General features: G+C 59.9%; 56 protein-coding genes (2 of these 56 running past the window's edge). 40 read left to right on the top strand and 16 right to left on the bottom strand.

The genetic code is table 11. From position 1 onward, the window contains the following. The 4 genes in view from VFO29_09890 to VFO29_09875 are tightly spaced (at most 15 nt apart) and all read left to right on the top strand, a layout consistent with a single transcriptional unit that may run on beyond the window. Nucleotides 1–458: the 3' end of a hypothetical protein gene (locus VFO29_09890; GenBank protein ID HET9393812.1), read on the top strand. 847 nt of this gene lie to the left of the window's left edge; 458 of the gene's 1,305 nt are visible here — the last part of the coding sequence; its start codon lies beyond the left edge, outside the window; its stop codon occupies nt 456–458. Between the two features lie 15 nt (nt 459–473). Next, entirely contained in the window at nt 474–1,526 is a 1,053-nt protein-coding gene (locus VFO29_09885) for a Gfo/Idh/MocA family oxidoreductase (protein ID HET9393811.1), read from the top strand. A gap of 2 nt (nt 1,527–1,528) precedes the next feature. Further along, nucleotides 1,529–2,533 (top strand): NAD-dependent epimerase/dehydratase family protein, encoded by a 1,005-nt coding sequence (locus VFO29_09880; GenBank protein ID HET9393810.1) that lies wholly within the window; start codon nt 1,529–1,531, stop codon nt 2,531–2,533. After that, nucleotides 2,533–3,666: a DegT/DnrJ/EryC1/StrS family aminotransferase gene (locus VFO29_09875; protein HET9393809.1), complete on the top strand. Its 1,134-nt coding sequence runs from the start codon at nt 2,533–2,535 to the stop codon at nt 3,664–3,666. The genes VFO29_09880 and VFO29_09875 overlap by 1 nt, the downstream gene beginning before the upstream one ends. A gap of 37 nt (nt 3,667–3,703) precedes the next feature. On the opposite strand, the gene VFO29_09870 is transcribed toward VFO29_09875, so the two are convergent. Genes VFO29_09870 through VFO29_09860 form a run of 3 tightly spaced genes read right to left on the bottom strand, consistent with a single transcriptional unit; the run spans nt 3,704 to nt 6,101 of the window. Then, nucleotides 3,704–4,465, bottom strand: coding sequence for a sulfotransferase (locus VFO29_09870; GenBank protein HET9393808.1), 762 nt, complete (start codon nt 4,463–4,465; stop codon nt 3,704–3,706). 23 nt (nt 4,466–4,488) lie between these two features. Further along, nucleotides 4,489–5,604 (bottom strand): DegT/DnrJ/EryC1/StrS family aminotransferase, encoded by a 1,116-nt coding sequence (locus VFO29_09865; protein HET9393807.1) that lies wholly within the window; start codon nt 5,602–5,604, stop codon nt 4,489–4,491. Continuing rightward, complete coding sequence (locus VFO29_09860; GenBank protein HET9393806.1) at nt 5,601–6,101, bottom strand: acyltransferase; 501 nt, start codon at nt 6,099–6,101, stop codon at nt 5,601–5,603. The genes VFO29_09865 and VFO29_09860 overlap by 4 nt, the downstream gene beginning before the upstream one ends. Nucleotides 6,102–6,214: 113 nt before the next feature. Between VFO29_09860 and rfbB the strand changes: the two genes are divergently transcribed. The 3 genes from rfbB to rfbC are packed head-to-tail and all read left to right on the top strand — an operon-like array spanning nt 6,215 to nt 8,477. Next, nucleotides 6,215–7,231, top strand: a complete 1,017-nt coding sequence (gene rfbB / locus VFO29_09855) for a dTDP-glucose 4,6-dehydratase (protein HET9393805.1) — start codon at nt 6,215–6,217, stop codon at nt 7,229–7,231. Next, entirely contained in the window at nt 7,228–7,959 is a 732-nt protein-coding gene (locus VFO29_09850) for a sugar phosphate nucleotidyltransferase (GenBank protein HET9393804.1), read from the top strand. Before rfbB ends, VFO29_09850 begins: the two co-directional genes overlap by 4 nt. Further along, nucleotides 7,956–8,477 (top strand): dTDP-4-dehydrorhamnose 3,5-epimerase, encoded by a 522-nt coding sequence (rfbC, locus tag VFO29_09845; GenBank protein ID HET9393803.1) that lies wholly within the window; start codon nt 7,956–7,958, stop codon nt 8,475–8,477. The genes VFO29_09850 and rfbC overlap by 4 nt, the downstream gene beginning before the upstream one ends. Here rfbC and VFO29_09840 read toward each other — a convergent pair. Together VFO29_09840 and VFO29_09835 are read right to left on the bottom strand one after the other, a co-directional pair. Continuing rightward, on the bottom strand, nt 8,474–9,250 hold the full coding sequence (locus tag VFO29_09840; GenBank protein ID HET9393802.1) for a TylF/MycF/NovP-related O-methyltransferase: 777 nt from the start codon (nt 9,248–9,250) through the stop codon (nt 8,474–8,476). The two genes, rfbC and VFO29_09840, sit on opposite strands and share 4 nt — an antisense overlap. Then, nucleotides 9,247–9,942 (bottom strand): CmcI family methyltransferase, encoded by a 696-nt coding sequence (locus VFO29_09835; GenBank protein ID HET9393801.1) that lies wholly within the window; start codon nt 9,940–9,942, stop codon nt 9,247–9,249. Before VFO29_09835 ends, VFO29_09840 begins: the two co-directional genes overlap by 4 nt. A 157-nt stretch (nt 9,943–10,099) precedes the next feature. On the opposite strand from VFO29_09835, the gene VFO29_09830 reads away from it, so the two are divergent. From VFO29_09830 to VFO29_09800, 7 genes are read left to right on the top strand one after another with little or no spacing between them, the layout of a single operon-like run. Next, nucleotides 10,100–11,161 (top strand): glycosyltransferase family 2 protein, encoded by a 1,062-nt coding sequence (locus VFO29_09830; GenBank protein ID HET9393800.1) that lies wholly within the window; start codon nt 10,100–10,102, stop codon nt 11,159–11,161. Beyond that, nucleotides 11,158–11,370 (top strand): hypothetical protein, encoded by a 213-nt coding sequence (locus tag VFO29_09825; GenBank protein ID HET9393799.1) that lies wholly within the window; start codon nt 11,158–11,160, stop codon nt 11,368–11,370. Before VFO29_09830 ends, VFO29_09825 begins: the two co-directional genes overlap by 4 nt. Beyond that, on the top strand, nt 11,363–13,006 hold the full coding sequence (locus VFO29_09820; protein ID HET9393798.1) for a hypothetical protein: 1,644 nt from the start codon (nt 11,363–11,365) through the stop codon (nt 13,004–13,006). The genes VFO29_09825 and VFO29_09820 overlap by 8 nt, the downstream gene beginning before the upstream one ends. A 2-nt stretch (nt 13,007–13,008) precedes the next feature. After that, nucleotides 13,009–13,893, top strand: a complete 885-nt coding sequence (locus VFO29_09815) for an NAD(P)-dependent oxidoreductase (GenBank protein ID HET9393797.1) — start codon at nt 13,009–13,011, stop codon at nt 13,891–13,893. Nucleotides 13,894–13,921: 28 nt separating this feature from the next. Beyond that, on the top strand, nt 13,922–14,494 hold the full coding sequence (locus VFO29_09810; protein ID HET9393796.1) for a hypothetical protein: 573 nt from the start codon (nt 13,922–13,924) through the stop codon (nt 14,492–14,494). A gap of 60 nt (nt 14,495–14,554) precedes the next feature. Continuing rightward, nucleotides 14,555–15,298, top strand: a complete 744-nt coding sequence (locus VFO29_09805) for a class I SAM-dependent methyltransferase (GenBank protein ID HET9393795.1) — start codon at nt 14,555–14,557, stop codon at nt 15,296–15,298. Between the two features lie 7 nt (nt 15,299–15,305). Beyond that, a complete protein-coding gene (locus VFO29_09800) occupies nt 15,306–17,339 on the top strand; it encodes a glycosyltransferase (protein ID HET9393794.1) in 2,034 nt (677 codons plus the stop codon). Here the strand turns inward: VFO29_09800 and VFO29_09795 are convergent. Next, the gene (locus tag VFO29_09795; GenBank protein ID HET9393793.1) at nt 17,336–17,461 is read right to left on the bottom strand and encodes a hypothetical protein; all 126 of its coding nucleotides are present in this window, start codon (nt 17,459–17,461) and stop codon (nt 17,336–17,338) included. The two genes, VFO29_09800 and VFO29_09795, sit on opposite strands and share 4 nt — an antisense overlap. Between VFO29_09795 and VFO29_09790 the strand changes: the two genes are divergently transcribed. From VFO29_09790 to VFO29_09780, 3 genes are read left to right on the top strand one after another with little or no spacing between them, the layout of a single operon-like run. Next, nucleotides 17,418–18,956 (top strand): AMP-binding protein, encoded by a 1,539-nt coding sequence (locus tag VFO29_09790; GenBank protein HET9393792.1) that lies wholly within the window; start codon nt 17,418–17,420, stop codon nt 18,954–18,956. The genes VFO29_09795 and VFO29_09790 overlap by 44 nt on opposite strands. Continuing rightward, nucleotides 18,940–19,194, top strand: a complete 255-nt coding sequence (locus VFO29_09785) for an acyl carrier protein (protein HET9393791.1) — start codon at nt 18,940–18,942, stop codon at nt 19,192–19,194. The genes VFO29_09790 and VFO29_09785 overlap by 17 nt, the downstream gene beginning before the upstream one ends. Then, nucleotides 19,191–20,066, top strand: coding sequence for a WcbI family polysaccharide biosynthesis putative acetyltransferase (locus VFO29_09780; protein HET9393790.1), 876 nt, complete (start codon nt 19,191–19,193; stop codon nt 20,064–20,066). The genes VFO29_09785 and VFO29_09780 overlap by 4 nt, the downstream gene beginning before the upstream one ends. Here VFO29_09780 and VFO29_09775 read toward each other — a convergent pair whose 3' ends face one another. From VFO29_09775 to VFO29_09765, 3 genes are read right to left on the bottom strand one after another with little or no spacing between them, the layout of a single operon-like run. Further along, nucleotides 20,067–20,609 carry a hypothetical protein gene (locus VFO29_09775; GenBank protein ID HET9393789.1) on the bottom strand — a complete coding sequence of 181 codons (543 nt, stop codon included), beginning with the start codon at nt 20,607–20,609 and terminating at the stop codon, nt 20,067–20,069. Between the two features lie 2 nt (nt 20,610–20,611). Continuing rightward, the gene (locus VFO29_09770) at nt 20,612–22,585 is read right to left on the bottom strand and encodes a hypothetical protein (protein HET9393788.1); all 1,974 of its coding nucleotides are present in this window, start codon (nt 22,583–22,585) and stop codon (nt 20,612–20,614) included. 19 nt (nt 22,586–22,604) lie between these two features. Further along, on the bottom strand, nt 22,605–24,845 hold the full coding sequence (locus VFO29_09765; protein HET9393787.1) for a glycosyltransferase: 2,241 nt from the start codon (nt 24,843–24,845) through the stop codon (nt 22,605–22,607). 70 nt (nt 24,846–24,915) lie between these two features. Here VFO29_09765 and VFO29_09760 point away from each other — a divergent pair, with 70 nt between their 5' ends. Next, nucleotides 24,916–26,238 (top strand): methyltransferase domain-containing protein, encoded by a 1,323-nt coding sequence (locus VFO29_09760; GenBank protein HET9393786.1) that lies wholly within the window; start codon nt 24,916–24,918, stop codon nt 26,236–26,238. On the opposite strand, the gene VFO29_09755 is transcribed toward VFO29_09760, so the two are convergent. Both VFO29_09755 and VFO29_09750 read right to left on the bottom strand, forming a co-directional pair. Then, the gene (locus tag VFO29_09755; protein ID HET9393785.1) at nt 26,158–26,964 is read right to left on the bottom strand and encodes an ABC transporter ATP-binding protein; all 807 of its coding nucleotides are present in this window, start codon (nt 26,962–26,964) and stop codon (nt 26,158–26,160) included. The genes VFO29_09760 and VFO29_09755 overlap by 81 nt on opposite strands. Beyond that, nucleotides 26,961–27,695 (bottom strand): ABC transporter permease, encoded by a 735-nt coding sequence (locus VFO29_09750; protein HET9393784.1) that lies wholly within the window; start codon nt 27,693–27,695, stop codon nt 26,961–26,963. Before VFO29_09750 ends, VFO29_09755 begins: the two co-directional genes overlap by 4 nt. Nucleotides 27,696–27,811: 116 nt before the next feature. On the opposite strand from VFO29_09750, the gene VFO29_09745 reads away from it, so the two are divergent. Next, nucleotides 27,812–29,581: a glycosyltransferase gene (locus tag VFO29_09745; GenBank protein ID HET9393783.1), complete on the top strand. Its 1,770-nt coding sequence runs from the start codon at nt 27,812–27,814 to the stop codon at nt 29,579–29,581. Here VFO29_09745 and VFO29_09740 read toward each other — a convergent pair. Continuing rightward, the gene (locus tag VFO29_09740) at nt 29,578–30,729 is read right to left on the bottom strand and encodes a glycosyltransferase family 2 protein (GenBank protein HET9393782.1); all 1,152 of its coding nucleotides are present in this window, start codon (nt 30,727–30,729) and stop codon (nt 29,578–29,580) included. The two genes, VFO29_09745 and VFO29_09740, sit on opposite strands and share 4 nt — an antisense overlap. On the opposite strand from VFO29_09740, the gene VFO29_09735 reads away from it, so the two are divergent. The 8 genes from VFO29_09735 to VFO29_09700 are packed head-to-tail and all read left to right on the top strand — an operon-like array spanning nt 30,724 to nt 39,385. Further along, on the top strand, nt 30,724–32,517 hold the full coding sequence (locus VFO29_09735; GenBank protein ID HET9393781.1) for an O-antigen ligase family protein: 1,794 nt from the start codon (nt 30,724–30,726) through the stop codon (nt 32,515–32,517). The two genes, VFO29_09740 and VFO29_09735, sit on opposite strands and share 6 nt — an antisense overlap. Then, nucleotides 32,510–33,364 carry a dTDP-4-dehydrorhamnose reductase gene (gene rfbD, locus VFO29_09730; GenBank protein ID HET9393780.1) on the top strand — a complete coding sequence of 285 codons (855 nt, stop codon included), beginning with the start codon at nt 32,510–32,512 and terminating at the stop codon, nt 33,362–33,364. The genes VFO29_09735 and rfbD overlap by 8 nt, the downstream gene beginning before the upstream one ends. A gap of 52 nt (nt 33,365–33,416) precedes the next feature. Further along, nucleotides 33,417–34,238, top strand: a complete 822-nt coding sequence (locus tag VFO29_09725; protein HET9393779.1) for a hypothetical protein — start codon at nt 33,417–33,419, stop codon at nt 34,236–34,238. After that, the gene (cysD, locus tag VFO29_09720; GenBank protein HET9393778.1) at nt 34,235–35,038 is read left to right on the top strand and encodes a sulfate adenylyltransferase subunit CysD; all 804 of its coding nucleotides are present in this window, start codon (nt 34,235–34,237) and stop codon (nt 35,036–35,038) included. The genes VFO29_09725 and cysD overlap by 4 nt, the downstream gene beginning before the upstream one ends. Continuing rightward, nucleotides 35,039–36,886: an adenylyl-sulfate kinase gene (gene cysC, locus VFO29_09715; GenBank protein ID HET9393777.1), complete on the top strand. Its 1,848-nt coding sequence runs from the start codon at nt 35,039–35,041 to the stop codon at nt 36,884–36,886. Then, nucleotides 36,883–37,662, top strand: a complete 780-nt coding sequence (locus tag VFO29_09710) for an ABC transporter permease (protein HET9393776.1) — start codon at nt 36,883–36,885, stop codon at nt 37,660–37,662. Before cysC ends, VFO29_09710 begins: the two co-directional genes overlap by 4 nt. Nucleotides 37,663–37,688: 26 nt before the next feature. Continuing rightward, nucleotides 37,689–38,429: an ABC transporter ATP-binding protein gene (locus VFO29_09705; protein ID HET9393775.1), complete on the top strand. Its 741-nt coding sequence runs from the start codon at nt 37,689–37,691 to the stop codon at nt 38,427–38,429. Continuing rightward, entirely contained in the window at nt 38,429–39,385 is a 957-nt protein-coding gene (locus VFO29_09700; protein HET9393774.1) for a hypothetical protein, read from the top strand. Before VFO29_09705 ends, VFO29_09700 begins: the two co-directional genes overlap by 1 nt. On the opposite strand, the gene VFO29_09695 is transcribed toward VFO29_09700, so the two are convergent. Beyond that, entirely contained in the window at nt 39,382–40,779 is a 1,398-nt protein-coding gene (locus tag VFO29_09695) for a MaoC/PaaZ C-terminal domain-containing protein (protein HET9393773.1), read from the bottom strand. The genes VFO29_09700 and VFO29_09695 overlap by 4 nt on opposite strands. 2 nt (nt 40,780–40,781) lie before the next feature. On the opposite strand from VFO29_09695, the gene VFO29_09690 reads away from it, so the two are divergent. From VFO29_09690 to VFO29_09650, 9 genes are all read left to right on the top strand, one after another. Further along, nucleotides 40,782–41,024, top strand: coding sequence for an acyl carrier protein (locus VFO29_09690; GenBank protein HET9393772.1), 243 nt, complete (start codon nt 40,782–40,784; stop codon nt 41,022–41,024). Beyond that, nucleotides 41,021–42,940: an HAD-IIIC family phosphatase gene (locus tag VFO29_09685; GenBank protein ID HET9393771.1), complete on the top strand. Its 1,920-nt coding sequence runs from the start codon at nt 41,021–41,023 to the stop codon at nt 42,938–42,940. Before VFO29_09690 ends, VFO29_09685 begins: the two co-directional genes overlap by 4 nt. Before the next feature lies 1 nt (nt 42,941). Next, nucleotides 42,942–44,375, top strand: a complete 1,434-nt coding sequence (locus VFO29_09680) for an MBOAT family O-acyltransferase (GenBank protein ID HET9393770.1) — start codon at nt 42,942–42,944, stop codon at nt 44,373–44,375. 145 nt (nt 44,376–44,520) lie between these two features. Beyond that, nucleotides 44,521–45,489, top strand: coding sequence for a GDP-L-fucose synthase (locus VFO29_09675; GenBank protein HET9393769.1), 969 nt, complete (start codon nt 44,521–44,523; stop codon nt 45,487–45,489). An 18-nt stretch (nt 45,490–45,507) separates the two neighbouring features. After that, a complete protein-coding gene (locus tag VFO29_09670) occupies nt 45,508–46,572 on the top strand; it encodes a hypothetical protein (GenBank protein HET9393768.1) in 1,065 nt (354 codons plus the stop codon). An 8-nt stretch (nt 46,573–46,580) separates the two neighbouring features. Further along, entirely contained in the window at nt 46,581–47,018 is a 438-nt protein-coding gene (locus tag VFO29_09665) for a GtrA family protein (GenBank protein ID HET9393767.1), read from the top strand. A 15-nt stretch (nt 47,019–47,033) separates the two neighbouring features. Next, nucleotides 47,034–47,843, top strand: a complete 810-nt coding sequence (locus tag VFO29_09660) for a glycosyltransferase (protein ID HET9393766.1) — start codon at nt 47,034–47,036, stop codon at nt 47,841–47,843. Continuing rightward, complete coding sequence (locus VFO29_09655) at nt 47,833–48,768, top strand: NAD-dependent epimerase/dehydratase family protein (protein ID HET9393765.1); 936 nt, start codon at nt 47,833–47,835, stop codon at nt 48,766–48,768. The genes VFO29_09660 and VFO29_09655 overlap by 11 nt, the downstream gene beginning before the upstream one ends. 284 nt (nt 48,769–49,052) lie before the next feature. Continuing rightward, the gene (locus VFO29_09650; GenBank protein HET9393764.1) at nt 49,053–50,651 is read left to right on the top strand and encodes a hypothetical protein; all 1,599 of its coding nucleotides are present in this window, start codon (nt 49,053–49,055) and stop codon (nt 50,649–50,651) included. 11 nt (nt 50,652–50,662) lie between these two features. On the opposite strand, the gene VFO29_09645 is transcribed toward VFO29_09650, so the two are convergent. Genes VFO29_09645 through VFO29_09635 form a run of 3 tightly spaced genes read right to left on the bottom strand, consistent with a single transcriptional unit; the run spans nt 50,663 to nt 53,222 of the window. Further along, nucleotides 50,663–51,673, bottom strand: a complete 1,011-nt coding sequence (locus VFO29_09645) for a Gfo/Idh/MocA family oxidoreductase (protein ID HET9393763.1) — start codon at nt 51,671–51,673, stop codon at nt 50,663–50,665. Then, nucleotides 51,673–52,518 carry an SDR family oxidoreductase gene (locus VFO29_09640; GenBank protein ID HET9393762.1) on the bottom strand — a complete coding sequence of 282 codons (846 nt, stop codon included), beginning with the start codon at nt 52,516–52,518 and terminating at the stop codon, nt 51,673–51,675. Before VFO29_09640 ends, VFO29_09645 begins: the two co-directional genes overlap by 1 nt. Next, nucleotides 52,515–53,222 (bottom strand): nucleotidyltransferase family protein, encoded by a 708-nt coding sequence (locus VFO29_09635; GenBank protein HET9393761.1) that lies wholly within the window; start codon nt 53,220–53,222, stop codon nt 52,515–52,517. Before VFO29_09635 ends, VFO29_09640 begins: the two co-directional genes overlap by 4 nt. Before the next feature lie 106 nt (nt 53,223–53,328). Between VFO29_09635 and VFO29_09630 the strand changes: the two genes are divergently transcribed. From VFO29_09630 to VFO29_09615, 4 genes are all read left to right on the top strand, one after another. Continuing rightward, a complete protein-coding gene (locus VFO29_09630; protein HET9393760.1) occupies nt 53,329–56,226 on the top strand; it encodes a hypothetical protein in 2,898 nt (965 codons plus the stop codon). Nucleotides 56,227–56,296: 70 nt separating this feature from the next. Beyond that, the gene (locus VFO29_09625; GenBank protein ID HET9393759.1) at nt 56,297–56,794 is read left to right on the top strand and encodes a hypothetical protein; all 498 of its coding nucleotides are present in this window, start codon (nt 56,297–56,299) and stop codon (nt 56,792–56,794) included. Between the two features lie 10 nt (nt 56,795–56,804). Then, nucleotides 56,805–57,398 (top strand): SIS domain-containing protein, encoded by a 594-nt coding sequence (locus VFO29_09620; GenBank protein HET9393758.1) that lies wholly within the window; start codon nt 56,805–56,807, stop codon nt 57,396–57,398. Continuing rightward, nucleotides 57,380–57,671, top strand: partial view of an HAD-IIIA family hydrolase gene (locus VFO29_09615; GenBank protein ID HET9393757.1) — the 5' portion only. The gene runs 266 nt beyond the window's last position; only the first 292 of its 558 coding nucleotides appear in the window; its start codon is at nt 57,380–57,382; its stop codon lies beyond the right edge, outside the window. Before VFO29_09620 ends, VFO29_09615 begins: the two co-directional genes overlap by 19 nt.

Raw genomic sequence — 57,671 nt, 5'->3', positions numbered from 1 at the left:
TGCCCAAGGCCGTAGCCAAGGCGGCGCGCGGTGAATCGCCGACAGGATTGCTCGTGCAGGCGGCATTAGGAACGCTCCTGATTTCAGGTACGACGCTCGCGGTCTTCGCCGCCATGCCCGCAACCATTATCTCGCTGGTCGCCGGCCGCGCCTTCGCGCCGGCTGCGCCGTACGTGTTCCGCTACGACATCGCGATGACGCTGCTAGCTGGAATTACGCTCGTCGTCAACTATAAAGTCGCGCTGCACCGGTACGATTTCGTCTATCCCCTGTTCGTCATTCTGATTGGAGAAGTCGGCGCGATCGCGCTGTGGCACCGCGGATTGATGGACGTCGTCAACATCTTGCTGGCGGGAAATGCGGTCGCGCTGCTGGCGGTCACGTACCGGATCAATGCGACCGAGCAATCCGCGGCGAATTTTAGCCCCTCCGGCGAGGAGAGGACCGCCAATGTTTAGCGGAAAGAGGGATACGTGCTGAAGGTCGGGTTGATCGGATTCGGTTACTGGGGAACGCGGCTTTTCCGCAATTTTTCCGACAGCGCCGATTTCGAAGTGACCGCGGTCGCCGACAGCAGCGAGCCGGCGCGTGCGGCGCTGAGCCGCCTGATGACGTCGGGCCGGATCGCGCAGTCCGCGACGGATCTCATCGAAGACGAGGATATAGACGCGGTCGCCATCGCAACGCCGGTTGCCACCCACTTTGATTTTGCGCGGCGCGCGATGCTGGCGGGCAAACACGTTCTGGTCGAAAAGCCCATGTGCGCCACGGTCGCGCAAGCCGAACAGCTCGTCGAGCTCGCAAAGCAGCAGGGCGTAACACTCATGGTCGACCACACGTTTCTGTTCGCCGGCGCGGTGCAGCGAATCGCCGAAACGGTGCGCGCCGGCGACCTCGGACGGCTTTGCTATTACGACTCCATGCGCGTCAATTTGGGTCTGTTCCAGCCCGACGTTAATGCGCTCTGGGATTTGGCTCCGCACGATCTTTCGATCATCGACCATCTCGTTGATGAGGAACCGATCAAGATCGAAGCCAGCGGCTATTGCCACGTCAATCAGGATTTGCCCGACATCGTCTATTTGACGCTGCACTATGCCTCGCAGATGGTCGCGCATCTCAATCTCAGCTGGATGTCTCCCGTTAAAGTCCGCCGCATCGCGATTGGCGGCACGGACAAGATGATCGTCTGGGACGATCTGAACAACGAGGAACGCGTCAAGATTTTTAATTCCGGCATTCAACTTCAGTCCGAAGATCAGCGGGACGTGATCATCCCCGGCTACCGGATCGGCGACATCTACTCTCCGCGGCTTTCCGGCCGCGAGGCGCTGGCCGGCGTCGTCGAACACTTTGCCCGCGTCATCGCCGGACAAGAGCCGAGCATCATGAGCGGCGAGCGCGGTCTTCGCGTCGTGCGCATTCTCGAAGCGAGCCAAAAAGTGCTGGACGCAAATCTTCGGACCGAACTCTCCGCGGGCCGGTTCGTCGGTACGCCCGTCGGCAGCGGCTCGTTGAAACGCTGAGCGTGCGCGGCAGCAGCGTTCTTGTTACGGGCGGCGCCGGATTCATCGGCAGCCACCTCACCGATGCGCTCCTGGCCGGCGGCTGCAGCGTCACCGTTCTCGATGATTTTTCATCGGGAGAACGCGAGAACTTGGAGCTCGCGCAGCAATCCGGACGCCTGAGAATCGTCGAAGGCTCGGTCCTAGAAGAAGGCGATCTCACTGCTGCGATGCGCGGCGTTACGCACGTTTTTCATTTGGCCGTGCAATGCGTGCGCCGGTCGCTCGGAAAGCCGGTTGAGAATCACGAGGTGAACGCGACCGGGACGATCCTGACGCTTGAAGCCGCCCGCCGCGCGGGAGTGCGGCGCTTTATCTACTGCTCGTCCTCGGAAGTGTACGGAAATTGCGGAGGCGACCGTTTGCACGAGGACGACACGTCTTGCGCTCCGGTCACGGTTTACGGCGCGGCGAAGCTGGCGGGGGAATACTACACAGGAGCCTATCATCAGACGTATGCCTTGCAAAGCGTTATCGTGCGGCCTTTCAATTCGTATGGCCCGCGCGAGCACGACCAGGGGGATCTTGCAGAAGTGATCCCGCGGTTCGTCATCCGCGCGCTCAACGGCTTGCCGCCGATCATCTTCGGCGACGGCGAGGGTGGACGTGATTTCACATACGTCACGGAGACAGCCGCGGGAATCGCTCTTGCTGCCGAATGCGATGCGCTGCTCGGCCGCGTTGTGAATCTCGCGTACGGCCGCATGATCACGATAAACGAGGTCGCGGCGGCCGTTCTGCGCGCGTGCGGCCGGACCGATCTCGTGCCGCAGCACATCGATCCGCGTCCGGGTGACGTCATCGCCCTGCAGGCCGATACGACGCGCGCACGCGAGGTGTTGAACTTTCGCGCTCACATCGATTTCGAGCAAGGCTTGCAAAAATATCTGCAGTGGTTTCGCGGCCGTTACCCCGACCCGGCGGCATTGCTCGAAGAACGTCCGCAGAACTGGGAGCTGCCTGTCTGATGATTCCCGCCGGAATCGATCGGATTTCGTTCACGAAACCGTTTATGGATGAAGCGGAGGCGTCGGCAGCTGCCGACGCCATCCGTAGCGGGTGGATCGTCGGCGGTCCGCGGCTAGCGGAGTTCGAAAAACGCTTCGCCGTGCTGTGCGGCGCCAAACACGCGATCGGCGTGTCGTCGTGGACGACGGGCGCATTTCTTGTTTTACATGCCTGGGGTATCGGTCCCGGCGACGAGGTGATCGTGCCGTCGCTTACGTTCATCGCGTCGGTCAACGTCATCGCTCACACCGGCGCGACGCCGGTCTTCGTCGACGTCGATCCCCGGACGTGGAATATCGATCCGCAAGAAGTCGAGCGGAAGATCACGCCTGCCACCAGGGCCATCATGCCCATCGATCAGATCGGGCTGCCGTGCGATGTCGAGGAGATCAACGCTATCGCCCGGCGTAGCGGGCTGAACGTACTCGAAGACGCGGCTTGCGCGTTCGCGTCGCGCAACCGCGGCCGGCCGGTTGGCGCGCTCGCCGACGTCACCGTGTTCAGCCTGCACGCGCGCAAGGTCATCTCCACCGCCGAAGGTGGCGTCATCACGACCGACGACGACGAATTGGCGGAGCGGCTGCGCCGTTTGGCACACCAGGGGATGTCGCTTTCTGCGTACGCACGCCACACGGCGCCGCCGACGGTGTTCGAGAACTATCCCGAGATCGGATACAACTTTCGTATCACCGATATTCAGGCGGCAATCGGAAATGCGCAGCTCGGCAAACTCGCCGAGATCCTGGAACGCCGTGCGCGCGTTGCGCAACGGTACAACGACTATCTGCGGGATCACCCGGCCTTCATCGCGCCGTACGTGCCCGAGGGCGTGGAGCACAATTGGCAGACCTACCAGATCGCCGTACGCGAAGGCTGCGCCGACCGTAACGCGGTGATGGAATACCTTTTCGAGCACGGCATTCCCACGCGGCGCGGCGTCATGGCCTCACATCTGGAGCCGCCCTACCGCTCCGCCGGCGTCAGCCTTCCGCATACCGAGAAAGCGGCCGGTACGACGCTCCAGCTGCCGATGCACCCGGCATTGACAACGGAGCAGCAAGAGTACATTCTTGAAACCTTGGACGAGCTTTAGCGGCTCATTGATGCCCGGTGGCGTCGAAGCTTCTTCATTATAGACGGACATCGCTCCACGGCTCGAAATCCGCTCCCAATAGATCATACAGCCGGGCGTTGGGCTCGGCGTATCGCTCCGCGAGCATCCGCCGGGTCTCCGGATTCATGCGCGTGTCCTCGCCGTTTCTGGCGGAATTGAGCCGGCCCTGAGCTTCGCCGTCCTCCGGACGCGGAGCGACGCCGAGAAAACGGTGCAGCGACTCCGCGACGGCTCCCGGCTTCGTTGCGATATCCTCATACTTCAGAATGAGGAACTGCGAGCGCGGAAAGCGATCGAAATACGGCCGCAGCAGCTCGGCGTAGAGGCCGCGCGAGAAGAGCGCGTGCGGGCGGGCGTAGCGCAGCTCTTCGGTCATGTTTCGTTCGCGGGTTTCTTCGAGGGCTAGCGCCTTTTCAAAATCCTCGGTTTCCTTGAGATTCATGCGCGACCATAGGAAGTTCGAATAGGCGCGATCGACGGGATTGCGGAGCGCAAAAACCAGACGGACGTCCGGAAGCGAACTGCGGATGCGTTCGGCCGCCGTAGAACTTTCGAGATAGTTCGTGCTTTTTTCGCCGGCGAGCTTGTCAGCGGGAATGGACGCAAACCAGGTCTTCGAGTAATACTCCAGCCCTCGCCGGTAGAGATCGTCGCGCAGAAAAAACTTCGGCTCCGGCGCCAACGGTCGTGCCATCTCGATCTTGGGGTGCCGCACTGCGACGGAGTAGAGCCACTGCGTGCCGCTTCGAGGCGCGCCGCCGAGAATAAAATCGGGCAAGCGGAGCTTCGCAGTGGTTTTCGTCATGAGAGAAATGCGCGCACGTTCTCAACCACGAGATCGATCTGCTCGCCGGTCATGCCCGCAAAGATTGGGAGCGAGAGACATTGATTAGCATAGCTGTCGGAGACCGGGAAGCTGTCCCGATCCATCGCGAGGTTGGCGAAGCATGGCTGGCGGTGCAGCGGCACCGGATAGTGCAAGCCGGTTTCGATCCCGTTCGCGGCGAGATGCTCGCGCAATGCATCGCGCTGGGGAGTCCTGATCACGAACAGATGATAGACGTGATCGCCGTTGACAGTCTCGGGCACCTCGAGCGGCAGCTCGCGAAGTCCCTCGAGATAGCGTTTTGCGATACGCTTCCGCTCGGCGGTCCAGGCGTCGAGCCGGCGCAGCTTGTGATCGAGGATGAGCCCTTGGATGCCCTCCATGCGGTAGTTGAACCCGACCTCTTCGTGCACGTACCGCTCGCGCTGGCCGTGATTTCCCAGCGAACGAATGCGTTCCGCAATGGCGTCGTCGCTCGTGCACACGGCGCCGCCCTCGCCGGCCGCACCCAGATTCTTGCCGGGATAAAAACTGAAGCACGCAAACCTGGCATTCGCTCCCACCCGTTTTCCGCCGTATTCGGCGCCGTGTGCCTGCGCCGCGTCTTCGATCACGATCAGTCCATGTTTCTGCGCAAACGCCGAAACTGCGCGCATGTCGGCGGGCTGGCCGTAAAGATGCACCGGAACGATCGCTTTAACGGAAGGCGACATCCGGCGTTCCGCGTCCGCGACGTCGATCGTTCCCGTCCGTGGTTCGACGTCGCACAGGACGGGGGTCGCGCCGACGTAGACTACGGCCCAAGCCGTCGCCGCGAATGTATGCGAAGGTAAGAGCACTTTGTCGCCCGCGCCGATGCCGGCAGTGACCATCGCGAGATGAAGCGCCGAGGTTCCGGAGTTCGCCCCAATCGTATGCCGCGCGCCGACGTACGCGGAGAAGTTTTTTTCGAAGCTTGCAACGGCGGGCCCGAGCACGAAAGAACTCGATTCGAACAAGCGCTCCAAGTCGGGCATCAAGGCGTCCTTGATCTGATCCCACTGCAAGGCGAGGTTGCTGAACGGAACGCGCGTAGAGGTGCGAACGGTCACGACGCCTCGAGCGTGCGGGCCGGATTGCCGGCGACGACCGCGTTGGGCGGAACGTCCTTCGTGACGACGGCTCCGGCGCCGACCATGGCGCCGCGGCCGATGCGCACGCCGCACAGAATCGTCGCATTGGAGCCGATCGAGGCGCCGGCTTCAACGGAGGTTTCCTCGAGCTCCCACTCGTCTGCGACCGGGACGCCGTCCCGGCTGGCGCGCGGGCGGCGGTCGTTGATGAACATGACTCCGTGTCCGATGAACACGTCGTCGGCGATCGTGACGCCTTCGCAGATGAAGGTGTGCGACGAAATCTTGCAGCGCTTACCGACGCGTGCGTTCTTCTGAATCTCGACGAACGTTCCGATACGCGTGTCGTCGCCGATCGAGCATTCGTACAGATTGACGAAGTTGTAATACCGTACGTTCTCGCCCAAGTCAACGTCGCGAATAACGACGTTCCCGTTTGTAATGTTTGTTCTGGCCGGTCCAGGCATACGTTGCATCTACGCCTTTGGACCCGTCGTTTCCGCCCCTGACCGGAAGCCCCGAAGGACCCATCCCAGCTGGCGTGCAAGCATGTTGCCCGCTACTTCTTTACAATTCCGGAGCATGTTGCATGCGGCTTTTGGTGACGGGCGGCCTTGGGTTCATCGGATCGCATTTCATCCGGCTGGTGTTGGCGGAACGCCCGGACTATGACGTAGCCAATCTCGACGCCGTCACGTATGCGGGTAATCCGGCCAACTGCGCGGACGTTGAAGGCAATCCGCGTTATCATTTTGTTAAAGGTGACATCTGCGATGCCGGCGCCGTCGAGGAAGTTGTGTCGCGCGGTGTCGACGCCATCCTGAACTTTGCCGCCGAGACGCACGTCGACCGTTCGATATTGAACCCGGAGTCGTTCATACGAACCGACGTCATCGGCGCGCACGTGCTGCTCGAAGCCGTGCGCAAATTCAACATCGCGAAGTATTTGCAAGTCTCAACCGACGAAGTCTATGGAGACGTCGAGCGCGGAGCCTCAAAGGAAACGGATCCGCTGCGGCCGCGCAGTCCGTACAGTGCAAGCAAGGCCGCCGCGGATTTGCAAGTGTTGGCCTACCATGCCACCTACGATGCGCCGGTGCTGATCACGCGCGGCTCGAATACGTACGGCTCTCACCAGTATCCCGAGAAACTCATCCCGTTGTTTATCACGAACCTGATCGACAACAAACCGGTCCCGCTGTACGGCGACGGTTTGCAAGAACGCGATTGGATCCACGTCGAGGATCACGCGCGCGGCATTCTGCACGTCCTCGAACGCGGCGAGACCGGAAACATCTATAATTTGGGCGGTGGCAATTCGCGCGCGAATCTCGATATGACGAAGTTTCTTCTCGGCGAGCTCGAGCGCTCGATGGAAACCCATGTGACGCACGTCCTGGACCGCGCCGGGCACGACCGGCGCTACGCCCTGGACTGCGGGAAAGCTCGGGCGGCCGGCTGGCAACCGCGCGTACCCTTCGAAGAAGGCCTGCGCGCGACCATTGCGTGGTACCGCGCCAATGAGGACTGGTGGCGTCCGCTGCGTTCGGGCGAGTTTAAAGAGTATTTCGACCGGCAATATGCCAATCGTTGGGTGAAGATATGAAGGGCATCATTCTTGCGGGCGGCCTTGGCACTCGTCTGCGGCCGCTGACCAAAGTAACCAACAAGCATCTGCTGCCGATCTACGACAAGCCGATGATCTATTATCCCATCGAGACGCTGTGCCGCGCCGGAATCGGGGATATCATGATCGTCACCGGGGGAAACTCGGCAGGCGATTTTCTCCGGCTCCTCGGTAACGGCCGGTCGTTCGGCCTCAAAGATATCTCGTATACGTACCAAGAGGGAGAGGGCGGAATCGCAGACGCCTTGCGTTTGTGCGAAAACTTCGCCGACGGCGAGCGAATCGTGGTGATTCTCGGCGACAACATTCTCGAAGACGATATCACGCCTTACGTCAACGAATTCAAGCAGCAACGATCGGGCGCGCGCATCCTCTTAAAGGAAGTGGACGATCCACAGCGCTTCGGCTGCCCGGAGCTCGACGGCGAGCGAATCGTGCGCATCGAAGAGAAGCCGCTCGTTCCCAAGAGCCGCTACGCGGTGACGGGAATCTACATGTACGATCTGCGCGTCTTCGAGTTCTGCCGCGGCCTGAAGCCTTCGCCGCGCGGCGAGCTCGAGATCACGGATATCAACAACGCGTACATCCGTGAAGGCGAGCTGTACTATGACGTGCTGAGCGGCTGGTGGACGGACGCCGGGCAGTTCGAGTCGCTCTTCCGGGCGAGCCAACTCGTCGCGGCCTCGCGCGGGGCGGTAAATGTGTGACGCGCATCGCCGGAGTGCTCTGCCTGGAGCTCGCGGCGTTCCCGGACCGGCGCGGACTCTTTAAAGAAACCTACGTCCGTTCCAAGTACGAATCGCTCGGCATCACCGATGCATTCGTTCAAGATAACGTTTCGGTTTCACGGCTGAACGTCGTTCGCGGACTTCACGGCGATCCGGAAATGAGCAAGCTCGTCCAGGTGCTCTACGGAAAGGCGTTCGACGTGATCGTGGACGCGCGCCCGGGTTCGCAGACCTTCGGGCAGTGGCAGTCCTTCGAACTGAGCGACGAGAATCATCGGCAACTGTACGTTCCGCGCGGATGTCTGCACGGGTTTCAGGCGCTGACCGACGGCGTCGTGTTCGCTTACAAGCAGAGCGCGGAATACGATCCGCAGCGCGAACGCGCGGTGCTCTGGAACGATCCTGCGCTAGGAATTGAGTGGCCGGCGGCCGCCGCGGCGATCGTCTCGGAAAGAGATCAACGCAACAAGTCTTTCTCCGAGGTTTTCGGCGGCTAAGACGGCCTTTGCCACCAGACGCCCGTCCAATCGACCTCTTGGATAGGCGCCTCGATTCCCATAAGAGTGCGATAATCCGACACCGCTGCTCGGCAAGCCGGCATTGCTCCGTAGTCGTCCACGATGACGAATCCACCTGGCGATAGTTTTGGGTAAAGCGCTTCGAGAGCTACATATGTGGATTCGTATAAATCTCCATCGAGTCTGATCAGCGCGAGCGGACCGGCATTCAATTTCGGGAGTGTGTCCTGAAAGAGGCCTTCGACGAAAACGACCTGGTCGTCGAGTAACCCGTAACGCGAAAAGTTGGCCTTCACCTGGTCCAGGGAAACCGCCAATTGCGGAAAGTGAGTTAAGTCTAAGCCTTCGTCGTGAGGAAAGGCATGCGGCTTCGGGGGCGGCAGGCCGGCGAATGAATCAGCCGCATAAACCTTACGATCTTGGATCGCGTTGGCCGCAAGTACGCCGCGCATCAAGATGCAGCAGCCACCGCGCCAAACGCCGGTTTCAATGAAAGCGCCAGGAACTTTTTCATCGATGACGCGTTGTGCAAGCTTTCGAAGATTGTTGACGCGTTTCACGCCGGCCATCGTGTGAGCCACGCTTGGCCAGTCGCGCCCTTCAGAGCGAAGCTCCGGTTCGAAGTGTCCGACGTTCGCCAGGCCAGGCGGACCAATCGATGGATCGCAGTAAATCGTGTTCGTCAATATCCTGACAAGCAGATCGAGATAGAGCTCGCGCGGCAAGGCGCCGGCGCCTGCCTCACTTTTCATGCTTGTTTACGCTTGAGGTAGCCCCTCGGGCACAATGTCATCAAGAATCGTTCGCAGCGCCTATCGATGACGAACCCATCGTTCTCGCAAAGGAATTTGTCAACGGCTTCCATTGGGCCGGGACCAAAATCCGGAAAGGCCGGGTGCCCGTTGACGTTCGTATCTTCAACGATGAGATAATCGCCGGCCTGAACGAGCGGACTATAGGCGGTCATCTCGGCATAGACGTGGCCGGCACTATGGTCGGAGTCCAACGCGACCATGGCGCGGCGGCCGCCCACTGCTTGTTGCACCTGCTCGATCACCGCCGGATCGACGCTCGACCCGGTGATATACGTAATGCGGGAATGCTCGGGCCGATTGGGTCGGGCCTCGATATCCACGGTGATCACTCGGCCTTGGCCAAGGCGATCGAAAATCGTGGCGAAAAAAAGCGCGCTCCCGCCGCGGTACGTTCCCGTTTCGACTACGAAATCCGGACGGGTTCGCACCAGCAGTTCCTGATACGCCCACAGGTCGAGCGGACACTTCAGAAGCTCGTAACCGAACCAGCTCAAATTGATGGTATCGCCGTTTTGCTTTAGCCAGCGACGATAGTACAGCTCGTGGAACCGGCGAACAATTTCTGTTTCTTCGGAGGACAGCTCAGGTTGATCGCGATCGACAAAGTACGTACCGGGCGGCTCGATCATATGATAAGGCTGCCGAATCCACCCGGATCGGCGCCGGCCCAGGTCTTGCAAGGCCCTTTTTCTATTGACATCGCAGACGGGGGATTCTCCATCTATTTTCGGATACTTTTCGGGGTGCCGGGATATTTCGAGCGATCGGCGAAGCGAGGTTTTCCCAGTGATCGAACGTTTCAAGACATCATCGGAATTGTCGGTGGATTCCGATCAACTCGAGCAGCGGCTGTATTGCGTTATTCCCGCGTACCGCGCTGCCGGCACGATCTTGGAAGTCGTTAGCGCAGCATTGAAGCAAGCCGATGTCGTCATCGTCGTTGACGATGGGTGCCCCGAACGATCGGGACACGTCGTTCAACAGGCCTATAATGGCGACGACCGCGTTCAGGTCATCATACGCGAACGCAACGGCGGAGTCGGCGCGGCCACGAAGACCGGCATAGGCGCGGCTTTGGATCAAGGCGCGGATGTCATCGTCAAGCTGGACGCCGACGGTCAGATGGATCCGGCTTTCATCGCCACCATACGGGAGCTCTTCGTCCAAGATCCGTCGCTCGTCTGCATCAAAGGCAACCGGTTTTTTGATTCGAGCGTGATGAATATTATGCCGAAAACACGCCTGATTGGAAACGCCATCCTCTCGCTGTTGGTGAAGTGCGCTTCCGGTTATTGGAACGCTATCGATCCGACCAACGGATACTTGGCTTTCAACGGAACATTGCTGAGAGTTCTACCGTGGCGATCGTTCGCGGATTCGTACTTTTTCGAAATGTCGGTCCTTTGCGAGCTTGGGCTTAGGCGGCTGCCGATCCTCGAATTGGAAATGCCCACGATTTACACGTCGGCGCCGAGCTCTCTCGCGATTCTGCCCGTGATTTTTGAGTTTCCACCCCAGCTCTTTCGGTTGGCCCTGCGACGATTGCTGGTGCAATATTTCGTTTTTGACGTGAACCTGGCCAGCCTGTATTGTTTTTTCGGAACGCTGCTAGCGACATTCGGTATCGTGTTCGGCGTTTACGAATGGGTCCTGGGCACTGTGACGCACGTCCCTCGCGCTACGGGAACCATCATGCTGGCAGCCGTAACCTTCCTCGTGGGCTTCCAGCTGTTGCTCAACGCTTTGATGTACGACGTTCAGTTTTCCCAACGCACGTATCACGAGCTTAAGGTGCGGCCGCACGAGCGTCCCGCACGCGGAGACCGCAGGGCGAGACCGTCTCGTTGAGGCTCGGAAAGCTCATCGCCGCGCTGCGTCCCGATGGCGAGGAGCTCGTGCCACTCGTTCGAGCCGAGATGGATCCCGCGCGCTATTCTTCGTTTGAGCCGGTTACCGCCGGTCCGGTTGTGGCGGCGATCGGGTTGACGCTCGTGGCTATTCTAGGCGCTCTTTTGGCGCCGATCCGTCTGGTACAACGTGCCGTCCGCCGTGGGTGAGAGACACGTCATCGTCGTGGGCAGCGGTCCAAGCGGAGCTCAGGCGGCAAAACAAGCCGTTGAAGACGGATTGAGCGTAACGATGGTGGACGTCGGCGTCGACGACGAGGCGACTCGTTCGCTCATACCGGCTGGAACCTTCGAGCATCTTCGCCGCACCGATGAGCAGCAGTTTCGGTATTTCGTGGGAAACATCGATCGGACCGAGATTTCGACGGTGCGCGCCGGCGCGCAGCTGACGCCGCCGAGAGCCTTTGCAATCCGCGACGCGGAGGCATTGGCGCCGATGATCAATCACGATTTTTCTCCGATGCGAAGCTTTGCGCTCGGCGGGCTTGGTGCGGCTTGGGGCACCGGCTGCTATACGTTCAACGGCTACGAGCTGGAGCGCGCCGGCCTGGGCGGCACGCCGCTGCGAGCTTTTTACGATCGAGTTGCCGGCGACATCGGCATCAGCGGAGCACTTGAGGACGATACCGCGGCCGAGTTCCTTGCCTGCCGGCCGGTTCAGCCTGCGCAGACGTTGGACACGAACGCTGCGGTGATATTCGGAAACTACAAAAAGCGGCGCTCGGAACTGATCGAGCGGGGCTTCCGGCTCGGCCGAAGTCCGCTCGCGATGCTCAGCGAACCGCTCGTTCGTGACGGGATTCGACGCGATCCGAACGACTTTGAGGACATGGATTTCTATTCGGATAAGACGCGATCGCTTTACCGTCCGCGATACACGATCGGCGAATTGCTTGAGCGCGAGAATTTCCGCTATCTGCGCGGCACGATGGCGCTGGCCTTTTTCGATCAAGGCGATAACGTCCGGCTCAGCTGCCGGGATCTCTCGACGGGCACGATGTTCGAGTTGCAAGCGGACCGGCTCATTCTGGCTGCCGGCGCCATGGGCACGACGACGCTCGTCCTTCGCTCGCTGCAACGCTTTGAAGAACGCGTTCCGCTGCTCTCCAATTCCTATCAGTATATTGCGAGCGTCAACCTGCCGATGCTCGGACGGCCCGCCGCGAGCCGGAGACATAGTTACGCACAACTGATTGGGGTCTTGGCCCCGCCGGATCATCCTTTAGAGACGCTGGTGGTAACGTTCTTTTCGTACCGCTCGCTCCTCTTGTTCAAACTGGTAAAGGAATTGCCGCTCCATCCGGCACTGGGACTCTTGGCAGCGCGTTTGACGGAGACGGCGCTCACGATAGTTGGCGTTCATCATCCCGAACGCGCTTCGCCGCAAAAATGGATGGCGTTGCGCCGCGGCGGTGAGGACGGAATATTGGAAACGTCGTACGCCTTGAGTGCTGACGAGTCGCGCGCCGTCCGATGCCACTTAAAGCAGACGCGGCGCACACTTGCCGGACTTGCCTGTATTCCGCTCACGACCATCGATCCGGGAAATGGTTCGAGCATTCACTATGCCGGCGGCCTGAGGTTTACAGCCGACACAGGGGATGCACTGGGAACGGCGCCGGACGGCCGGCTTCATGCGGCGCGCAACGTTCGCGTTGCGGACTCGGCCAACTGGCTGTGGCTTCCGTCAAAAGGTCCCACGCTAACGCTCATGGCCGCTGCCCGCCGCGTAGCTGCAGATGTTGCAGCCGAGCTTGGCGCCGCTCCCCAAACTCGCGTACGTTGAACGTGGCGAATTCACCCGGGACCGCGTTGGTCACCGGCGCTAGCGGACTTGTCGGCTCGGCCGTCGTGAACGCGCTCTTGCGCGAAGGATGGCGCGTGCTCCACTGTTCGCGCCGTAAGCCCGGCGCCGCACGATCCGGCGTGACGTGGCTTCCGTACGATCTTTCCTGGACGGCTCTGCCCGATGAATTCGGGGCCGGCGCCGACGTACTCGTTCACGCGGCCCTTGCCAAAGGCGAAAGCGCGCGTGCGGCCGCGGCCAACATGAGCGGAACGCGTTCGCTGCTAGAGGTAACGCGGCGTAACGGCGTCGAGCGGCGAATCTTCATCTCGAGTTTCGCCGCCGGCAGCGGAGCGGAATCATCATACGGCGTTCAAAAACGCGAGTTGGAGAAACTCTTCGGCAGTCCGGGCGATGCAATCGTGCGGCCGGGGCTCGTCATCGGAAACGGCGGCCTCTTTAGAAGCTTGTGCCTGCAGCTGCGCCGCCGCGCAGTCCTGCCGCTGATTGACGGCGGCAAGCAACCGATGCAAAGCGTTCTCGATGACGACTTGGCGGGCGTCATCGTAAGAATAGCAAACGCGAGAGTTTCGGGAACGTTTACCGTCGCGGAGCCGTCGCCGGTTGAGTACCGCGTCTTTTGGCAAGCGGTCGGAGCCGCGATGAACACGCGGATCCGGTTCGTGGCTATTCCATTCCGGCTTGCAATGTTCGGTGCCGAGATCGGCGATCGGCTGCATATCGCTTTTCCAATCGGCCGGGATCAGCTGCTGGGGCTGAAGGCTATGCGATTCCAAGAAGTCACAAGGGACGCGCGGATCGTGCCGGAACCGCTTCGGACGTACCGTGAAAGCATTGCGACCGTGGTGCCGGAGATAAGAGGCTAGCATTCTTCAGCCCGCGAAGGCGAGCTGTATGGTGCAATACCGAGTCTCGTGCGCGCTCGCGCTGTTCGTATGTGTAAGCGCATGCGCCGGCAACACGAAGCCGGCGTCGCCGGAATATGGGCTTGCAACCCGCATGGATCAGCGTACCGCCGCCGTCGTTTCAAAAGCCGGATCGAAGAATCTCGTCACCGACTCCGACACTCTGGGCGGCTGGACTTTAGATGGCGGATTCGTCCTCCGTCCGGTAGCCAAGGGTGGAAAGGAAGCTGAATTAACGGGGACAGGTGTGCCGACCGGCGCCGACATCTATAGCGGAGTCATCACCGTTAAGCCGGGCGCAAAATACACGTTCTCCGTTTGGGCTGACCCTTCGCATTTTTCAAAGAGTCCTCCGATGCTCATGGTCATGAAGCCCAGCCGCGATGTTGCGTATGGCGTCGAGTTTCATTTCTCCGGCGCTCCCGGGAGATTCAAGGGAACCGTAACGATCCCCAACGACGTCACGCAAGTGCGTCTCGACGTCGGGGGCGCGGGCGGTACACTTGCGAAGAAGCAAAAATTCCGTGTATCGCAGCCGGTTTTTATGGCGGGCAGCATATAAACGCGTAATCCAACTATGGCCCTGATGGACTTACTGCGAAGCCCTGAAATTCCCAAGGACATGGATAGCGGCACTGAGCGCGTCTTGGTGCACCGCAGCATCCTGCTGAGCCGGCCCATGATCCGGGGCGTCTTTGAGGAGTTTTACCGGCGAATTCGCGCGCTGGACGCCGAACTGTTCGGTGCTACCGAAGGACTTCGTGTGGAATTGGGCTCGGGTTCGAGCACGCTCAAAGACAATTATCCCGACATCGTGACGTCGGACGTCGTTCCGGCGCCCCACCTCGATCGCGTGCTGGATGCTATGCACCTGGACTTGGAAGATCAGAGTGTGCGAACGCTCTATTGCATCAACTGCTTTCACCATTTCGCCGATCCGGCGCGGTTTTTCCAGGAAGTCGCACGGGTAGTGAAGCCGGGCGGCGGCGTCATTCTCATCGATCCGTTTTTCGGGCCGGTCGCCGCGCCGGTCTATACGCATCTCTTTGCCGAAGAAACGTTCGACCGGCGCGCTCCCGGGTGGCGGGCGGGCGAGCAGCGCGATCCGGATAAGGCGAATCAAGCGCTGAGTTACGTCGTGTTCTTTCGCGACCGCAAGCGTTTCTTGAGCGAAAACCCCGGACTGGAAATCGCGCACACGGAGATCATGCCGAACTATCTCCGGTACATATTTTCCGGAGGCTTGAACTTTCGGCAGCTGCTGCCGAACGCGGCGGCCGGCCCGCTCAAGCTTGCCGAGCGCATCCTCGGGCCGGCGACGCCCGTCCTCGCACTGCACCATCTCGTGGCGTTAAGGCGCCGTTAGGAAAGCTTTGAGCGCGACGCACGACGATACCCCGCTGCAAAAGAAAATCGACGCTATCGGCGAGCACATGGCTGTGCTGAAAACGCTTTCATCCGGTGGCGTTCCCTCGCGGCGGCAACACGTGGCGATCGAGCGTTACGGAGAGCTGTTCCCCGACGCGACGATCAAGCCAAGAGGCGGCAGAGACGTCATCTGGCTCGGCATCATCGATTACCACTATCGTATTCAGCGTCCGCAACACTTGGCGATGCAGCGTGCCGCCGCCGGCGATAGAGTGTTCTATGTCGCGCTCGAATTCGAGCGGCTGGATGACGGAGGCCGCTTTCGAGTCGAGGAAATGCCGGAACAAGGTGTTTTCATTCTCCGCCTGCGGCTGAACGGTACGATCCCGCCGGACATCTACGGCGGTTTCAGCGCGTCGGTCGTCGCGGAGATTTCGAAATCACTTGACGAGGCGCTCATCATGCTCAACGTGGCGGCGCCCGTTGTCGTGGTCGAATATCCGAGCTGGTACTACGCCGCGGCCGGAATCCCGGGTGCGACCATCGTCCACGATTGCCTGGACTACATCGGCGGCTTCAACAACGTTCCGCAAGAGGTCGTCGAGCTGGAGCGCGACTTGACCAAAAATGCGGACGCCGTCTTGGCCGCGTCCGCTCCCCTTGCCGCGCACGTTGCACCGCGGGAGGCGACCATCGTGCGCAACGCGTCCGACGTGGCGTTCTTCGCGGAGGCAGCTCGATTTGAGGCTCCGGCAGAAAACAGGCGGCCGGTGATCGGCTATTTCGGCACGATTCAAGAGTGGTTTGCTGTCGACTGGATCGCGAGCTGCGCGCGATCGAGGCCGGACTGGGATTTTCACCTTATCGGTCATGCCACCCGCGCGAATGTGCAAGCGCTCGAGGGCATGGAGAACGTCCGCATGTTGGGCGAGCAGCCGTATGCCACGCTTCCGGACTATCTTGCGAATTTCGACGTCGCCGTCATACCGTTCATCGTCAACGATCTGATCACGTGTACGAACCCGGTCAAACTTTACGAGTACATGGCGGCGGGCAAAGCGGTGGTCGCATCGCCGATGCCCGAAGTGATCGATGCGACGCCGCTCGCTTACATCGCACGCGACGAGCGCGATTTTGAGCGTCAGATCGAGAAGGCGCTCGCCGAGGATTCGCCGGAACTTCGAAAGCGGCGGTTCGAGTGGGCACAAGAGCAGACGTGGCGGAGCCGCGCCAAACAGTTTGCAGAAGCGATCGAGTCGGTAACTCCATCCGTCTCAATCGTGGTCCTGACGTACAACAACTGGCAATTCACCAAGGACTGCCTGCACTCCATTCTGACGTTGAGCGACTATCCGAAACTTGAGATCATCGTCGTCGACAACGGTTCGACGGATGAGACGCTGGAGGAACTGGACCAGGTGGCGGCCAGAGATTCGCGAGTCTCGATCATACGCAACGATCGCAATCTCGGGTTCGCAGCCGGAAACAATGTGGGCCTGCGCGCCGCCGCCGGCGAGTACGTGATCCTGCTCAATAACGACACGTACGTGACCAAGGGATGGGTCCGCGACTTGATCAGGCCGATGACGATCGATCCCAAGGTCGGCCTGACCGGTCCGTTGACGAACAACATCGGCAACGAGCAAAAAATCAACATCAGATATTCCGGCATGCTTGAAATGGCGGCGGTGTCTCGCCAGTTTGTCAGGCTTCATTTGCGCCGGCGGTTCGACACGCACAACTTGGCGTTCTTCTGCGTTGCGATCCGGCGCGAGGTGCTTGAAACGATCGGGTTTCTCGACGAAGAGTTCGGGCTCGGATTCTTCGAGGATGACGACTATTGCCGGCGGGCATTGCAGGCGGGCTTTCGCATAGAGATTGTCGACGACGTCTTCGTTCATCACCACCTCTCCGCATCGTTCGATGCTCTGGGCTCCGAACAAAAAGCGAAGCAGATGCAGAAGAACAAGGCGATCTTCGAACGCCGGTGGGGCCCGTGGGAGCCGCACCGGTACCGGGATGCATTAGGTTTCGGCTAGAGTTCCGTGTCCGTAACGATCGCGTCCCGGTTGGCAGAGATCGCAACCGCACGGCCGGACTCTCCGTTTTGCACGTTTATCGCCGGCGCGAAGACCGAGAAGATATCGTTCGGGGAGCTCATGGAGCGGAGCTTGGCGTATGCCAATCGCTACCGCAGCCTGGGCGTCAACCGCGGCGACGTCGTGATTATCATCCTGCAGCACACGCCCCATTTATTCTACTCCTATCTGGGTGCGATTCTTGCGGGAGCCATTCCGTCGTTCATGCCTTTTCCGACGCCAAAACAGCGCCCCGAGTTGTACTGGGCCGACCATCGCGCGCTGTTCGAGCGGATCGAGCCGCGGCTGCTCGTGACCTACGAAGCCAATCTCCGGAACGCAAGCGAGACCCTGGCGCAATTCGATCTGGAATCGCTGCTAGCCGGCGACGAAGTTCTTGAAGCGGGCGGCAAGTCTCACGAAGATCTGGCGGGGTTCGCGGCCGATTCCGCCGGCGTCGCCTGCTTGCAGCACAGTTCGGGAACGACCAGTCTGAAAAAGGGCGTCATGCTCACGCATCAAGCGATTTTCGGCGAGGTTGAATCCTACGCGAAAGCGCTTTGTTTTGGAGCGGACGACAGCATCGCTTCGTGGCTGCCGCTCTACCACGATATGGGTTTCGTGGCATGCTTTATGAGTTCGGTGCTGCTCGGCACGCATCTGGTCGCGCTCGATCCGTTCGAATGGGTCATGAGACCGACGGTGCTCTTGGACGCGATCGAACGCTACCGCACGACATTTTGCTGGCTGCCGAATTTCGCGTTTTCGCACATCGTTCGTACCGCCCGCCCCGGGCGAACGTGGGACCTTTCGTCAATGCGAGCCTTCGTGAATTGCTCGGAACCTTGCAAACCGGCGACGTTCGAGCGCTTCGTTTCCCGCTTTGGCTCCTCGGGCATTTCTCCCAAACACCTGCACGTCTGTTACGCGATGGCGGAAAACGTCTTCGCAGTGACGCAGACGCCCCTCGACCGGCCGGCGCGCGTCGTTGCGGATTCGCGAGCGGTCTCCGTGATTTCGTGCGGTCTGCCCGTCGAAGGCGTGCGCGTCGAGATTCGTTCGGAGGCCGGCTCCCGGCTGCCGGACGGCATTGTCGGCGAAATCTACGTAAGCAGTCCGTTTCTTTTTTCGGGATATTACCGGCTGCCCGACGAGACGCGCAAGAAACTTCACGGGGAATGGTATGCTAGCGGCGATCTCGGATTCGTGGTCGAGGGTGAACTCTACGTGACCGGCCGGATCGACGACATGATCATCGTTAACGGACAAAATTACTACGCTCACGAGATCGAAGCCATCGTCAACGGCATCGCCTCGGTGATTCCCGGCCGCAGCGTAGCCATCGGCGTAGAAGACCAAGGGATGGATGCGACCGTCGTGTCGGTGCTTGCGGAGTGCGCGCCGCAAGCGGACACTGCGGTGATGGGCCAGGACGTTCGCAGGGTGATCTTGGAGGAACTGGGATTGGCTATTCACGCCTTCGTGCCGCTTCAGAGCGGCCAGCTTGTAAAGACGACGAGCGGAAAAATAAGCCGCAGCAAGAACAAGGAAATCTATCTGCATGGAGGTTTTGGATAAGATTGTTGCGGTGGTGCGCGACACGTTTCGCGTTCCGGAGGGAGCTCTGATCGACGAGCAGACGACAAGCGCGGACGTTGAAGGGTGGGATTCGCTCTCACATGCGGTGCTGATCATGAAGGTAGAAGAAGCCTTCGGACTGGATTTGCCGCTGGACCGCGTGTACGCGCTGAACAACCTCGGAGAGCTCGCACAGCTTCTTCGTGACACCGGCGCCGCCAAAGAGCCGCACGTATGAACGCGGCAAGAACCATGATTGTTCATGGCGACTGCCAGGCGGAAGCCGTCGCGGCCGTCCTCGGGCGGGACCCTGTTGTTTCCGAACGCTTTCGCGTCATCTATTCGCGCAGTTACGATCACCCTGTCGAAGGCCGCGGCAATTTACCGCCGGCCGACGTTTCGTCCTGCGCTGTGCTGTGCGAGCAGCACGATCCAATCGGATTCCGGCAGCAAGCGTTGCTTCCCGCAAACTGTTTTACGGTAAAGTTTCCCGCACTCGATCTCAATCTGCTCTGGCCGTTCAATTGCGTGAATCCATACAACGTGCCGGAGCCGCCGCTCTTCCCATTCGGCCGTTTTCCGTACGGCGATCGCGTTATCGTGGCGAAGATCGACGAAGGCATGCCGCCCGCCGAAATCGTTAAGTTTTATCTCGAACGATGGGATGACTACAAGCTCGATTTGGAGCGGCTCCGTTCTTTGGAATATGCCAGAATCAACGCGCGCGACACGCGGTGCGACATAAAAATGGCCGGGCAGGTCGCGGAGCGCTTTGCGCTGCGCCAGTTGTTCTGGGCGGTTAACCACCCGACCAACCCATTGCTCGAAGAGCTTATCGCTCAGATCCTCCGGGCCTGCGAACGGATCGATCCGCAGCTCGTCGATGCCGACGTCTCCTCGACGCTGGCAACATACTTCGGCCCGCTAGGCCCGCTCGGTGCGGTCAGCATTCCGGTTCATCCGAAAGTGGCCGAATATTTCGAACTCGAGTGGTACGACCCGCGCGCCACATACCGTAACTGGGACGGATCGACGTTTTCGTATACGGAGTATTTTGAGGCGCTCGTCAGGTTCTCGTACGCCAACAAGACTGCTCGCCTTCCCGCGTAGCTAGCCGGTATCCACTGCGAGTAGGACGATCGAAAAGGGCCGCCAGTCGGGGCTGCCGCTGACATTCTTAGGAACCACCGCGTAGCTCATGTGCACCGCAAAGCGAAGCTTTCCGCCGGCAACGAGCGCATCTTTCGGTATCCGGAATTTCAGCTCTCGAATCCCGGGTTGGTCCACGCTTACCGATTCGCGCGCCTTCCCAAAACTCACGGTGACGGTTTGCCGCCGCTGGCGCAAGCCATACATTGCGTTGAAGTCGGGGAAATACACGTCGAGATACAGATGACGCGCTCCCGCGGGAGCGTGCGTCGAGATTGTCAGATCTTTGCCGGTGGAGCAGCACGTGTTGTGACTCATGCTGGGGTAGATTCCGCCGGCGCTGGGCTGCCGCCGCTCCGCCGGAGATGCGAGAACGCCCCACGGAAGGAGCGGCGCGCCCTGACTTTGGATCGGATTGTCCGTGCCCGGACCGTGATAACAGCCGCCCAACGTCAAGACGAGGCAGCCGGCTGCCGCCGCGGCGGCGCGCGCGATCGATCGCATGCTCACGATCGTAGCAGCAGCGCGTGCGTGCTTCCCGGCGGGCGTACCGTTTTAAAACCGGCAGCTCTGGCTTGTTCCTCCAGATGCAGGATCGTTCGCGGCGATAAGATCTTGGTATCCAGCGGTACGATCATCGCATCGAAGCCGAACCGGCGGGCGTACTCCTTGAACCGGCCGAGATGGATCATTGCGTCAAGGTCATTGAAGCGCTCGGGACCAACCCAATCCCCGATCAGGGCGATGCCCTCTCTCCGAAATGAAAACCGCCACTCCATAAGACCGACAGAATAGATGCGTTTGGCGCTATCGTCCCGTTTTTCAAAATCGATGAGCGACCGGATCTCGTTCCGGTAACTCTCTCCGTATCGAGCGTTCAAGAAAGATTCGCGGCTCGTGTAGACGTCGCGATAGTGCAGGTTGTATGCCCGGAGCTGCGAGCTGAGAAAGTTATATCCCTCGGCCGAGCTCGGAATCGCCAACGCGATGAATACGGCGGTTGCGGCCAGGAATCCCCAGCGCGGGCGTTTGGTCATTCTCAAGACGAGATAAGCGTAGAACGCGATGAACGCCGAGTCGAAGAGTAGTGAATAGCGAGCCATATACGAAGTTCCCAGCCAATAGAAGATCCCGCTCGCGATGATGGCGGCCATGAGTATCGACTCGGCGTCCAGCCACCGCCTCCCGGTTTTGTAGAGTGACATCAAGAGCACGAGCGCAGGCAGGTAGAGAAACAGGTAACCCAGCGTAACGCCGTATTCTCGAAACGTGATCGTGTCCGTTTGGAAAGCGATCCGCCAAGGAACGGTCAGAAGGTCGGCGGGGCGCACGCTCTGCGCCAATCGGAGATCGGAGTCGATCCCCGCCAGGTCGTAGGAGCTAAACTTCTTGTCCACACCGTGAAATTTAAGGTTGAGAACCGGCGCGAGCGGGTCTCCGTCGAGGACGAAGCTTCTGATGTACCACGGCGACGAAAGCGCGACCAATGCGGCCAGCGCTAGCGCGAGCGTTCGCGCTCCATAACGCTGACGTACGCAGATTGCGGCGATAACCAAAGCGTAGAGCGGCAGGAAGGCGATGAGGGACGTCTTTATTCCGGCAAAAAATGCCGCGATGATGATCGCGGCCGCCAGCGGCCGAAACGAATCCCGCGCGCGCAGTGCGGCTACCGCACACAGCATGAAGGCGAGAAAGATGAAGCCTTGAGCGATATCTTGCATGCTGGTCCATTCCCAGCGGATCGTGATGGGCGAGAGCAGAAATGCGAGCGGCGCCGTGAATACTGCCGCGTAAAATGTTAGGCGCGCGAACAGCGCCTGCCGGGATCCGTCGTGCGCGGTCTGCGGAGCGAAACCGGCAATGAGGCTTTGGATCCCAAGAGCCGTCAGGATCGTGCAAAGCCAGGTGAGCAGATTCGTGTAGTCTCCGAGATTGAAAGCAAAGAACCACGCTTGGAGCAGAACCCAATTCTGAGCGTAGTAGGGAAATCGCAGCGTCGCGTCAACGCTGAGCGCGTGCGCTTGGGCCCAATCCAATGCTTGAGGCAAGAGGAACGCTTGCGTGTCGTAAGAGGAATCGGGCAGCACCGCCGGGATGCCGAGACCGATCGCCAGAGCCCATGTCGCGACCGTGTACGGCGTTACGGATTTTCGTAAAACAAGCCAGCGTTGCCGCCAAAAAGCGGCGGTGAAGGCTCCTCGCCGGCGGATGCTGCTGAAGGCCGCGCCGAGCACCAGCAAGAGCACGAGTGCCGGTGCGTAAAAAATACTGAAGAGGGCCAGGAAGAATGCTCCGAGCGCGAGCACCGCGAGCCCGCACGCGGACGAGATGACGAGATCGAGAAGCGCGCGGCCCGCAGTGACGTCTTCGTCGCGTTCCTCGCCGAACGGCGCCAGCGCCATGGAGCCGAGCACATACGCAAGCGCCCACACTGCGTGCAGGATCACCAAAGAAAAAGCAAGCTCTCTTATCGCGAACATGCGTTACTCTTCTGTCCCGCTAAGAGATTGCGGCCGCAGGCTGATTGGACGAGTTGCGATGTTCTGCGGTTTCATCGAAAACACGCAAGAGCTGTGGCGTAACGCTTGCACGTCCAAAAGGCGCAAGGACGGTTTCGGACGCGCCGGAGAGTCTTTGCCAGAGATCTTCGTCGCTGTAGAGGCGAAGGATAGCGTTCGCAAAATGCCTGGCGTCGTTTGCGATCAGACAGTCGCGTCTGTCGGTGAGTCCAAAGCCGTCCGCGGCCAGCTCCGTAAGAACGACGGGCAAACGGAACGAGAGCGCGTGCCCTACTTTGCCGTTCATTCCCGCGCCGAACCGCAGGGGTGCGACGAAGATCCGGGCTGTCAAAAAATACGGGCTTACATCGCGTACGAATCCCGGCACGCGCACGCGCTGCGACGCCATCGCCGAAACCGCATCGGGAGGGTTGCTTCCAAGGAGTGTCAGCATGATGGCCGGATCGCGCGCCCAAACGAGCGGCATGATCTCGTCGTGAAGCCAGCACACCGCGTCAACGTTCGGCGGATGATTGTAGCCGCCGATAAAGAGCAGTCCCGCCGATTCTGCAAAACGCCGCTCACGTTTCAGCTCCATCTCGTGCAACGTCGGCACGACGAAGACTGTCCCGATGTCGCGCTGTCTCAGAGTGTCGGCTTCGGTTTGCGTGACCACAATCGTGGCGTCGGCGCGGCGCGCCGCGTCGAGTTCGATGCGTTCCATCTCTTTCCACTCGGCGCCGTTTCCGCCGTTCATCTCGAATTCGCGCTTCTTGCGCATGAAGTGCAAGTCGATGGTGTCGTACAGGATCCGAGTACGGGCGTTGCGTCGTATGGCGGGCTCATATTTCCCAAAGAGCTCGGGGCGGCAGATCCAGGCGAAATCCAAGGCGGGCAAGACTTCATTGAGCGCCTCTTTCATCGAGGGCCCACCATCGGCGTGGTAAAGCACTTCGATCCCCATATCTTGCAATTCGAGCGTGTACGGCTGCAGCGGCGCGTAGTTGTCGGGCAAGAAAATGATATTGAACCGCTCCTTGCAGAGGATGCGCAGAATCTGCATCAAGCGGCTCGAGCCTGCATCCTTGTCGTACATTGGGACGTAGGAGTCCACGATCAAAATAGTCGGTCCGCTGCGAGTTTTCCGAGCGGCGACAGCCGCCGCCTTCGGGTCGCCGGCAAAGTGCGATTGCAGCGCGCCGGACCACTTGTCGCGGAACTTCGGACGATTGACTTCTTGAAAACGTTTGGTGCCCTCGGCGAGATCCGTTCCCGACGTGAGGCCCTCGTAGTGGACGACTTCGGAACGCGGCTGATAGACGACGCGGTATCCCAGAGAACGAACGCCGAAGCAGAGGTCGGCATCTTCGTAGTATGCAGGCGTGTAGTCTTCGGAGAAGCCGCCGAGCTGCTCGAAGAGCGAGCGCCGGACTAACAGAGCCGCGCCGGAGCAGTAGTCCGTATCGCGCAGATAATTGAAGCGGGGATCGTCGGCGTTTTGATTTCGGCCGTAATTCCAGCCGGTTCCGTCGCGCCAGATGATGCTGCCGGCTTCTTGCAGCTTGCCGTTCGGATAGATGAGTTTGGAACCGGCAACGCCGATTGTCTCGTCGCTCTCGGCGGTCATCACGAGGTAATCCAGCCATCCGTTGCGGACCGCCGTGTCGTTGTTGAGAAAGCAAAGGTACGCGCCGCGGGCCGCCTGAGCACCCCGGTTGCACGCGCGCACGAATCCTTGGTTGTCGTCCAGCCGAACGTATTCCAAACCCGGCAAGGAACCCAGAACCTCTGACGTCCGATCGGTGGATCCGTCGTCGACGACAACGATTTGGACCTGCAGAGTTTCGAACCACGTGTCGGCAATTGACCGCAAGCAGCGAACCGTTACATCTATCTTGTTGAATACCGGAATGACGACCGTTACGAGCGGATCGATCGCATTGAGCGGCCGGCGTTCAACGCGCGCATTCCAGCTTGCCGCCAGCCGGTTTTCAGCTTGCTCCGGAGTCTCGGAAGGTTGGTCGTGCCAATCCGGAAGCGAGACCGCCATGCCGGGACTCCAGGCTACAAAACGATCGCGCGCGACGGAGAATCCTAAGACGGCCTTGAGCGAAAACCACAACATACGCAACGCGTGAAAGCGGCTGCTCACAATGCGCGAGTAGTCGCTGCGCAGGCGCTCTGAACGACGCCGTTCTTCTTCCAGGCTGCGCATTGCGCTGACAAGTTTCTCTTGGTCCACTCGAGGATTATTCGGCGCCGAGAACTACTGTCCGCCAGGGCTTCTCCCCGGACGGTTCGAAGGCGGCTATGTGAGCTTACTGGGCGCATCGTCAAAGGACTATCCTGTTTACGACGATCCGGACAAGGCGCTGCTTCAGACGGAAACGTCACTCGCAAAAATCGTCAGTCAAATTCCTCCGTCTTCGACAGTGCTCGATGTCGGATGTGCATCGGGATACCTCGCGCAACTTCTGCGGGGAAAGAATTGCATTGTAACGGGCATCGAGGTGAATGAAAGCGCCGCAGCCATTGCACGGCAGCATTCTGCCGAAGTCTTCGTCGCAGATCTGGAGGAAGAGAGCCTCGCCGAGATCGTCAAGCGGCAAGAATTTGACATCATTGTCTTTGCCGACGTCTTGGAACATCTTCGTACTCCCGGAGAGGTGCTGAAATCTGCGCACGGGCTGCTGAAGCCCGGCGGCGTAGTCCTGGCGTCGGTTCCCAACATCGCGCACGGCGCGATGCGGCTATCGCTGCTGACCGGGAACTTCGACTACGCCGAATTCGGCATCCTTGACGACTCGCATCTCCGGTTTTTCACCGCGCGATCTCTGGACGCTCTCTTTTTGTCGGCCGGGTTCAGCATCGAGCACGTCGACCGGTTCCGCGTTCCGCTGTTCAGCGATTCGAATCTCGTGCCGCACATCCAGGAAGCGGACTTTGCGCCGCAAGTCGTCGAGGAAGTGCGCAGCGATCCAGAGCACGACACGTTACAATTCATCGTGCGAGCGTTGCCCCTCACCGAGGCGGCGCGTGCGAGTGAGTTGGAGAAACGTTTCCTCTCCGCCAGTACCGAGCTTGCGCAAGTCGCGGCGACACTGCGCCGCCGTGAATCCGAGATGGCGCTCGCGAATTCACGGAACGCCGAGATCGAAAGCCGATTCGCCGGAGCCTCGGCCGAACTGACCGAGCTCAGCGCCGAAGCCGCAATTGCGAATGCGCGGATCGCCGAGTTAGAAAAACGCCTCGCCGACGCATCGCCGAAAACCGGCAAGGACGACGGTCGCGCCGCGGCGAGGATCGCGGAACTCGAAGGGCAGCTTGCCCAAACCTCGGCCGCGCTCAACGATGCCTTTGCCGTTCTGCGCGACGGTCGTGACGAGATGGTCAAGGTCCAGGCGGCGAGCCAGGAGCTCGAAAAACAGTATGCTAGCACCAGGCTTGCGTTACAAAATGCGAACGAAGAGATGCTGAAGGCGCAAGCCGCGCTGCTCGACCAAACTGAAGCGTTTCTTGAAGCCACTCGCGCCGAGAACGAACGCCTGGCGCTGTTAATCGATACGGTTCAGTCCAGCCACTTTTGGAAGGTCAAACGCGTATTGGGCCGGTTCCGCCGCGCTTTGCTCCGTTAGCGCGTGATAGGCCGCAACGACGGTCCGAGGATCTCCGAAACCGGCCACTTCGCCGCGATCGAGCCATAGCGCAGTATCTGCCCACGACTCGATGATCTCCGCGGCGTGCGTAACGATCGCGACGGTCTTCCCGCGTGCGCGAAAATCCAGCATGGTCTGATGACACTTCCGGGCAAACCCTTCGTCGCCCACCGCCAACACTTCGTCCAGCAGCAAAATATCCGGATCGATGCAAATCGCCACGGAGAACGCCAGCCGCATTAACATGCCGACCGAATACGTTCGCACCGGCGCGTCGATGAAGTCGCCGATCTCCGAAAAAGCGACGACCTGTTCCATTAAGGCCTCGGCCCGCTTCCGATCCATTCCGAGCGTGAAGAGCTCGATACGCGCGCCTTCGCGGCCGCTCAAATCCGGATGAAATCCCGTGCCCAGTGCGAGCAGCGGCGCTACCGCGCCGGCGGTTTGCACGACGCCGCTGTCGGGCTTTAATATTCCGCCCAGAATGCGCATCAGCGTTGATTTTCCCGAGCCGTTTCGCCCGATGATGCCAAGCGTCGAGCCGCGTTCGACCGAGAACGTTACGTCCTTGAGCGCGTCCACAATCGCGTCGCCGCGCTGCAGGCGCATGGTTCGCAGAGCCATGTCCTTGAGCGTTGCGCGCTTGGGAATGGTCGGGAAGCGGAAGCGTTTGGAAACGCCGGTTACGCGAATGGCGTCAATCATACGTATTCGCTAAACGATTCCTTGTAATGCGAGAAGCAGGTTTGCGCCAGCCCCAGGATCACAAAGGCGAACACGGACGAAACCGTGAGATCGTAAAGTGTCGGAAAAGTTCCGGAGTAAAAGATCGCGTGATAACACCCGATCAGCGCCGCGAACGGATTCCAAACGATCAGATATTGGTACTGCTCGGGCACGAACGAAGGAGTGTAGAAAATCGGCGTGAGATAGAAAAGCAGGGTGAGCACGTACAGAATCAGCTGCTGAAGGTCGCGGTAAAATACGTTAAACGTCGCCGTGAGCATGACCAGCCCGAGCACGATCGCAAACTGAATCAGGATGACCACCGGCAGCATGATGAGCGAAAGCCCCAAATGCACGTGCAGCAGTATGGCAAAAAGGAACAGAATCGGCAGCGAAAACAAAAAGTTTACGCCGTTTGAAATCACGGGGACGATCACCAGTATCTCCGTCGGCAGAAGCGTCTTCCCGACGTACATGCGTCCATCGATGATCGCGCTCGTTCCCTGCGACATTGCGCCGGCGAGCCATCCCCAAGGGACGATTCCGGCGAGCAAAAACGCCGGGTAGTGGGGGACGTTCACTCGCAGGTAAATGGAAAAGACCAGCGTGTAGATGGCCATAAAAAGGAGCGGGTTCAACAGCGTCCACCCGAAACCCAAAAGCGAACCGCGATAGCGCAGGCGCAGATCGCGCAGCACCAGCTCGTACACGAGCCATCGATAGCGAATTAAAGGGGGAACCGGCTGCGGCGCAGCGACCAAACATTGCCTCCTGTAGCAGCGTTCAGGGGTTCATACCGCTTACCCCGAAAGCCTTCCGCCCATTTATGAAGCGCATTGTCCACATCGTGCGCGGCTACGGCTTGTCTGCGTTGCTGCGGCGAGCTGCTGGGCGCGCGGCGGATCGCGTCGAAACTGCGCGTCGCGCAGCCGCGGCTTGGCGCGCCGATCGTTTGGCGGCGCGTCTTCCAAAATCGCCCAAAGCGCTCGGCTTTGCGACGCGGACGGCTCCACTTGTTACGGTGCTGGTAACCGATGCCCGCGATTGGCGCCGTATGAACCGCTGCCTGCTCGCGCTGCAATCGCTTCAAAACGAGATTCCGCTCGACGTCGTGATCGCGTACGATCGCGCTATAGAGCGCGAGGTGCGTATGCATGACGGCGTGCGACTTTTGACGCACCCCGCAGGGACGCCGTTGAAGCCGGTTTTGGCGCAAGCGGCGGAGGGGCGCGGCCGTTTTTTGGCAGTTGTTGGCGCAGACGCGATTCCGTCACGCCGCGCGATCGAACGCCAGATGATCATCCTCGAGCGCGAAGACGACATTGCCGCCGCCGCTCCTCGTTCCAGTCCAATTTCGGGCAGCATGCTGCGAATGGAATTCTTGCGCGGCGCCTTGCCGGAAATGCCCGATGACACGGCGGAGGGCGAAGTCTTGAATTGGTTGTGCCGCTACGCGGGCGAGCACGGATCGCGGTGTCTGTACCACGATGATGACGTCGCCGCGGCATACATCGTACCGGCTGCCGGTGCGCTGCTCGTCGTGGACGAACACGTGCCCTTCGACGATCGCGATGCGGGCTCGCGGCGGATCGCCGCGCTGATGTCGTTTGCGCGCGCCGCGAAATGGAACGTCACGTTCGGATCGGTCGACGCGCGCGCGTATCCGCCGTACGGCGATCGTTTGAGGAACGCCGGCGTTGAGGTCGTTCTCGGATTCCGGCCGCGCACGCTCGCCGAGCTCACCGCGCATGGCCGCAGTTTCGATTGCGTCTGGCTCTCCCGCGCGAAAATTGCCGCCGGATTCGCGGACGACGTTCGTTCGCTGCAGCCAAAAGCGCGGATAGTGTACGATACCGTCGATCTCCATCACCTCCGTCTCGCGCGTCAGGAAGCGGCGATCGCAAAACGCACCGGCTGGGCTGAGATCGAGCGCGCCGAAATGGAGAGCGCGCAAAAAAGCGATATCGTCGTCGTGACGAGCGCGGCTGAAAAAACGCTGCTCGAGGAAAGGGGACTGGAGAATATCGCCCTCGTCGGCTTAGCCGAAGCGGCGGTGGCGCGAAGCGCGGATTATCGCGATACGGAAGGCGTTCTGTTCGTCGGAAATTACGCGCACGAACCCAACGTCGATGCGGCCCTGTGGCTTGCGCGAGAGATCATGCCGCTGGTGTGGCGCGAAGTTCCGCAAGCGGTGCTGACGCTGTCCGGTGCGGATCCGACGGCGGCGGTCAGGCGTCTTGCCGAACGGCGGATACGCGTACCCGGCTTTGTTCGTTCGCTGGACCCATTGCTGAACAGGGCGCGCGTCTTCGCTGCGCCGCTGCGGTTCGGCGCGGGTTTAAAAGGAAAGATCTTGCTTGCGCTCTCCGCCGGCATTCCGGTCGTGACGACGAGCGTCGGGGCCGAGGGCATCGCGCAGAGTCCCGGCGATTTGGCAGTCGCGGACGATGCGCGCTCCTTTGCCTCCGCGGTCACCCGCATCTATGGGGACGAGGCAGAGTGGCGCCGCTACTCCGCGGGCGCGAGCCGCGCCGCAGCGCGCTTCTCGCCGCAAGAGTTGGCGCGCAGCTTTCTCGGGGTGCTCGAAAAAATCTAGTGGCTTTTGCGCTCGAGTGCCGCGTCGCGATTGGCGAGCAGCTGTTCCTCGGTGTGCGTTCTGCCGCGGACGCCGACGAAGAAATCGCGGAAGGCCATGGCGACGAAGGCGAGCCGTCTGAACTGCATGCGGGCGATCTTAGCCGCCGTCGAACGGAAGGCGATCATCAAAAACGCCGAGAGGAACTCATCCGGATGATGCTTGTGCAGCAAGAAGAGCATGTTCCGAACTGAATAATAGTCGTGCAGAACGCTCTTGTACCCGATTGACGAACCCTGTTTGTGCCAGACTTCCGCGGTTGGACAGCAGACGAGCTTCCATCCGCTCCGCCGCATCTTGATGCACCAGTCCGTCTCTTCCCGGTACAGGAAATAACTTTCATCTATCAGTCCGACCGTGCGGACTGCGTCGACGCGCACGAACAGGCTCGCGCCGATGACGTGTTCGAGTTCGATCGGCTCGGTCGTTGCCAGCGAACCGTCGAGTCCGGCGCCGATCTGCGAATCCAGTCCCAGCGACGGGTTGACGGTGCCGCCTCCCAGCGCCTGGATCTTGGCAGGTTCCTGGTAGCGCAGCAGCTTTGCGCCGACGATGCCGATCGTCGGATCGTGTTCCGCAACCGAGAGCTTTCTGTCGAGTGCGTGCCGCTCGACAACCGTGTCGTTGTTGAGAATCCACACGTAATCCGCATCGAACCGCTCGAGAGCGTAGCGGATTCCGACGTTATTGCCGCCGGCGTATCCGCGGTTGTCGCCGACGCGCACGATCACGATCGGCGTTTCCGGCGGCATCGTTCCGGCAAGTGAGTCGAGAGGCGAATCGAACACGGCGTAGGCCAAGGGTTTGGGCGCCGGCCGGTACGACCATCCGAGCGTGATTTGCGACAGATGCTCGGGCACGAGAAACCCTTCGGCCCATTCGCAGATGCGCTCGACCGAATCGTCCACCGAGCCGTTGTCGACGATGACGATCTGATTGGGAACGCGCGCGGAACGCAGGAGGCTTTCGACGCACTCGATTGTATCGAGCCATCCGTTCCAGTTCAGCACAATAACGACGACCTTTGGAGAGGTCGTCGTTGGCGTCTGTATGGAAAGCGTTTCCGGAATGTTCAGCACAGCCTTGGCGTCGTTTTTGTAGTGATGCATCGCATTCCCTTCCACAGACTCGCGCTGACATTGTGCGCGTTTTTCTTGGCAAATACCGCCATTTCTAACGCAATTCCAATGGTGCTGCCCGCCGGTGTCGAGCAGCCGACTCGCGCAGTATACCCATCTTTGGACGAACCCGGCTGCTGCTGGCTGGGGCCGTCCGCGGCCTTTTCGATCGAGCGGCCGGCCGCCGCGGATCGCCTGGTGATGGACTTCGTGCTGCCCCCGTACGCGGCCGGACCCCAGCCGACGGCTTTGACCCTAACGGCGCTCGGACGGACCCAGCGCCTCTGTTGTTTTGGGGTGGGGGAGCACGAGGCGACATTCATCCTCCCGCCCGGCCCCACCGGGCGCATCGAAGCCGTGGTCGTGTCGAGCTCCCGGTTCGTCCCGGCGGAAAAGGGGCTCAATGCGGATCGCCGCGTGCTGGCGATTCTGCTCAAACACGTGATGACGGTCGACAGCCGCACCGGCGAAGCCTACCTCGGCGCCGAGCCGTTCAGTTCGAATCTCATGCTGCCCCGCTGGCGCGTCATCTTCGACGCAGCGTGTCTTGTGGTGACCGCGATCGTCATGCTCGCGCTCTTGCGCCGGCCGCGATGGGCGTGGATCGCGTTGCTGATCACCGCGCCGTTCCTTTTCCCGGTTCCGATCTACGGAACGACGCTGACGGTGGAAAAAGTCGTCATCGTCTTGGCCGCGATCGCGATGCTGACGCGCAAAGACTTTCGCGCCGCGATCGTGCGCGGGCCCGGGCGCTGGGTGCTCGCCGCGCTGATCGTGTTCGCGCTGGACATGGCGCTCTCGGCGGCGGGCGCGCATTTCCGCGCGGCGGCTTTACGCGAAACGCTGAAAGGCGCGGAATACGCAGCTGCGTTCGGTGTCGCATACGGCGCCTATGCGATCGATCCGGACGAATCCGCGTTGCGTGTGGTGCTGACGATACTGGCCATGCTGGTTTCGGTGCTCGCGTTCGCGCAGCCGTCGGTGGAAACACTGCAGCGCACGATGGTGCTCGGCCACATCGTTCCGCGAATCGCCGGACCGCTCGAAGGACCGAATCAGCTCGGCGCCTTTCTCGGCATCGTGCTGATCGCGTTGATCGGGTTGAGCAAACGTTTCACGCCATCGTTCGTACTGGCGCTCGCGCTGGGTGGATTTGCGCTGCTCTTTACGTTCTCGCGCGGCAGCATTTTGTCGTTCGTGCTCGGCGTTGCCGTCGTGTTGGCGTTGCGGTTGCGACCCGAACGCCGCACCGCGATCGCTTCAGCGGCCGGGATACTCTGCGCGATCGTACTGGGTGCGACGGTCTTTGCCGCCGTCACCTATCCAAATGCCGGCCTCGACCGGATCTTCGGATCGTCCGACGCCTACAACGGCGGTCTCGGTTCGCGCGTCGGCCTTTGGCACGCGGCACTCGTTCTGTGGAAGGCGCATCCGTTGCTGGGCGTCGGGCCCGGAAACTTCGAACTGCTCGTCGGCTCGCTCTTGCCGGGCGTGCGCACGCACCCGAACGGCTATTACTTTCAGGTCTTGGCCGAGCAGGGCGTAATCGGCATCGCGCTGTTCGTCGCGCTATTTGTGACGAGCGCGCTGGTCTTCGTTCGCAGCCGGGTCGCGCCGTACGCGGCTGCGGGTTTCGCCGTCGTTCTCGCGCTCGGATTTCATCAGTTGCTGGACGGCCTGTTGCCTTATCCCAAAGTCGGTTTGGAGTTTTGGGGAGTCGTCGGATGCTTGACCGCCGCGCTTTCGGTCTCCGTACCGCCGGCGGCGCGCGATGCGTAAGCTCTTGCTCTTCGGCGGATCGGGTCAACTCGGCGATCAAGTGCGCCGGCGCTGGACGGGTTTCGAAATCAGCGCGCCGCCGCGCACGCAAGTGGACGTCCACGACCGCGACGCGGTCGCGCGCGCGATCGAATCCGGATCCCCTGACGTCGTGATGAACTGCACGGCATACAACGATGTCGAGGGCGCGGAGCGGCATCCGGAAGCTGCGCTGAGCACCAACGCGTTCGCGGTGGACGCGATGGCGCGCGAAGCGGCACAGCATGGCGCGACGTTCGTGACCGTCAGTACGGATTACGTTTTCGACGGAACGCTCGGGCGTCCGTACGCGGAAAGCGACGCGCCCAATCCGATCAACGCCTACGGTATTTCGAAGCTCCGCGGCGAGTTGCTTGTCTCTAGCCTAAAGTCGAATGCGTATGTCGTTCGAACGTGCGGCGTCTACGGAACGCGCGTGAGCTCCTCGAAGGGCTACACGTTTATCGATCGCATCTTGAAAAAAGCGCGCGCGGGCGAAGCACTCGCGGTTGTAAGCGATCAGATCGTCTCTCCGACGTTTGCCGGGGATTTGGCGGAAGCGCTGCTCCGGTTAATCGACGCGCGCCCCGAGCCCGGCGTCTATCATGCGGTCAACGAAGGCGCGGTCAGCTGGTACGACTTCGCGCGGGAAAGTCTGCGGCAGGCGAACGTTGACGTACGCGTTACGCCGGTGACGACCGAATCACAAGGCGCCGGCGTGCGCCGCCCGGCCTATTCTGCGCTGGACAATGCGAAATTGCGCGCGCTAGGAATCCGGCTTCCGCAATGGCAGGACGCTATCGCCGCCTACCTGCGGGAAAAGCCCTAAATAACCGACGCGCAAGAATCCAAACCGGATAAGACGAAAGTCCGCGAGTTGCATGTTGCTTTCTGATCTTCACCTGCACACGACCAAATCGGACGGCGTTTTCGAGCCGAGCCGGCTCTTTGAATACGTGCGGAGCCGGGAGCTTGGTGCTTTTTCCGTTACGGATCACGATTGCATGGACGCCTATCCTGTTCCGCAAGATCTGCGGGAGCGGTGCATTCCCGGTCTCGAAATTGATTGCGAGCTCAACGGGCACACCGTTCATTTGCTCGCCTATGGGATCGAGGATCCCGAGTGTACGTTGTTGCGCAGGCTGGTGTCGCAGCGTGAGAAACGTCAAGCGCGGATGCAAGCGATGCTCGAGCAACTGCAGCCGTTCGGCATCGACGTCACCATGGACGAGGTTCTGCGGGAAGCCAAGAATGCGAGCAGCATAGGCCGTCCGCATTTAGCGCGCGTGCTCGTTTCGAAACGCCACGTTGCAAGCGTGCAAGAAGCGTTCGACCGGTACTTGGCCGATGAGCAAACGTGCTTCGTGCCGCTGCCTCGCCTTGCGTGCACCGAGATCATGGATTTGGCGCACGAAGCCGGCGGCGTGCTCGTGGCGGCGCACCCGATGCGGCTGCGCGACATCGCCGATCTCCAAACGCTCTGCGAGGCCGGATTAGACGGAGTGGAAGTCATCCACCCAACCGCCTGCGCATCCGATGAAATGATGCTGATGGAGTTCGCGCGCGCCCGCGGTTTGCTGACCACGGGCGGCACCGATTTTCACGCGCCCGCCGGAAAAGAGATCGGCGTTGAACTGCCGGCGGAGGCTCTCGAAGAACTTCGAGAAGCAATCGCCGCGCGCAAAGCGGTCGGCGTAGATTGAATCACGACGCCGATCTCGCGCAGCTCGAAGCCGAATCGATCTACATTCTGCGCGAAGCAAGCGCTTGTGTCGATCCGCTGTGCATGTTGTGGTCGATCGGCAAAGACAGCACGGCGTTGTTATGGATGGCGCGCAAGGCGTTTTTCGGACGCGTTCCGTTTCCCGTCGTTCAGCTCGACACGGAGATGGAACTGCCCGAAGTCTATGAGTTCCGCGATCGTATCGTCAAAGAGTGGGACCTCGATCTGCGGGTGGAACTCTGCCCTCCCGAATCGAGTGTGGACCAAACGCTGCCGCCCGGCGCCCGGGCCGCCGCGCGCAAGACCGAGGGCCTCAAGAACTTGCTGCGCCGCGACGGATATCGCGGTGTGATTTTGGGAATCCGGCGCGACGAGCAAGCCACGCGCGCCAAAGAACGCATTTTCAGTCCGCGGTCGTTCGACGGCGACTGGGACGTGCGCCATCAACCGGCCGAGTTTTGGAACCATTACACCACCGACGTCGCCGAGGGCATGCACCTGCGGATTCACCCGCTGTTGCACTGGACCGAAGTGGATATTTGGCGCTACCACTTACGCGAAGGCATTCCGTACGTGCCGCTCTATCTGGCGAAGGACGGCAAACGGTACCGCTCGCTGGGCGAGAAGAACATCACGGTTCCGATAGACAGCAATGCCTCGACGCTTGAAGAGATCATCGTGGAGCTCGAAGCCACGCGCGAACCCGAACGCGCCGGCCGGCTCATGGATCACGAACAGGAAGACGCTTTCGAACGGCTGCGCGCGTCGGGTTATATGTAGATGACGAACACGCTGAAGATCGTCATCGGCGGCCACGTCGACCATGGGAAATCCACGCTGATCGGAAGGCTTCTGCACGACACCGGCAGTCTGCCGCCGGGGAAAGCGGCGGAGCTCGAAGCGCTGAGCAGCAAGCGGGGCGTGCCGCTCGAGTGGTCCTTCGTTCTGGACGCGCTGCAAACGGAGCGCGATCAAGCCATTACGATCGACACGACGCGCGTCTGGTTTACGTGGAAGGATCGGCGATACGCGATCATCGACGCGCCCGGGCACCGTGAGTTCGTGCGCAACATGCTGAGCGGCGCCTCCGAAGCGGATGCGGCGGTGCTCGTGGTCGACGTTGTCGAAGGCGTGAGCGAACAGACCAAGCGCCACGCGCAGTTGCTGCAAATGCTCGGCATCACGCAGCTTACGGTCGCCCTGAACAAGATGGATGCCAACGGCTACGATCGTGCGCGCTTCGATGAGGTCTCGCTCGAAGTGCATGCGTTGCTGGACGCCCTCGAGCTGCAGCCGCATTCGCTGATTCCGATCTCAGCGCGCAACGGCGAGAATCTGCTCAATCGTTCGGAGAACATGCCGTGGTATCAGGGGCCCACGCTGCTGGAAGCGCTCGGCGACTTCAAACCGGTGCACGCGATCGCGGATGCGCCACTTCGTTTGCGCGTGCAGGACGTCTACCGTCTCGGCGGCAGCCGCGTGGCCGTGGGCCGCGTTGAATCCGGCAGCGTTGCGCGCGGCGATACAGTGCTGCTCTCGCCGATGAATTCCACGGCGACGATTCGCTCTATCGAGCGCTGGAATGCGCCGGATAACCAGCCGGCCGTAGCCGGAGAATCGATCGGCGTTACGTTCAACGAGCCCGTGTTCGTCAATCGCGGCGACGTCGTGAGTCACGTCGATCGCGCGCCGTTCCTCGACTACGCGTTTCGCGCGGTGTGTTTCTGGCTCGATGAATCGCCGCCGAAGGTTGGCGAGCAAGTCACGGTGCAGTTCGGGCCGACGACGGCGCGCGCGGTGATCGCCGCCGTAGACGGCGTCATGGACTCGGCCACGCTTCAGCAGCTTTCGTCCGATCAGATTCCACGCTATGCGGTGGTGCAGCTGCGCCTGCGTTCGCCCGCGCTGCTTCCGCTCGACGAACAGCAGGCGATGCCGGCTTCCGCGCGCATGGTCATCTTGCGCGGCCGCGATGTCGTGGCGGGCGGCATCGTGGTCGGCGTGATGACCGGCAACATGCCGGCGAACATTTTTCACGCCGACCACTTGATATCGGTGGCGGAACGCGAACGCCGCAACGGGCATGGCGGCGCGGTGGTGTGGCTCACCGGTCTTTCGGGTGCGGGAAAATCGACGCTCGCGATGGCCTTGGAACGAGCGCTCTTCAGACGGGGTGCTGCGGTATACGTACTCGACGGCGACAACGTCCGCGCGGGACTCAATAGCGATCTGGGATTCTCGTTCGCGGATCGCGCTGAGAATATCCGCCGCATCGGCGAGGTGGCCGCGCTTTTTGCAGATGCAGGACTGATCGTCATCACTGCATTCATTTCGCCCATGCAGCGCGACCGCGCGATCGCGCGCCAAGCCGCCGGTGACCGGTTTCACGAGATCTTTTTGCGTGCCGACCTGCTGACATGCGAGGCGCGAGACACCAAGGGACTCTACCGGCGGGCCCGCGCCGGAGAGATTTCGGATTTCACCGGCATTTCGGCGCCATATGAAGCTCCCGAATCGCCCGAACTGACAATAGATACCGGCACGACGACGATCGAACGGTGTGTCGAGGAGCTTTTCGAGTACGTCGTCGCGGCGACCGGTTTGGAAACGCGCGCGCGCGTACCTTGAACCCGCAATTTCAGCGTTACAGCGACGTCGTTGCGGTCCTGACGGCGCGCAACGTCAAGACGCGCTACCGTGGTTCGGCATTTGGAGTCGCATGGTCGCTGTTCAATCCGCTCATCATGACGCTGGTCTACACGGCGGTCTTCGGGCACGCGTTCGCCGCGTATTACCGCGGCTCGACGCTTTACTACATGCTCGCGGTTTTCGTTGGACTGGCTGTCAACGGTTTTTTTGCGACGGCGACGATCTCGATGCTGCATTCCGTGGTGAGCAGCAGCGGCCTTATCAACAAGGTCCGGGCGCCGTTCAGCTCCTACCCCACGGCGCAACTCCTCTCGACGTGCGTGCAGCTGGTTTGCGGCGCCGTGCCGTTCCTGGTTGTTATCACGCTGGTGATTACGCACAACGTGCTGTACGCCGTCGCGCTCATCGTCCCGTTGGCGTCTCTGGTCTTGCTCGCGGCGGGAGCCGGTTACGTCGTCGCGACGCTCTACGTCTTTTTCCGGGACATCCCGTACGTCTACGATTTGATTATTTTTGTGACGTGGGTGGCCACCCCGATCTTCTATCCGCTGGCCATCGTGGCGCCGCGCTTTCGCACGTTTATCGAGTGGAATCCGCTGACGCAGATCGTGGAGACGATCCGCGGCCTTTCCTTCCTGAACCGCCCGCCGACCGCGTTCGGGCTACTGGAACCGCTGTGTGCCGCAATCGTGCTGGCCGCCGTGGGATGGATCGTGTTCCGGCGGTTGAGCCCGCGTTTCATGGATTACTTATAATGAAAGAACGCGACGAAACGATACGGATGACCGGGGTCAGCCTCGCCCGGCCGGTACAAAACGAGTTCTCGCACGATCTCAAACGGACGGTGCTGGCGCTCGCGCGAGGACGCTATCGCCCGCCGGGGCGCCGGCTCGTCCTGCGGGACGTGAACGTTGCCACGGTTTCCGGAGAACGCGTCGGCGTGATCGGCGCGAACGGTTCCGGAAAATCCACGCTGCTCAAGCTCATCGCCGGAATTTTGACGCCTACCGCCGGATCGGTCCAGACTTGCGGCCTGCTTGCACCGCTGGTCGAGCTAGGGGCCGGCTTCGATCCCGAACTCAGCGTTCAGGACAACGTCGTGCTGTATGGTGTGCTGCTTGGCTATCCGCGAGCGCGCATGGCGGGGCGGATCGAGGAGATTCTGGAGTTTGCCGAGCTGCAGCAATATAGGTGGGCCCCAGTTAAGACGCTGTCATCGGGCATGACGGCCCGGCTGGGTTTCGCAATCGCGACGGACGTCGATCCCGACATTCTGCTGCTGGACGAAGTGCTGGCGATCGGCGATGAGCAGTTCAGGCGCAAATGCAAGGAGCGGCTGGACCGTTTTTGGCACGGCCAAACCACCGTCATGGTCGTTTCGCATGACTTGGCGTTCATCGAACAGTCCTGCGATCGCGTGCTGTGTATTGACCGGGGGCGCATCGCATTCGACGGGGTGCCTCGCACGGCCATCCGCTTTTATTTGGACGCGATCAACCTTCCGTTAGAGTCGCCGGCATAATGCGACGACAGTTGATCGGCACCGTTGCTACCGTGTTCGGCGTCGTTATCGCGCTTGTGGTAATGCAAAATATCGTCATGTGGAAGTATTTTCCGCATCTCGATCGGATGACGACAGATTTCTCTGCAGCCTATTTGCAGCGCGAATTGGAAAGCATGGCGGCTTCACCGCCACAGGTAGTCTTTCTGGGCGACTCGGTCCTGTGGGGGTTTTACCTGAAGGCGAATCAGAATGCGATATCGATATTGGCGTCGCAAGGTTGCCGCTGCCGGAATCTCTCGTTCAAGGCTAGCAGTCCCCCAAATTATTACGCGTTGGCGAACCTTCTGTTGCGTTACGGAGTCCGCCCCAAGCTCGTCGTCCTCGAAATCGATCAGCGGGTTCTGAATCCAGTCAACAACGCCTATTCGAGGTTGCATCCAGCTGTTGCCGATCTTGCGTCTCCCTTGCTCTCAAGTGCAGATCGAAAACTGCTGATTCCGCCCGCACAAGACAACTCGTTGGAAATACGTCTCGGTCGCGTGGCGTCGGCACTCTCGGTGCTCTACGCGATGCGCGCCGACCTCCGCGAGATGCTCCAGCCGGTCCCAGACACGCTCCCGGTGAGGCATCCGACCGCGGATTTGTTTGAGGGAGAGTACGATCTGACTCCGCTCACGGATGGAAACGTAGGAGTACGCTACCTGGAAAAAACGGTCGACGCACTGCGCAGAGCTCGCATCCCAATCGTTGCATTCATGACGCCCACGAACCACACGCTGTTGCACAGCTATATAGATGGGCCGGAGTACGGCGAGAACCTGCGCTTTTTGCAACGAATGCTCGAGCGGCACGGCGCGCGCGTTCTGAATCTCGATCGGGCGTTTTCCGGAAAGGATTTCTATGACTATGCCCACTTGAGAGCGACCGCGCAAATTCGGCTCGCCCAGATTCTTGGAAGGGAATTGCCCCGTTAGAACGGACCGTGCATCTCGCGCACGATCGGCAGCATCGTTTCGACGGCATCCGCAGTTTCGCTCGGCATGACCGTCGCTGTCTGATCGGTCAGCAGACGGGGCAGCCGCCTTACCAAGACGCGAAGGTCGCGCACAAACCGGTTCATGTCGGCGCACAAGATTTCACCCCCAGCCTTTGCCATGGCGTATTCGGTGAGATCGCGAGGCCTTGTTTTCACCGCAATGGACGATGGATAGAAGGCGCGCAGCGGAGTATTGCCGTTAGCCCGGAGCGCCGAGCAAAGATCCGCGAAGCCGTCGATGTATATTTCACAGAACTCGGAGAAGCGCGCTGGTGAGTACGATCGGGTCTTTTGTCGAAAAATAGGCGTCGTCGCAAAATAGTAGATCTGGTCGACCTTCCACTCCAATCGAGCAATTTGCGCTTGGGCATCCTTGCGTGCATCGTAAGGAAGAACGCGACTCGATTCGGTTCCGATTTCCTGTGCGATCGCCAACGCATCGGATTCCCCGGTTGCATAAGTGAGCGCAATGCGTCCGCCGCCGGCCGCAATCAGCTTGCCCGTCAGGGCGCCCAGGCCGCGTGAACCACCGACGATGAGCGCCGTCGTGCCGGCGAATTCATCGCCGCCGACGAGCGGTCTCAATTCCTCTAGGCTAGGTTGCTGAACAGGTGGCCGGCGCACGAAGGCGACGACAGTTCCCGCGATCCCAGCTCCGGCTACCGCGATCTCGGCCATGCGAAAGCGCTCGTCGACGCCGAATACCTCAAATGTAAGATCGCTTTCAGGCGCGTCTGACGTCATACGGATCGAAAACGAGCTGAAGATGGAATTGAGTCCCGGACACACCATCCCTACGAGCATCGACAACCGTGTGATTGCCGCAGCCCGCTGCGGACCGATGGCGCGCGAAACATGCGGGAATTCGGCCGCGACGCGATCGCTACCGTCGTTAGCCAAGCGGCCGGAAGCGCCCACAATGTTTTCCAGGTCCAGCTCTTGCGGGCTCGTGCAGCTCACCGGCGCAAAATTACGTACGGCGCGCGTTTCGCCGGCCGGCTCTCCATACAAAACATCGATTGTGGTGGTTATGATGTCTTCCGATATAAGCTCGATGCGCAGCGAGGCGTCCGCCGAAGGCCTAACGTTGATCTCGACCCCGGCCCCGGCATAGAGGAACTTTTGAAACCGCACGTCCAACGCGGCTATCGGCTCTTTGACCAAGCGTCGTTCGATCAATGTATCGAGCGCCCACAGCACGGCATGGACGCCGTGTACTACGCAATCCCCGGCTTGCGTCCGCCGGGCCAGGATCGGATCCGTGTGTATGGGATTACAGTCCCCGGAGAGCGAGGCAAAGTGGTTTTGGTCGGAAGCGTCGAAAACTTTCATCGATGTCCCTGGACGCGATTTATCAAAAACTCACGCAAATACTGCAGAACGTGTTCGATGACGATTCGCTCGTCGCCCGTCCCGATCTCACCGCCGACCAAGTTGACGGCTGGGACAGTTTCGCTCACCTGCGTTTGATTTTTGCCGTCGAGAAAGCTTTCGGTGTAAATTTCGCGGCCTCGCAAATTGCCTCGTTACAGAATGTCGGCGACCTCGCGACGTTGATCAACTCAAAGGTCGCGTGAGCGCAGGCCTCTACACGAACCTTGCGTGGCTACCGCGGCCACCGGGCGATTTTCGCCAACGCTGCCGAGGCCTCGTGGACTCCGGCCCGAGCCCCGGCGAGGCCATCATGCACTTGGCCGGCTACGCACTTGACGAAAGTCAACTCCGCCAACTCGCGGCAAGGATCGAAATGCTGCGCGCCGAGGGCAGGTCGCTCGCGCCGCTGGCCCCTTTGAGGCTAGGCCTTCTGGGAAATGCCACACTCGAGCCGCTGGTCCCGGCGCTAATTGCAACCGCGGCTCGACACGGCGTGGATTTGGAATGCACGAAAGCCGATTACGCTCAGACGCTGCAGGAAGCGCTCTCTCCAGACTCGCTGACTAATCGCGCAAAACCGGATGCGGTGCTGCTTGCGCTCGATCATCGAGGTTTGCCTCTGCGCGCCGCAATTCACGATCCGCAGGCGGCTTCATCCGGAGTGGCGGACTCCATCGCATTCCTCGAATCGCTGCGCCGCGGGTTTCGAACTCACGCCGGCGCGTTGAGCATCTTGCAGACACTACCCGCTCTTCCCGAGAGCACGTTCGGAAGCTTGGATCGGTCCGTGCCCGGCACGCTGCGCAGCTTAGCAGCAACCTTTAATGCAGCGCTCGTCGAGAGCGTCAAGGACACGCAGGATCTCCTCTTCGACGTTGCTGCACTCGCGCAAACCGTGGGACTTGCGAATTGGCATTCCCCCTCGCAGTGGAACATCGGCAAATTCGCGTTCGACGCGCAGTTCTTGCCGCTTTACGCGGATCACGTTGGGCGAATACTCGGCGCCCTTCGCGGCAAGAGCCGCAAGTGTCTCGTCCTGGACTTGGACAATACGGTTTGGGGCGGCGTGATAGGCGACGATGGCCTTGAGGGAATCGTCATCGGCCAGGGCGATGCAACCGGCGAAGCTTATCTCGACGTGCAGCGAGCGGCGCTCGATCTGCGGGATCGCGGGATCGTGCTTGCGGTTTCATCCAAAAATGCCGATGACATCGCGAGATCGGCCTTTAGACAGCATCCCGAAATGCTGCTGCGCGAAAATCACATTGCGGTCTTTCAGGCAAATTGGAATGACAAGGCGACGAACATCACAGCCATCGCCACCGAATTATCGCTCGGCGTAGAGTCGATGGTCTTTCTCGACGATAACCCGGCCGAACGAGCGCTGGTTCGCAAGATGCTTCCGCAGGTCGCGGTACCGGAACTGCCCGAGGATCCGGCATTATACGCCCGCACGCTGGCGGCGGCCGGATACTTCGAGACGATTGCGTTCTCGGAAGAGGATCGGAAACGCGCCGACTTTTATCAAGACAACGCCCGCCGCGTCATCCTGCAAACCCAGGCTGGAGATATAGATAGCTACCTAGCTTCGTTGGAGATGAAGATCGTATTTCGGCCCTTCGATGCGACCGGTCGGAGCCGGATCGCGCAACTGATCAACAAGTCGAATCAGTTCAATCTCACGACTCGCCGCTACTCAGAGGCCGACGTGGCGGTATTCGAGGCCGATCCAAAGCTGTTTACGCTGCAAGTGCGGCTGATAGATAGTTTCGGTGATAACGGGATGATCAGCGTCGTCATCTGCCGGCCCGGCACAAAGTCGGCATGGGAAATCGACACGTGGCTCATGAGCTGCCGCGTGCTGGGACGCCGCGTCGAGCAAATGGTCTTGCGGGAGATTTTGACGCATGCCCGCGCACGCGGAATTGAAAAGCTCGTGGGACGATACCTGCCGACTGAAAAAAACGTCTTGGTGCGCGATCATTACGCGAAACTGGGTTTTCGGCTTTTGGATACGGCTCCGAACGGCGCGACGACGTGGGAATTGAAAACGTCCGCCGAGATCGCACCCGCGCCGATGAGCGTGGATCGCGACGGCTTCGATCTCGTCGCCGTCTAGCGTGAACGTTCCGTCATTCGAGTTCCTGGGCTTCGCCACCGTCGTCGCGGCGCTGATCAACATCTCGAACGCAGCCCCTTGGCGCCGGTCGATACTCTTGCTTGCAAATATCGGATTCGTGCTGACATTTACGCACAGCCCGCTCCAACTTGTCCCCTTTGGAGGGTTGCTCGTGCTCGGGTATGCCGGGATGAAGCTCGTAGAGGTCCATAAGAATAAAGCAGTTTTTATCGTTCTGCTGGCGGCACTGATTTTTCTCTTCTGCCTGCTCAAGCAATACACGTTTGTGCCTCACGCGCTCTTCTTGCAGATCGTCTATTTTACTGTTGGAATGTCGTACGTATTCTTTCGCGTACTGCACTTAGTTATAGACGCATACCAGGATGCGTTGCCGGACCGCGTCGGTTTGCTCTCGTACGCGAACTACACTTTAAATTTCACAAGTCTAGTTTCCGGCCCGATTCAGCTCTACCCGGACTATCTACGGACGGAAAGCGTGCAGCCGGCAGCGCTAGATCAGGCCGCGGTGGGCAGGGCGCTAGAGCGAATCGTGGCCGGCTTTTTCAAAGTCAGCGTTCTTTCGCCGCTTCTTTTCTATGCGCAGACTGTAGTGGTGCACGCGTTAACGCCGCACCTTTCACCGGCTCAGAGAGTCGTCGATGGTGCGTTGGTTTTGTCTATTTTTCCTGTCTACGTATATATCAATTTTTCGGGCTACATGGACTTTGTGATCGGAACCGCGCGTTTCTTGCGGCTGGAGCTTCCGGAGAATTTTAATCGCCCGTTCATCGCGACGAGCTTCATCGAATTTTGGGGCCGCTGGCACATGACGCTTTCCAATTGGCTGAAGACCTACGTCTATTCGCCATTGCTGCTGAGCTTGATGCGCCGTTTTCCGTCTCGCAGCGCCGAGCCATATCTCGGAGTCTTTGTCTATTTTGTGACGTTCTTTCTTATCGGCCTCTGGCACGGGCGTACATCGATGTTCGTTGTCTTCGGCGTTCTGCTGGGGCTGGGCGTAAGTGTTAACAAATTGCACCAGATTCTCCTGACGCAATTGCTCGGGGCTGCCCGGTATCGCGCTCTGCGCGCGAACTCGTTCTACGCGGCGGCGTCACGAGGCCTGACGTTCTGGTGGTTCGCTTTTGCGATGCTCTGGTTTTGGTCGAGCTGGGTGCAGCTCGCCGAGTTCGCACGGATCTTGGGCGCCCCGGCGGTTCTGCTGGCAACTGGGCTCGTTCTGAGTAGCGCCGCCCTGCTACTGACGGGCTTGAAATACCTCGAGGAATCGTGGCTGACGCTTACGGGCGCGGGCTCGCCCCTCGCCTCACGGTACGTTCGTGCAGCCTGGTGCACGACGCTCGCCGTCGTTGTCGTCTCGGTTGCCGTGATTCTCAATGCCCCTTCGGCGCATATCGTCTACAAAGCATTTTGAGACGGCGCCAGCTTGCTTGGGCGGCTCGCAAAGAGCGCACTTTTATTTAGGCGCCGTTAACGTTCCGTTATGGCTCAGGCAGAACGGCCTTAGACCGGTCTCAGTGCTAGGTTCTTTTGGCCCAGCGTTGTACAATAATGCCGCAATGAATCTGGCGACCAAACGCGTTTGTGTCACCGGCGGTTCAGGTTTCCTCGGCTCTTTTGTAGTCGAGGAACTTTACCGTTTGGGAGCTCGCGAGGTCTTCGTGCCTCGGCGTGCGGACTATGACTTGACGACCGCTGAGGGAGTGCGGCGTATGTTTGCGCATGCGCGCCCCGACGTGCTCTTCCATCTAGCAGCTCTCGTTGGCGGCATAGGCGCGAATAAGGAAAACCCCGGGTCATTCTTCTATGCCAACGCTATGATGGGCATCCAACTGATCGAGCAAGCACGCTTGAACGGCGTGGAAAAAACGATCGTTGTCGGAACGATTTGCGCCTACCCGAAGTTTGCGCCGACTCCGTTTAATGAAGAGTCGCTCTGGGACGGGTACCCGGAAGAAACGAATGCGCCGTACGGGATCGCGAAAAAGGCTTTGCTGGTGCAGTGCCAAGCCTATCGCGAGCAGTATGGGATGAACGCCATCTATCTGCTTCCGGTAAATCTCTACGGCCCACGCGATAATTTCGATCCGCAGAGCTCACACGTTATTCCGGCTCTGATTCGCAAATGTGTTGAGGCTAAGGAGCGAGGCGACAAGGAAATTGTCGTCTGGGGCGACGGTTCGCCGACCCGTGAATTTCTGTACGCGCCGGACGCCGCGCGCGGCTTAGTGCTGGCCGCCGAGCGGTATGACGGAGCTGAGCCGGTGAACCTGGGAAGCGGCGAGGAGATTTCGATTAAGGACCTCGTCGAAACGATCGCCGCGCTCTGCGAGTTTGACGGCGACATTGTTTTCGACGCGCTCAAGCCGAACGGGCAGCCGCGCAGGCAGCTTGATGTCACACGCGCGCGCGAGTACTTCGGCTTTACGGCATCGACGTCGTTCACCGACGGCCTGCGCGAAACGATCAATTGGTATCGTTCCAGCAAAGAAGCCGCGCGGGTTACGGTCGCCGCCGGCGCCCGCTAACCAAAACCTCAGCGCACCATGATCGTAACGCGCACGCCTTTTAGGATTACCCTGGGTGGAGGCGGCACCGACTTGCCGAGCTTTTACGAAAAGCACGGCGGCTATATTTTGGCCGCCGGCATCGACAAGTATATGTACGTCGCGCTCAACGTCCCGCTCGCAGACCGGCTCGTGCGTTTGCACTATACGCAAAGCGAGACCGTCTCCAGCGCGCATCTCTTGCGCCACGAGCTGGCGCGCGAAGCGTTGTTGTTCCACGGCGTCACCGACGCAATCGAGATCGCTTCGCTGGCCGACCTGCCGGCTGGAACCGGCCTTGGCTCCTCGAGCTGCTATCTCGTGGGACTCCTCAACGCTTTACGCGCCTACTGCCAGATGCCGACGACCTCGCAAGACCTTGCGGAGGAAGCGTGCGAGATCGAGCTCGGAACGTTGAAAAAGCCGATTGGGAAGCAAGACCAATTTATGGCAGCCTACGGCGGATTGACTGAACTCGTCATCGATCCGGACGGCACCGTAACCGCAACCCGCTTGGAGCTCTCACCCTACCTTCTCGCGGAATTCGTTTCGAAAACGCACTTGTACTATACGAACGTGCGTCGCGACACAACGGATATCTTGAAGGAGCAAAACGAGGCGCTGCGCTCTAGCGCGCCTTCGAACGGTAAGCCCTCGGTGGAAAGTGCTCTTGTCGAGATTGCCGCCATCGGTAAAGAGATCGGAAAAGCGATGCGCGCCGGAAATTTCGATAAGTTCGGGCACTTGATGCACGACCACTGGCTGGCCAAGAAGCGGATGTCTTCAAAGATAACCGTGAACGCCATGGAAGAGCTTTATGAGCACGTGCGCCGCGAGTTCGGCGTCACCGGCGGTAAAGTCGCCGGCGCGGGAGGCGGCGGATTCATGATGCTGTACTGTCCTCGCGGCGGCCGCGTCCTGACGGAGTATATGGCGAGCAAGGGCTTCGCCAGGCTTGACTGGGGAATGGATTTCACGGGGTCGCGCGTGGTGAGCAACTTGCTCGTCAACAGCAGCGTGCCGCTCCACCGGCGGCGCGCCGAGACGCCCCCGGCTCCAGCCTAACTCCGCCAATGTTACAGCCGGCTTTTCACAGTGCGGCCATCCGCTGGCAGTTCGCACGCTACCTCGCCATCGGCGGAACCGTTTTCTGCGTCGATATCGGCAGCTTTCAATTGTTCATGCGCGCGGGTCTTGCTCTCGCGCTGGCGGTGACGCTGTCGTATGGGCTGGCGATTTCGGCGCACTTCACGTTAAATAAGTATCTGAATTTTCGCTCTCACGACCGCACCGTCGGGAGCCAGCTCAGCACGTATTTGGCGGTCGCTTTCGTTCTGTGGCTTATCAGCTTGGGGGTCGTCGAGGTCGCCTTCCGGGTCTTCGGCTTAACGCCGCTCCTCGCGAAGCTGCTCGCCATCGCGATAAACGTCCCGCTGGGCTTCTTGGGACATCGTTACCTGACGTTCGGGGCCGGCATCTCGGCGCAGATAAAACGAATTCTCAGGGCCTAGTTCGAAGGATAGGATATGACCCAGGGCCGCATCGGGTTGAGCATCGTCATACCCGCGTATAAGGAATCCACGAAAATCGGCGCGGACATCCGCGCCGCAAGCGATTTCTTGCGCGAGAACTCGATCGCCGGCGAAATCATCGTCGTGGACGACGGCTCGGCGGATGGCACCGCGGAAGCTGCGGCATCCTTCGAGAGAGAGCATCCGGAGCTACTCGTCTTGTCCTACGAGCGAAATCGCGGAAAGGGCCATGCGCTGGCGCTTGGGATGCTGCGAGCCCGCGGTGACATCGTCATGTTTGCGGACTCGGGCCTTTGCGTTCCCTATGAGATCGCGACGATTGGCATAAAAATGCTCGAGCTGGACATGTGCGATATCGCTAACGGCTCGCGACGGATGCGCGGAAGCATCCGCAAGGAGCAGCCGTTCTATCGCAAAGCGGGGTCGCTGGTATACCGGGGAGTCGTGCACGCGGTCATGGGCGTGCCGCGGTACATTGCGGATACGCAATGCGGCTTCAAACTGTATAAGCGGGAGGTTGCGCGCCAGTTGTTCTCAGAGGCGATTACCGATGGGTTCATGTTTGACGTAGAGATCATTCTTCGCGCCCTCAAGCACGGCTACCGCATTCTTGAGTTTCCGGTCATTTGGAGCAACGACGCAGACACGCGATACGATCCGATCAAAGGAACTATCCGGAACTTCAAAGAGCTGGCCAGGATGAAATGGGCCTTCATGCGCAAGGCCCCGCGCGCGCTCGAGCGCGAGGAGCCGCATCTCGTGGCTCCCGCCGGCGCAGACTCGGGATTCATTCATGCCGGGTAAGACGGCCGTCGTCACGGGCGCAGCCGGGTTCATCGGCAGCAATCTGGCGGACCGGCTCTTGAATGAGGGCTACCGGGTGATCGCGATCGACAGCCTTGCTTATGGCGTGCGCGAGCAAGTACCCAGCACGGCTGACTTTCACCGCGTTGACATACGCTCGCCGCAGATCTATCCGCTGGTTAAGGGCGCGGACGTCCTGTTTCACCTCGCGGCGAAGAACTGCATCGCCGATTGCCAAGCCGATCCGGTTGAAACGAGCGATTTCAACGTGACGGGTACCGTTAATGTGTTTGAGGCGGCGCGGCGGGGCGGAGTCGGAAAAGTCATCTACGCTGAATCATCGGCGTTGTACGAAGGTTCGAGTTTGCTGCCTACTCCTGAAAGCGACGTGCGCCCGGAGAGCTTTTACGCCGTGAGCAAGCTGGCTGGAATGGCATTTGCTGATGCGTACCGGCGCTATTACGGCATGCGAACGACAGCTTTGCGTTATTTTTGCGTGTACGGCCCGCGGCAAGACTACCGGCGCACGATCCCGCCGGTCATGAGCGCTTTCATCATCAAACTTCTCAAGGGCAAGCGTCCGACGATCTATGGCTCCGGGGAAAAACGCCGCGATTTTGTCTACATCGACGACGTCAACGATTTTCACGTGCAGTGCGTTGATGACGATCGGACGGATGGCCAAGTATTTAACATCGGAAGCGGCGTGAACTACAGCGTCAACGAAATATACGCGGAGATCGCGACCCTACTGGGATCTTCGATCGTTCCGGAGTTTAAGCCGGACCTGCCCGCTGAGGCGCAAGCCACACTCGCCGATGTATCCGCGGCACTCCGCTTGGGGTGGGTACCGAAGGTCAGCCTGCGTGAAGGCTTGCGGCGCTCCGTGAATTACATCCAAAACGAGGTTCTGTGCGCGGGCTGATTACGAGATCCGCCGCCTTCGGGCTTGCACTGAGTATTTGTGGCTTCGCAGTGCCGTCGCGCTCGTTTGCGAATTGCGCTGCGGCCGGACAAGACAGAGCACCGTTCACTTCGACGGTCGCGGGCAGTGGATTTGCCGGGCTGGCGGACGGTACCACTGCGAAAGCATCATTTACCGAACCGGACGGGGTCGCCGTCGGCGGCGATGGTTCGATCTACGTAGCTGACGGCGGCGCGCAAAATATTCGCCGGATTCATTCGGGCCGCGTGTCCACTGTAGCGGGATTGGCGCCGGCCGGGATGACCGCTCAGCAACGGATCGGCGGATTTCTGGATGGGCGCGCAATGGCGGCGCGGTTCAATCGGCCGGTCGGTGTCGCCGTCGGCGGCGACGGATCCGTATATGTCGCCGATGAGTTCAATTTCGTCATTCGAAAAATATCGAACGGTACGGTGACAACGTTTGCCGGCACGCCGGGAACCCGTGGCAATAGGGATGGAAAAGGGAAGGAAGCCCAATTCAACCAGCCCGATGGCATTGCGATTGACGCCGGCGGGAATCTCTATGTTGCGGACCGCGGCGTGGGCGTGCGGAAAATCGACGCAGGCGGAACTGTAACGACGCTTCCGGTTCCCATGAAGAACCCAGACATTTGCGGCATTTCAGCTCGCGGCACGGGCAAGAATCTACTGCTCGCTTACACCGACGGCCAATCGATAAATCTCATGGCGGGGGCCAGTCACAAAGCGGTCAATTTTACTGATCAGGCTGAGCCCTGGGAAGACGGCGCCAAAACAGTCGGCTTTGCATGCGGTGTCGTTGCACTCGACCGTGATTCGGTGGTGGTTACTGACGTTCGAACCAATACCGTTCGATTCGTCAGATTTCCGCTCGACGGAGCTATCGGATCCGAAACCATGACGCGCGTCCTCGTGAGTGGCAGGCGCTCTGACAGTTTCATCATCGGCGGCTATGCAAATGGATCTATTGTTCAAGCAATGGCCGACGTCCCGCGAGGAATTACGATTGAATCAAATGGAACGATTATATTCGCCGACAGCGGCAATCGCCGAATAAGAAGTATTGACGACGTAAATCCGAGAGGACCCATTGATATCGGCGCGGACGGGACGCTCGCGGTTCCCAGTGTCTCCGCGAGCGACTACCGGGTCGTGTTTATCGGCAACTCTGCCAGCTTTCACAACGTGATGTGGCAGGAATCGATCCCCGGGCAGCTCGAGGCCGGCCTATATCGCGAGTTCGAGGCGAAACGGCTGCCGCGGTGCCCCCGGGTGATTCCCTATCGCTTTTCGGGAGACGGGATCAGCGACACCGCCCAATTCATCACTACCTATTATGGTGACGGTGAAGCGGATGTCGTAGTATTTCTGATAGATCGCGGGACGATAAACCACGAAATGCAGACTCACACGGCGCTACAAGCAGGAAACGTGTGGCGAGCGGCTATCGCTGGTGATTTTGCGAAACTAAAACGAGACCTGGGAAAGGCAGGGACTGCGCTGCTCATGGTTCCGATGCCGGATGCGCATGCGGCGTCGCCGCTGGAAATGGTCCAGCACGATCAGTACTCTCTTCTGGCGTACTACAATTTTTACGACGTGCCCGGCAGCACAGTTGACGAATTCTTCCATGGTCCGGGTGAATCGTATTCAACAGCGCGCGATATTGAGAATGTAACCGTTTCGTCCGGAGCGCGAACGCTGAAGCTGCTAACAAGCATGGAGCGCGCTGAGGAACTTCCGACTAGGGTTCCATTTTTCTATACGGAAGATTATCACGAAACGCCGGCGGCCCAAACCTGGATCGGCAAACAAATAGCGCTTGAGTTAGCTCTTTGGCAGCCCTGGAAGGTCAAACCATAGGCGTTCGCTCGTCAGATGTCTACCGCGTTGCCGCTGCGAGACGACCGATAGAGCCCATCGAGCATACGCATCGCAACTAAGCCGTCGTCGGCGGTTCCCGTGTAAGCCTTGTTGCCGACGATTGCGTCTACGAAACTGTTCCACTCCAATTTCCAAGAATCGTCGCCTTTTTCGAAGGTTAGCGTTTTAAGCGCGGGTGGACCGCCCTCGGGAGCGCGTCGCATGACCGACAGCGTTTCATCGCCGTAGCTTCCACCTAGGCCATCTATGATAAGTGCACCGCCCGTTCCGAAGACTTCGAACAGGAACTTGTTTTTCCACTGCGTCCAGGAAGTGTGGAAACTTGCGACCGCTCCGTTCGAAAACTGAAACAACCCAAAGGCATTGTCCTCGAGGGGAGCGATCGGCCAGACGGCGGTTTGCGTGAAAGCGAATGCGGTTGTAGGCGTACCGGCAAACCAATTGATCAGATCCGCAACGTGAACGCCTTGGTCCGTGAGTTCGCCTCCGCCTGAGAGCTCGGGGTTCCCACGCCACTCGAGTTCGTACCCAGGGCGCCCGCCGTGACCGTACGTGGCGCGAATATTTATCAGTTCGCCAATGTGCCCTTCGGCCAAGAGCTCACGCGCCTTCGAGATTCCCGGGTGGTAGCGATGATTGAAGCCGATTTTTAAAAGACCTTTCGAACGCTGCGCCGCGGCATAGATGCGCTCCGCTTCGCTGAGGCTGCGTCCCATCGGCTTTTCGATGAGTACGTGTTTCCCGGCGCCGAGAGCTGCCACGGCGATTTCTTCAAGAAACGCATTGGGAGTAGCGGCCACTACAACGTCTATATCGGGATCGTTGACGATCTTGCGCCAAGCTTCGTAATGCCGGGCGCCATACTTGGCGCCTTCAATTCTTGCCTGTTCCCCGTTAACATCGGCAATGGCGACCACGGCAGACCTTGAATTCGCTGCTGCCTCTCGCGCGCGCCGTGCGCCGATGAGCCCGGCGCCGACCACGCCCACGCGCAGTTGCATCACTGCCAGTCCATTCCACGATCTTTGGGTACGATTCGCCGCAACGTAAAGATGTCGCTCGCGCGTAGCTGGCTCGCGTGTGCCGGCCATTCACGCCACCCGTCGTAAACGGCGGACACAAACTTGCCGGTGATTCCTTTCGCCGCATCCGACGCGAGAAACGCGGCCGCCTCGGCAGCAGCGTCCGGCGACGCGCCCCCTGCCTCTACCTCGCGTTTGGTTCGCTCGTAGTACTCTTCGCCAGCGACGCTCGAGCCCGCCGCCAGTGTTTGTTCGTGCATGCGGGTGATGACAAATCCCGGGGCTAAGCAATTGATTTCGATGCCGAACTGTGCCATCTCGCCTGCGATGGTTTCCGTAAGGCGCACGACCGCCGCTTTGCTGCTCGCGTAGGCGCTATAATGCGGAAGTGCAGCAGAAGCTCCGCCGCCGGAGAAAAGGACGATGCGGCCGCCGGTGCTCTTCATCTGCCTGCAGGCTTCGCGCGCGACGAGGAATGCGCCGAAAAGATCGATCTCGATCGTGCGTAACCAGTCCCTGGGGTCGACATCCACGATCGTTCCAATCGGTCCCAAAACGGCGGCGGCATGTATGACGGCATGGACGTCGCCGAAACGCCTGCGGGCTGACTCGAATAGACGAGTCACGTCTTGTTCGCGAGAAATGTCGGCTGTTTCAGCGCCAACCATCGAGGGGAACTCCGCCTGTAGCTCGTCCAGTGTTCTTTCAAGCGCACCTTTTTCTCGCGCACAGAAGAAGACATTCGCGCCGCCGCGCAGGCACCGCTCTGCGACTGCCTTACCGATGCCCATGCTTCCACCGGTGACTATGATCGTGCGACTCATGCGGGTTCCTCGAATTCGCGTAAGGTTCGCTCGTAATCCGCAAGCGAATCAATCCACCAGAGCTTTTCTTGCATTCGGTACGCCCAGAGGCGCTCTCCAGCTTCGAGCATCATGGGCAGGACGTCGCGGCCAAAATCACTCGGACTGTCTTGTGGGATATACTTGAAGACTCTTTCCGAAAAGAAAATGTAGCCGGCGTTCACCCAATTGCTGAACGCCCGATCGGGTCTTGGTTTTTCTTGAAAGGCGTAGACCTTCCCGTTGTCGTTGATTCCAACGACGCCGCTTTGCGCGACATCGGCACGCTTGAACACCGCAATCGTCGCAGCGGCGTCACGTTTTTCGTGCAAGGCGCGCAAAGCTGTCAAGTTGATATCGGACAAGTTGTCGCCATATACCAGGAGGAACGCGCCGTCCAGTTCTCGCGCAAGCTTGTCCGCGGCTCCGGCCGTTCCTAAAAGACGTTCTTCGTAAGAATACGCGATCGAAACGCCAAAACGGCGGCCGTCTCCCAGCGCATCCACGATCGCCGCAGGCTGATAATGCAGATTTATGAAAATCTTATCAAAGCCGTGGCGCGCAAGCAGCTCGATGTTGTGCTGGATGATCGGTTTGCCGCCGACCTGTATCATCGGTTTCGGAATCGTGTCTGTGAAAGGGCGCAGACGCTTCCCTTCCCCGGCGGCCAATACAAGCGCCTTCACCTAGCAACCGTGTTCTTGCGAGCGGCAGGGCGGTCCTCGCCGGGCGAGAAAACGGCCAGAGTTAGCAGCTCACCTTGCTGTATAACTTTTTTTTGTTGCATCACCAATGATCCCCGCATTGCTCTCGCTCGGCATTTTCGCCTCGCTTTTCCTTGTAGGGTTTGCGATGGTGTCGCTACTCAACGCCCGACGTTCCATCCTAACGAACGTCCTCATCTCGCCGGCGGTCGGGGCCGTTACGTTCTTATTGCCGACTGTGACGATGAGCCAAGCGGGCTTACCGGTGAAGGCATTTGCCCATTTCCTGGTCCCGGTGCTTCTGATCGGGGCAGCGGCAGTTCTCTGGAAGATTCGGCCGCATTTTCCGTGGCGGCAACTCTGGCCGTTCGCGGTCGTTCTGTTCGTCGCTTTTGCGCTGATAGGCAGACCGTTTTTCGACTTTGGATTTAATTGGGTGAGCTTCAGCAACGACGATATGCTGAACTATTCACTGGCGGCCGACCGGTTCATGAATCAATCATTTTTTCAGATGCCGCCGGTCCATGCCGACCAGATCTATCGTGGTTACGACACGACGTACTGGTTCGAATACGTTGTCGGCGGCGAGCGATCGGGTGTGGAACTGTTGCTGGCTCTCGTACTTTCATTGACAGGGCTGCGCGGTGTGCAGGGCTTCATGCCATTCATCGTGGCCGGATATCTGTCGATGGTGCTCGCGGCGGCGGCGATGGTGCTCAAGCGCTCTTCGCGGCCGCAGGTTGCGTGGGTTACCGCGGCCCTGGTCGCGGCGTCGGCGCTGACCGTGCTGGGAACGCTCGACCAACTCCTGGGACAAGTTTACGGGTTGCTGATACTCTGCGCGTCGCTCGGTTTGTTCTTGCGTCCGGAGACGTTTGCCCCGGTATCTCGCCGGACGGCGGGGCGCATCACCCTATGCGGCGTGGTGCTTGCCGGGCAACTGCTGATTTATCCCGAGCTGCTGGCTTTTACGGTTATCGCGATCGGCGCCTACGGCGGGCTGAGGTTGATACGCGGTAAGGCTCAGGTCCGCAATGCTGCAGTTAGCTTGGCCACGATAGCACTTGTGGCGGTTATTGTGGCCGGGCAGAATCTGCTCACGATGCTGCTCTTGATTTCGCACCGCTTTAATTCGGCAGTGCCGACGGATGCACGTGTCTCGATGGTAGACCTGCGGTTCCCCTACTACCTGATACCGAGCGGCTTCGGAAATGTGTGGGGATTTTTTGCCATTGCGACGCTTCCGCCGGAGCCGTGGCTGTCGATTGCCATCGGTTTGACGATGCTGATGACCATCGCCGTCTTTGTATTGGCGGTGCGCTATGCGATACTGGGAACGGGGGCTGCTATCGTCACGGCGGCGATGCTCGTGCTTGCAGTCGTCCTGTTCAAGAATCATGCGCATTTCGGACTCTACAAGATCGCGATGTACATGCAGCCGTTCATTTTTGCCATCGTCGCAGTTTGGGCCGTGCGCATGCGCCCGCGGGTTTTGGCGGTCGTTGCGGTGGCAGGCCTCGTTGTGTTGAACGGCGCTACGGGTTGGCGATATGTGGAGCTAAGCCGCAATCTGCCAGGTTCCGAATCGGGCGGCTTTGTCGAGGTCGCTCACGCATCTCCGACGCACCTCGTCGCACAGCTGAGCGCTCTTCGCATGCCACACGGTATTGGGGCGGTTATTTCCGACGCTCCCTTGGTTTCACTCGCCAAGTACGAAACTGGCTACACGCAAAACCTGCCGATCTTTTTTATCACGCGCGACTTTCGCAATCACGGCATATTAGAGTGGCCTTTCCCGTTCTTCCGGCACCGGCGAGACATTATCGAAGAGAGAGCCGGCCGCCTCATCCATTTAGCCAAGCACTTCGAGCAGCCGCGGAAGATGGATTTCGGCCGCAGACCTCATCATAAGTATGCGTGGTTCCGCGCGCCGCTCATGCAGCATATCGTCACGATAAATCCGATCGTGATGGAGAGTACTTCGCAGGACTCGATACTCAACCGGACTGCCCATCCGTATTCGCCTGATGATTTCCGAATGGTGCCGTACAACCAGGTCCGAAACCACGTCAGTTTCGTCGAATCCTCACTTGGTTACGCGCCGGGCGCGCAAGAAGTGGCAAAAGTGTCTCTGTACCAACTTGAACCCGACTATTTCTTGCGTCAGGATACGATGTCGGCGCTCGGAAGGTACCTTTTGCTCAATATTCTGCAGCCCTCGCCCAAAGTGCGCATTGTGCTGTCGATCTCGTCGACGCTCGCCGCAGACGGCGTGAACGAATTGCCGCCGGTGCGCGTCATTGGCCGCAACATCGCGAGTTTTCACTCTGTGGGCCGCGGCTCGGCGCAACTCATTTCGGATCCTGTGGAGCCGAGAATCATAGCGGGCGCCGCATACGTCGGCATAGACATGGGAATTGTCGGCAAGCGTTTTGCGCGGCCGAGAACGGGTCTCATGCGCCTCTATGGCGCCGACATACCGTTCGATCCGCGCGTTATCACAGTTTTCGGACGAAACATCTCGGCGATCTCAGAGGACGATTACAGGAGATGGCCGGCGCCTTCGTCTATCAGGAATTTTCCGGAGGATCTCCTCGACCCGCATATCGTTTTTTCCGGCATTTACGAAGACGGGTGGATATCAGCGCACAGCCGGGTTGTCTTCGAGACAAAAGCTGCGTCCCCGTATCTCATCCTTGACGGAGAAGTTCCGCGTATCGCGGTCGATCATTTCTCCACTGTCATTACGCCGGTGGTCGACGGACACCGCTTACAAGGTCAGGGCGTACAACTCGGCACGTTCCAACGCGTATGGGACACAAACTTGCGACCGGGGAAGCACGTCATTGAGCTTTACTTCAGTAAAGACCAATCGTTGATGATTCACGATCGCCGGCGCGTCGCCGCCCGCGTGACCTATTGGGGATTGGAGCCGCGCGCAAGCCTGCTTGGGGCGTTGGCGCCTAAGCCGCGCAGAATACAATGATGGCGCGCGATCCCAAAATGACGTCATGATCAAACAAGAAAAACTCGCGATAAGCGGGAAAGCGAATCGTATGGAGCTGTTAAGGAAATTCGCCGGCGGAATCTTAGGGCTGTTGCTCCCTTTCGCAATTGCATGCCAGGTGGCGCTTGCAGCTGACCTCACGGGATTGCCACTCGGTAACGTCATCGAAGCAAGATCGAACGCCGCCACGACACTATTCTTATGGGACGCTACGCCGTATGTAACGAGTTTGGTTCACGACCGTAATGTCGGCAACGCGGGTCTGCACGCGCTGGAAGCCGCGGCGGTAAGATCTCTTGCCAGTCACGCGCGATCGAGTCGTGCAAAGGCCGTCACTCTCAGGGTCCTGTATCAAAAAACCGGTGCGGTCAGCCCTGTGTACGGGAATCCGACTTTCGCGGGCGTCGAGGTCGTACTCTCGATACACGCCGATAGGAAGACGCTGCAGAAGAATGCCGTTGCATGGGAAACGGCTCTTGCCCAAGGCACTGTACCCAAGGGGCTTTTGCTGCAGGTGCTTGGGAAACTGCCGCCACAATCGCCGTAGGGAATCATTCATGTTCTTTGACGCATATTTTTCCGAAGCGAAGGCGGTCCTAGATGCGCTCGACGCGCGAGCGGCCGAGGCGATCGTCGATCGCCTCCTAAAGCTGCGCGACCGTGATGGCCGGCTCTTTATCCTCGGCGTCGGCGGTAGCGCAGGCAACGCATCGCATGCGGTCAACGATTTTCGAAAGATCGTCGGTATTGAAGCCTATGCGCCGACCGATAACGTCTCAGAGTTAACGGCGAGAACGAACGACGAAGGTTGGCCCACTATATTTGAAGAGTGGCTGAAAGTCAGTAAACTCAAATCGAGCGATGCCGTGTTTGTGCTTTCGGTCGGCGGCGGCAACCTCGAAAAAAATGTTAGTCCCAATCTCGTAAACGCTCTGAAGTACGCAAAGCAGGTCGGCGCCACGATTCTAGGGATCGTCGGGCGTGACGGCGGCTATACGGCGACCGTCGCCGACGCATGCGTAATCGTTCCAACTGTAAACGACGCCCATGTGACGCCGCATTCGGAGGCGTTCCAAGCCGTCATCTGGCATGGATTAGTTTCACATCCGAAGTTGAAGAAGCGCGAGACGAAGTGGGAATCCGTTCGCTGAGGCGGGCAGTGTTTTTCGATCGGGACGGCGTTGTGAATCAGGCGGTTCTTCGTGGCGGCAACCCGCATCCGCCTGATTCGTTGGAAGACCTTCGAATCGATCCGTACGCGCGGACCGCGGTCAACCTGTTGCGCGACGACGGCTTTGTTTCGGTCGTAATAACAAACCAGCCCGACGTCGCGCGGGGAACTCAGCAGCGTGCGGTTGTTGACGCCATCAACGCGGAGGTCAAACGAGTCACCGGCGTGGAGGCAATCTATACGTGCTTTCACG

Source organism: Candidatus Rubrimentiphilum sp. (assembly GCA_035710515.1).
Lineage (GTDB): Bacteria > Vulcanimicrobiota > Vulcanimicrobiia > Vulcanimicrobiales > Vulcanimicrobiaceae > Rubrimentiphilum.
Note: the sequence above shows the minus strand (reverse complement) of the source record. Positions and strands in the feature narration are given on the sequence as shown.

Bases quoted from the DNA above. Each gene is read 5' to 3' on its own strand.
- VFO29_09705 (HET9393775.1), top strand. From the start codon at position 37,689: ATGACCGGGGTCAGCCTCGCCCGGCCGGTACAAAACGAGTTCTCGCAC.
- VFO29_09770 (HET9393788.1), bottom strand. From the start codon at position 22,585: ATGTTCGCGATAAGAGAGCTTGCTTTTTCTTTGGTGATCCTGCACGCA.
- VFO29_09780 (HET9393790.1), top strand. From the start codon at position 19,191: ATGAACGCGGCAAGAACCATGATTGTTCATGGCGACTGCCAGGCGGAA.
- VFO29_09670 (HET9393768.1), top strand. From the start codon at position 45,508: ATGATCGTAACGCGCACGCCTTTTAGGATTACCCTGGGTGGAGGCGGC.
- VFO29_09795 (HET9393793.1), bottom strand. From the start codon at position 17,461: ATGAGCTCCCCGAACGATATCTTCTCGGTCTTCGCGCCGGCGATAAAC.
- VFO29_09725 (HET9393779.1), top strand. From the start codon at position 33,417: ATGTTGCTTTCTGATCTTCACCTGCACACGACCAAATCGGACGGCGTT.
- VFO29_09850 (HET9393804.1), top strand. From the start codon at position 7,228: ATGAAGGGCATCATTCTTGCGGGCGGCCTTGGCACTCGTCTGCGGCCG.
- VFO29_09690 (HET9393772.1), top strand. From the start codon at position 40,782: ATGTCCCTGGACGCGATTTATCAAAAACTCACGCAAATACTGCAGAAC.
- VFO29_09655 (HET9393765.1), top strand. From the start codon at position 47,833: ATGCCGGGTAAGACGGCCGTCGTCACGGGCGCAGCCGGGTTCATCGGC.
- VFO29_09640 (HET9393762.1), bottom strand. From the start codon at position 52,518: ATGAGTCGCACGATCATAGTCACCGGTGGAAGCATGGGCATCGGTAAG.
- VFO29_09835 (HET9393801.1), bottom strand. From the start codon at position 9,942: ATGATCGAGCCGCCCGGTACGTACTTTGTCGATCGCGATCAACCTGAG.
- VFO29_09620 (HET9393758.1), top strand. From the start codon at position 56,805: ATGTTCTTTGACGCATATTTTTCCGAAGCGAAGGCGGTCCTAGATGCG.
- VFO29_09695 (HET9393773.1), bottom strand. From the start codon at position 40,779: ATGAAAGTTTTCGACGCTTCCGACCAAAACCACTTTGCCTCGCTCTCC.
- VFO29_09755 (HET9393785.1), bottom strand. From the start codon at position 26,964: ATGATTGACGCCATTCGCGTAACCGGCGTTTCCAAACGCTTCCGCTTC.
- VFO29_09805 (HET9393795.1), top strand. From the start codon at position 14,555: ATGGATAGCGGCACTGAGCGCGTCTTGGTGCACCGCAGCATCCTGCTG.
- VFO29_09745 (HET9393783.1), top strand. From the start codon at position 27,812: ATGAAGCGCATTGTCCACATCGTGCGCGGCTACGGCTTGTCTGCGTTG.
- VFO29_09785 (HET9393791.1), top strand. From the start codon at position 18,940: ATGGAGGTTTTGGATAAGATTGTTGCGGTGGTGCGCGACACGTTTCGC.
- rfbB (HET9393805.1), top strand. From the start codon at position 6,215: ATGCGGCTTTTGGTGACGGGCGGCCTTGGGTTCATCGGATCGCATTTC.
- VFO29_09660 (HET9393766.1), top strand. From the start codon at position 47,034: ATGACCCAGGGCCGCATCGGGTTGAGCATCGTCATACCCGCGTATAAG.
- VFO29_09840 (HET9393802.1), bottom strand. From the start codon at position 9,250: ATGAAAAGTGAGGCAGGCGCCGGCGCCTTGCCGCGCGAGCTCTATCTC.
- VFO29_09740 (HET9393782.1), bottom strand. From the start codon at position 30,729: ATGCATCACTACAAAAACGACGCCAAGGCTGTGCTGAACATTCCGGAA.
- VFO29_09875 (HET9393809.1), top strand. From the start codon at position 2,533: ATGATTCCCGCCGGAATCGATCGGATTTCGTTCACGAAACCGTTTATG.
- cysC (HET9393777.1), top strand. From the start codon at position 35,039: ATGACGAACACGCTGAAGATCGTCATCGGCGGCCACGTCGACCATGGG.
- VFO29_09665 (HET9393767.1), top strand. From the start codon at position 46,581: ATGTTACAGCCGGCTTTTCACAGTGCGGCCATCCGCTGGCAGTTCGCA.
- VFO29_09735 (HET9393781.1), top strand. From the start codon at position 30,724: ATGCATCGCATTCCCTTCCACAGACTCGCGCTGACATTGTGCGCGTTT.
- VFO29_09810 (HET9393796.1), top strand. From the start codon at position 13,922: ATGGTGCAATACCGAGTCTCGTGCGCGCTCGCGCTGTTCGTATGTGTA.
- VFO29_09625 (HET9393759.1), top strand. From the start codon at position 56,297: ATGGAGCTGTTAAGGAAATTCGCCGGCGGAATCTTAGGGCTGTTGCTC.
- VFO29_09860 (HET9393806.1), bottom strand. From the start codon at position 6,101: ATGCAACGTATGCCTGGACCGGCCAGAACAAACATTACAAACGGGAAC.
- VFO29_09630 (HET9393760.1), top strand. From the start codon at position 53,329: ATGATCCCCGCATTGCTCTCGCTCGGCATTTTCGCCTCGCTTTTCCTT.
- VFO29_09645 (HET9393763.1), bottom strand. From the start codon at position 51,673: ATGCAACTGCGCGTGGGCGTGGTCGGCGCCGGGCTCATCGGCGCACGG.
- VFO29_09700 (HET9393774.1), top strand. From the start codon at position 38,429: ATGCGACGACAGTTGATCGGCACCGTTGCTACCGTGTTCGGCGTCGTT.
- VFO29_09675 (HET9393769.1), top strand. From the start codon at position 44,521: ATGAATCTGGCGACCAAACGCGTTTGTGTCACCGGCGGTTCAGGTTTC.
- rfbD (HET9393780.1), top strand. From the start codon at position 32,510: ATGCGTAAGCTCTTGCTCTTCGGCGGATCGGGTCAACTCGGCGATCAA.
- VFO29_09775 (HET9393789.1), bottom strand. From the start codon at position 20,609: ATGCGATCGATCGCGCGCGCCGCCGCGGCGGCAGCCGGCTGCCTCGTC.